Source organism: Bradyrhizobium diversitatis, from assembly GCF_016031635.1.
GTDB classification, from domain to species: Bacteria; Pseudomonadota; Alphaproteobacteria; order Rhizobiales; family Xanthobacteraceae; genus Bradyrhizobium; species Bradyrhizobium diversitatis.
This window is the reverse complement of the sequence record NZ_JACEGD010000002.1, coordinates 115,344-171,789: the sequence shown is the minus strand read 5'-3', so window position 1 is coordinate 171,789 and position 56,446 is coordinate 115,344. Positions and strand designations below refer to the sequence as shown.

Sequence of the window (56,446 nt, the reverse complement as noted above, 5' to 3'; positions counted from 1 at the left end):
TCAGGTAGCGGCGAATGCTGAAGAACTGCAGGATATTGATGCGGTCGGTCGCAAAGCCGATGGCCTTTGCGATCGGCGCGTACAGCCCGTCCCAGATCAGATCGTGCAGTTCGACCTGGAGCCGCGCAGGAAGCGGCGAGGACGGCGGCGGCATCTCGCCGATCTCGCGTGCGCCAAAGATGACGCTGCCGAACACGCGGCGGATCGGCTGCGAGAAGCTGGAGGCCGAGTACTGGATCGCGGGGTCCGCGTCGGGATAGCCGCAATCCCAGGCCGGCGCACGGCGTAAGCGGTCGGAGGCGAGACGGTGAATGGCTGTCGCCGCCGTCGTGCCGCAGAGTGCCGCGAACAGGAACACCAGAAGGCCGTTATAGGAGCTGCGGCTTTCCGCGATCGGCACGATGGTGAGCCACTGCAATCCGACCTGATGCGGCATGATGTTGCCGACCATATCCTTGCTCACCGGCGCCAGTGCGTCGATGAACAGCCCGGGCAGGATACCGGCAATGAGGCAGAAGGCGGCAAGCGCGAACATTGCGGTCAGCGAGAAGCGGTCAGTCTCATGCGCTGACGCCGCGACATCCGAGCGCGGCCGGCCGAGGAAGCTGATGCCATAGAGCTTGACGAAGCAGGCCGCGGCAAAGGCGGCCGCGAGCGCCAGCAAACCGCCGACCGCCGGGATGACCAGCTTGAGGCCCCAGGAGGGCAGTTGCGGTGAAAGCAGGATCGCCTGGAAGGTCAGCCATTCCGAAACGAAGCCGTTGAACGGCGGCAATGCCGAGATCGCGACGCAGCCGACCAGCATCGCGAACGCCGTCTTCGGCATGCGATGGATCAGGCCGCCGAGCTTCTCCATGTCGCGCTCGCCGGTCGCTCCCAGCACCGCGCCGGCGCCGAAGAACAACAGGCTCTTGAACAGCGCATGATTGAAGACGTGCAGCATCGCCGCCGTGAAGGCGAGCGCCGCCACCCAGTCGAGCCCTTCCGCCTTGAAAGCCAGCGCCAGCCCGAGGCCGGTGAAGATGATGCCGATGTTCTCAATCGTTGAATAGGCGAGCACGCGCTTGATATCGCGCTGCATCAGCGCATAGAGCACGCCCAGCGTCGCCGTCGGACCGCCGACCAGCAGCACCATCATGCTCCACCACCACACCGGTTCTGGCACGAGATCAAAGACGATGCGCACGAAGCCGTAGACGGCGACCTTGGTCATGACGCCGCTCATGAGGGCGGAGACGTGGCTGGGCGCGGCGGGATGGGCGAGCGGCAGCCAGGCGTGCAGCGGCACCAGGCCAGCCTTGGAGCCGGCGCCCAGCAGCACGAGGATCACCACCACGCCGCTCAGCGCGGCGGAAGGATGCGAGGCTCGGATCGCATCGAAATCGTATCCGGCGCCGCTGGCGAGCAGGCCGAAAGCCAGCAGCAGCGCCAGCGTGCCGAAACTTGCCATCAAGAGATAGATGTAGCCAGCGCGGACATTCTCGGCCTCCCGGTGATGCGACACCACCATCGCCCAGGAGGTCAGCGACATGAATTCCCAGGCCACCAGGAAGCTGAAGGCGTCGTTTGCCAGCACGACGACGTTCATCGCCGCGAGGTAGGCGGGATAGAATGGCAGCACGCGGCCGGGGGAGTCCTCGTGCCTGAAGTAGCCGAGCGCGAAGAGGCTCGCAGCGGTGCCGCCGAGGTTGACGACGACGAGGAAGAAGGCGGACAGCGCATCGAGCCGAAAATGGGCACCGAGCCAGGGCAGGCCGATCGGCAGTGTCGCACTCGGCGCCAGATGAGGGAAAAAGAGCAGACCGGACAGCGCCGTGACACATAGCGTCGATGTGGCGATCAGGCATCCGCCGTAGAGGATGATCGAGCCGCGCGGGCGCGTCGACAGCACGATTCCCGCAGGCGCCAGCGCCAGCAGAGCCGCCACCGACCATAGCGCAACGGCGATCATGGCCGCTCCTCGATCATGATCTGTGCGCGGGCTGTCATCGCTATCGGTCGCCCGCGCTCGGAGGTGCAGACTTCAGCCGCACCCCGCGGCCCCCGGCGCTCGACACCGCCCCCTCGGCGATCAACTCGATGCCGGCAACCGACAGTGCGTCAACCAGCTTCACCAGAGAATCGACATTGCCCCGGATCACCCCTTCGGAGGCCTCCATGCGCTGGATGGTGGGCAGCGACAGTGAACAGCGCTGCGCGAGTTCGCGCTGGTCAATCCTGAGTAAGGCACGGGCGGCTCGAAGCTGCGCGGCGGTGATCACGGGGCGAATGTCCGTGGCAGGTACAGTGATTGAGTTACCAAGCTTAGGACGCGCAAAATGATGTTTCAAGCATCATTTTCTAGATGCAACGCGTCATTCCATTCGATGTCCTCGGAGCTTACACCCTCCGGGCGCGTGGGGCGCGCTGTTCGATGCTGCGACCTTCGCGAAGATGAAGGCGCAAGGGCTGCAGCCGCAGGCCCATCTCGACAACAACGACGCGACGACGTTCTTCGAGGCCACGCGCGATCTGCTGCAACCCGGCCCGAAGCTGACGAACGTGAATGATATCAGGGTGATTTTGGTGGATTGAGGCGCGCTTACCCTCCCCTGGAGGGGCAGGGGAATCGCGTATGAGATGTGGGCTATGGGCACCGAGCCTCTCCACGTCGTCATGGCCGGGCTTGTCCCGGCCATCCACGTCTTTCTACGCAGCACGAAGAACGTGGATGCCCGGGACAAGCCCGGGCATGACGGCCTCTCGAAAATTCATATGCGATGGCCCTGCCCTCCAGGGGAGGGTAAGAGTCAGAACTCGTTGGCGATCTTCGAGAGCATTCCGATCAGGGCTTCGCGGTTGGCCTGGCCGAGCAGATCGTTCAGCCGGGCCTCGTGCTTGGTGGCAACCAGCTTCTTGGCGCGGGCCAGCACGGCCTTGCCCTTGTCGGTGAGCACCAGGATGTGCGAGCGGCGGTCGTTGGTGGAGCGGATCCGCGCGCAGAGGTCGCGGCTTTCGAGATTGTCGAGCATGGCCACGAAGTTCGGCCTGAGGATGCCGAGCGTGGAGGCGATCTCGGTCTGGTTGCGGCCGGGGTTCTTCTCGACCAGGAGCAGGACCGAGAACTGCGCCGGCGTCAGTTGGAGCGAGGCCATGCAGCGCAGAAAGTTCTCGAACACCTTGAGCTGGGCCCGCTTCAGGACATAGCCGAGCTGTTCGGACAGTTCGCCCAGCTGGAGCGCTTCGGTTTGGACCTCGCCCGCGTCCTTGCGGCCCTTGCCCGCGTCGGCCGGTTTTTCGGAGGACTTTTCAGCGGTTCTGGAAACGGTCATCGCCTCGTGCTCGTAATCCCGCTAAATTCGGGACGGGTCGTTCCCCACCCTTGATGTTATATTTGATAATTGTTATGGACCATATCAAATATCGTCAGCGTATTTCAATGGCTGTGAGGGGACCATCCACCGCAATTGCGGAGACCGGTCCTCAATTTTGAGGGGGAGCGTCCGGTCTTGAATACCACCATCATGCTGTTCCTGGTACAGGACGGCATCACCAATGGCGCGATCTACGCGCTGCTCGGCCTGGCGCTGGTGCTGGTGTTCGCCGTCACCCGCGTCATCCTCATTCCCCAGGGCGAATTCGTCACCTACGGCGCGCTGACCTATGCCTCGCTGGCCGCGGGCCAGATGCCGGGCACGGCAAAGCTCGCGCTTGCGCTCGGCATCGGCGCCTTCGGCTTCGACCTGTTCGTGGCGCGCAAGGCGCTGCATGCGCGGTTGATCGTGCGCAGCCTCATTACCAACGTCGTGCTGCCGGCCATCGTGCTGGCGCTGACGCTGTACTTCGCCGCGCAGAAGCCGCCGGTCGCGGTCTGCATCGCGCTGTCGCTGGTGATCGTCGCGATGATCGGCCTCTACCTCTACCGCATCGCGTTCCAGCCGCTGGCGCACACCTCGGTGCTGGTGCTGCTGATCGCGTCCGTCGGCGTCCACCTCGCGCTGCAGGGGCTGGGCCTGCTGTTCTTCGGCGCCGAGGGGCAGCGTGGGCCTACCGTGCTGTCCGGCGCCTTCACCGCCGGCGCGCTACGCTTCACCGGCCAGAGCATCACCGTCTACGCCATCACCATCGCCTTCATCGTCGGGCTCTGGCTGTTCTTCGGCCTGACGCTCTACGGCAAGGCGCTGCGCGCAACCGCCGTGAACCGGCTGGGGGCGCGGCTTGCCGGCATCCGCACAACGCTGTCCGGGCAGATCGCCTTCCTGCTGGCGTCGGTCATCGGCGCGCTGTCGGGCATCCTGATCGTACCGATCACGACGCTCTACTATGACAGCGGCTTCCTGATCGGCCTGAAGGGCTTCGTCGCCGCGATCATCGGCGGGCTCGTCAGCTATCCCCTCACCGCCGTCGCGGCGCTGGTCGTCGGCATCGTCGAGGCGTTCTCGTCCTTCTATGCCTCCAACTACAAGGAGGTCATCGTCTTCATGCTGCTGATCCCCGTGCTGCTGCTGCGCTCGCTCGCCGCGCCCGCGGTCGAGGAAGAGAAGGACTGACGCCAAGATGCAGAGCCGGCTTCCCATCATCGTCTTTGCAGCTGTCATGGCGGCGATCCCGTTCGTTCCCGGCATGCCGCCGTTCTGGATCGTGCTGCTCGACAATATCGGCCTCGCCGCGCTGGTCGCGATGGGCCTCGTGCTGCTCACCGGCGTCGGCGGCCTGACCTCGTTCGGGCAGGCGGCCTTCGTCGGCTTCGGCGCCTACACCACCGCGGTGCTGTCGACGGCCTACGGCCTGTCGCCCTGGCTGACGCTGCCGCTGTCGCTCGTGGTCAGCGGATCGCTCGCGGTGCTGCTCGGGCTGATCACCGTCCGCCTCTCGGGCCACTATCTGCCGCTCGGCACGCTCGCCTGGGGGCTGGGGCTGTTCTATCTGTTCAGCAAGCTGGAATTCCTGGGGAGAAACGACGGCATCTCGGCGATCCCGCCGCTGTCGATCGGCTCGTTCAAGATGCTCTCGCCCGGCTCGATCTATTACGCGATCTGGGTCGCCGTGATCCTCTCTGCCCTGCTGACGATGAACCTCCTGGACTCCCGCACCGGCCGCGCCATCCGCGCGCTCAGGCGCGGCCATGTCGCGGCGGAAGCCTTCGGCGTGCACACGCCGCGCGCCAAGCTGCTGGTGTTCATCCATGCCGCCGTGCTCGCCGGCCTTTCGGGCTGGCTCTACGCGCATCTCCAGCGTGCGGTGAACCCGACGCCGTTCGGCGCGCATATGGGCATCGAGTACCTCTTCATCGCCGTGGTCGGCGGCGCCGGCTATGTCTGGGGCGGCGTCCTGGGCGCGGCGATCGTCGTCGTGCTGAAAGAGGTGCTGCAAAGCTATCTGCCGCTGATCCTGCCGGGCTCCGGCCAGGTCGAGACCATCGTGTTCGGCATCATGCTGGTGGCGCTGCTGCAGCTCGCGCCCGGCGGCCTCTGGCCCTGGCTGATGTCGTTCCTGCCGGAGCGCACCAGTGGCAGGAAGCCGGACACCTCGCTGAAGCTGGAGCATCGCGCCCGCGCCCCCGCCGAGACCGGCGTCCTGCTTCAGGTCGAGAAGGCGCGAAAACAGTTCGGCGGCGTGGTCGCGGTCAACAACGTTTCCTTCGACGTCAAGGCCCGCGAGATCGTCGCGCTGATCGGCCCGAACGGCGCCGGCAAGAGCACGACGTTCAATCTGATCACCGGCGTGCTGTCGGCGACCTCGGGCTCGATCTCGGTGCTCGGCAGGAAGGTCGACAACGCGCCGCCGCAGGAGATCGTCAAGCTCGGCATCAGCAGGACCTTCCAGCACGTCAAGCTCGTCCCCGACATGACCGTGCTGGAGAACGTCGCGATCGGCGCGCATCTGCGCGGCCATTCCGGACCGATCTCCTCGATGCTGCGCCTCGACCGCACTGATGAGGCCAAGCTGCTCGCCGAGGCCGCCCGCCAGATCGAGCGCGTCGGCCTCACCGAGCAGATGCACCAGCTCGCAGGCAGCCTTTCGCTCGGTCAGCAGCGCATCGTCGAGATCGCCCGCGCGCTCTGCGTCGACCCGATGCTGCTGCTGCTCGACGAGCCGGCCGCGGGCCTGCGCCACATGGAGAAGCAGCGCCTCGCGACGCTGCTGCGCGAGCTGCGCGACGGCGGCATGAGCGTGCTCCTGGTCGAGCACGACATGGGCTTCGTCATGAACCTCGCCGATCGCATCGTGGTGCTCGATTTCGGCACCAAGATCGCGGAGGGCACCCCCGCCACGATCAAGTCCAATCCCGAAGTGATCAAGGCCTATCTCGGAGTGGCGGCATGAGCGCGCTGTTGTCCGTCACTGACGCACATGTCGCCTATGGCAAGGTCGAGGCGGTGCGTTCGGTTTCGCTCGAGGTCGGGGCCAACGAGATCGTCACCATCGTCGGCGCCAACGGCGCCGGCAAGACCACGCTGCTTTCGGCCATCATGGGCATTCTGCCGCTGAAAGGCCGCGTCGCCTTCGCCGGGCAGGATCTCGCCCGGCTCGACATCGAGGACCGCGTCGCGATGGGCCTCGGCCTCGTCCCCGAGCACCGCGAATTGTTCGTAACCATGAATGTCGAGGACAATCTCGAGCTCGGCGCCTTCCGCATCGAGCGGAGCCGGGCGAAAGCCTCGATGGAGCGGGTCTACACGCTGTTCCCGCGGCTGAAAGAGCGGCGCAAGCAGCTTGCCGGCACGCTCTCCGGCGGCGAGCAGCAGATGCTCGCGATGGGCCGCGCGCTGATGGGCGAGCCAAAGCTCCTGATGCTGGACGAGCCGAGCCTCGGCCTCGCTCCCATCATCGTCGCCGACATTTTCCGCATCGTCACCGAGCTGCGCGCCGCCGGCGTCTCCGTGCTGCTTGTCGAGCAGAACGCGCAAGCCGCGCTGAAGATCGCGGACCAGGCCTATGTGATGGAGCTCGGCGAGTTCGTGCTCAGCGGCAAGGCCAGCGACATCGCGGCCAACGAGCGGGTGGCGGCCAGCTATCTCGGCTTCCAGCACGAAGGCGAGAGCGTGATTTAACGCTGGCGTGCTTCCCTTCTCCCCTTGTGGGAAAAGGTGGCGCGAAGCGCCGGATGAGGGGTTCCCTCCGCGCGTGAGACCGTTCATGAGGATAGAACCCCTCGCCCGGCTTCGATGCTTCGCATCGAATCCACCCTCTTCCACAAGGGGAGAGGGTGCACCGAGTGCGCGGCGCATACCCGCAACTAACCTCCCGTCACCTTCTCCTTCAGCGCCGCCACCTCGGCCTCCAGCTCTGCGATCCTCGCATCCCGCGCCGCCAGCGCCGCGGCGACATCGCTTGCGTCGAACTTCTGCGGGATGTGCTGCGGGCAGTTGGTGTCCCAGGCCGCGATCTTGAACAGGATCACCTGCTCGGGCCGCGCGCGGTAGCCTTTCGGCATCAGCGACGCGGTCAGCGCTTCGTCGTCCTCGACCACTCGCGCCTCGCCCCAGATCTTCACGCGGCGGCGATGGGCGTAGTCCATCACGAAGATGTAAGCCTTGGGGTTCTCCGACAAATTGCCCTGCGTGATGAATTGCTGGTTGCCGGCATAATCGGTGAACGCCAGCGTCTGCTTGTCCAGCACCTTGAGAAACCCTTTCGGTCCGCCGCGGTGCTGGATGTAGGGCTGGCCGTCGGCTGAAGCGGTGGCGAAATAGAAGCTGTTGGCGTCGGCAAGGAAAGCTTCGAGGTTCTCGTCGACCTCGGTGCGCCAGCCGCGCTGCTCGCTACGCGCATAGGCCTCGCGCGAGCCCTTGCGCGCCTGGATCGCCTTTACCGCCGGCGAGAAGGCGACGTCGCTGGCATAGGCATCAGCTGCTGTCGTCATCGGAACGTCTCCTTAAAAATTCCGGCGCATTCCTGCGTCTTCCCAGGCATAAGATAGACTTGCAAGCCGCCAGAACAATCTGGCCACTTGACACTTCATCATTGCAGCATATGCAATAATCTCCATGGACCGGCTCGAAGCCATGCACGTGTTCGTCACCGTCGCCGATCTGCGCGGCTTCGCGCCGGCGGCGCGCAAGCTGCGTCTGTCGCCTTCGGCGGTGACCCGGCTGATCGCCGCGCTGGAGGAGCACCTCGGCGCGCGGCTGTTGCAGCGAACCACGCGGCAGGTGACGCTGACCGACGTCGGCGCACGCTATCTCGAGCGCGCGCGGCGCATCCTCGCCGATGTCGAGGAGGCCGACGGCTCGGCGCGGCAGGAGCGCAACCGGCCGAGCGGGCGGCTGGTGGTGTCGGCGCCGGTCGGCTTCGGCCGGCTCCATGTCGGGCCGGTCATGACCGCCTATCTCAAGCGCTATCCCGAAGTCGCCTGCGAGCTCAGACTGTCGGATCATCTGGTCAATCTCGTCGAGGACGCCGTCGATGCGGCCGTGCGGATCGGCCATCTCGCCGATTCCTCGCTTGTGGCGCGCCAGGTCGGCGCGATGCGGCGGATCGTGGTGGCCGCGCCCGGCTATCTCAAACGACATGGCGAGCCGAGGACACCGGAGGCGCTTCGCGAGCACCAGACCATCCAGTTCGGCCCCTGGCCCGAATGGCGCTTCCAGCACGACGGCCGCGACGTCGAGGTCATCCCGACCCCACGCTTCACCAGCAACAGCGCCGACGCGGCGCTGCAATATGCCGAGGCCGGCGGAGGCGTGACACGGGTGCTGGCCTATCAGGCCGCCGAGGGCTTGAAGCGCGGGCGGCTGAAGACCGTGCTGGCGAAATATGAGCAGCCGGCACTGCCGATCCACATCGTCTATCCGACCTCGCGCCTGCTCTCGGCCAAGGTGCGGGCGTTCGTCGATCTCGTGGTGGAGACGGTGGAGTGGAGGTTCGGGTGATGCTTTCCGTCATGGCCGGGCTTGTCCCGGCCATCCACGCGCCTCCTCACATGAAGCGCGAAAGACGTGGATGCCCGGGTCAAGCCCGGGCATGACGACGGAGAGAGAGCTCACCCCTTCTTCGGCACCACGCGGAACGTCCCGCTGGCCCGCGCGATCACGACGTCATCGGCCTTGACCAGGCATTGCGCGAAACAGATCGTGGAGCCGGTTTTGAGCGCCTCGCCCTCGACCGCGAGCCATTGGCCGATCTCGGCGGCGCCGACATAGTCGACCGACAGCGAGATGGTGACGAACGACGTCGTCCATGCCGTCGCCTGCGCGCAGCTATAGCCCATGGCGGCATCGGCCAGCGCCGCGATCAAGCCGCCATGGATCAGCCCGCGCGCATTGGTGTGCGGCGTCGCCAGCCGCAATCCCACGGTGACGCTCTTATCGGCCTTCTTCGAATAGAGCGGCTCCCAGGGATCGGTGAGCGGGGATTTGCGGAAATGCGGCTCGAAGCCGGCGGGGATGTCGATGGAGGTCATGGCTGTCTCGCGTTGCTGATTGCCGGCATTGAACGCGATGTGGATGACGGTTGCATCAATTACAAAGTTTCAAACGGAATTTGCGCGGGCGTTTGAAACGGACGCGCCGTCGCACCCAACGACACTGTCATCACCCGCGAAGGCGGGTGATCCAGTATTCCAGAGGCGGTTTTGACTAAACCGAGGGGCCGCGGCGTACTGGATGCCCGCCTGCGCGGGCATGACATCTGTGGTCAAAACGGCAGCCCCACGTAGTTCTCCGACAGCGACGTCATCGCGGCCTGCGACTGCGTGACGTAGTCGAGCTCGGCGAGCTGGATGCGGGCGCCGATCGTGCCGGTGTCGGGGAATTTGTGCAGCATCGAGGTCATCCACCAGGAGAACCGCACGGCTTTCCAGACCCGCGCCAGCGCCTTGGTGGAATAAGCATCGAGGCCGGCGCTGGATTTCTCGTCGTAGAACTCGCGCAGCGCGCTCGACAGATAATGCGCGTCGCTGGCAGCGAGGTTCAATCCCTTGGCGCCGGTCGGCGGCACGATGTGGGCGGCGTCGCCGCACAGGAACATCCGGCCGAAGCGCATCGGCTCGGCGACGAAGCTGCGCAGCGGCGCGATGCTCTTCTCGATCGACGGGCCCGTGACGAGGCTGTCGGCCGCCTCCTGGTCGAGCCGGCGCTTCAATTCATCCCAGAAGCGGTCGTCCGGCCATTGGTCGACATGATCGTCGAGCGAACATTGCACATAGTATCGGCTGCGCCTGGTCGAGCGCATGGTGCACAGCGCAAAGCCGCGGGCGTGGTTGGAATAGATCAGCTCGTGGCTGACCGGCGGTGTGTCGGACAAGATGCCGAGCCAGCCGAACGGATAGATCCGCTCGAACTCCTCGATCGCCGAAGACGGGACGCTGGCGCGGCTGACGCCGTGGAAACCGTCGCAGCCGGCGATGAAATCGCAATCGATGGTGTGGCTGACGCCATCTTTCACATAGGTCACGCGCGGGTGACTGCCGTCGAAATCATGCGGCTGCACATCCCTAGCCTCGTAGACGGAGATGAGACCGGCGGCCTTCCTCGCATTCATCAGGTCGAGCGTGACCTCGGTCTGGCCGTAGATCATCACCGTCTTGCCGGTCGCGCCCTTCATGTCGATACGGTGACGGCGGCCGGAGAAGGCGAGCTCGATGCCTTCGTGCACCAGGCCTTCGGCATGGGCCCGCGCGCCGGCGCCGACCTGGTCGAGCAGCGCGACGGTTCCTTCCTCCAGGAGACCGGCGCGGATGCGGCCGAGCACGTAATCCGGGCTCTGCCGCTCCAGGATGACGTTGTCGATGCCGTAGGTGTGCAGAAGTTGCCCTAGCAACAATCCGGCCGGCCCGGCCCCGATGATTGCGACCTTTGTCCGCAATAATTGCTCCTCCCGATCCTGTAGGCTTTCGTCGCAGCCTGCTTGTGGCAAGGCCTCGCAAACGATAATTATATCATATAACGTTTACGCAAAAGGGGAGCGGTCGTCGCCCGGCAGCGACAAATCCATGCAACATGGTTGACGTAGATGACGCTGCACGGCGCGCGTCAGTTCCGGCTTGAATGCGCCGGCCAGTTAGATAACATGTTAATTAAAGAGACCGGGCCATCGAAGCCCGCCGTCGACAACAGGGAGAGACGTGTGATGAGGAAAGCCTGTCTGGCGTTGCTGCTGGCAGCAAGCATGACGCCTGCGTTTGCGCAGGACAAAGCCATCGACCTGAAGGTCTCGCACTGGGTGCCGGCCTCGCATCCGCTGCAGAAATCGCTGGAAGACTGGGTCGCCGCGGTGAACAAGGATTCGGGCGGGACCATCACCGGCAAGGTGTTTCCGGCCCAGCAGCTCGGCAAGGCCTTCGACCATTACGACATGGCGCGCGACGGCATCGCCGATGTCACCTATGTCAATCCCGGCTATCAGCCCGGCCGCTTCCCGATCATCGGCGCAGGCGAGCTGCCCTTCCTGATCTCGGACGCCAAGGGCGGCTCGATGGGGCTCGACGCCTGGTATCGCAAATATGCTGAGAAGGAGATGAAGGACGTCAAATACTGTCTCGCCTTCGTCCACTCGCCCTCCTCGTTCCACTCCAAGACCAAGAAGATCGTCAACCCCGAGGACGTGAAGGGCCTGAAGATCCGCCCCGCGCACGCCACCATGGCGAATTTCGTCACTTCGCTCGGCGGCACCAATGTGCAGTCCTCCGCACCCGAAGTGCGCGACATCATCGAGCGCGGCGTCGCCGACGGCGTCACCTTCCCCTGGGGCTCCCTGGTGCTGTTCGGCATCGACAAGGTGACCAAATACGACATGGAGGCGCCGCTCTACACCACGACCTTCGTGTTCGTGATCAACAAGGACAAGTACAATGCCATGTCCGACAAGCAGAAGGCCGCGATCGACAAGAATTGCACGGTCGAGATGGCGGGCGCGGTCGGCGAGCACTGGGGCAAGTTCGAGGATGCCGGCATCGCCAAGGTGAAGGCGGAGTCCGGTCACGAGGTCTACAAGCTGACGACCGAGCAGACCGCCGCCTGGAAGAAGGCCGCCGAGCCGCTGGTCAAGTCCTGGAGCGATAATGCCAAGAAGGCCGGCGCCGATCCCGATGCGGCGCTCGCGGACCTGAAGGCATCGCTCAAGAAGTACAACGCGCTGGCGGAGTAGCCTTCGTCGAAGGAAACGCGGCGGCGAGGGGCATCTCGCCGCCGTTGCCCTGCAAGGTACCGTTAGCAGCGCACGACGCTTCGTCCCCCTCTCCCCGCTTGCGGGGAGAGGGTCGGGGTGAGGGGGAGTCTCCACGGGGACGGAGACAGCGGGACTCGCGGAGAGTCCCCCTCACCCGCCACGCTTCGCGTGTCGGCCTCTCCCCGCAAGCGGGGAGAGGCGAAGGGCTGCAGCCGGGTCGAGCACAAGAATGACATCACACAGGACACACCCATGAAGCGCTCCTGGATGGATCGCGTGATCGACTCGATCGAATGGATCGCGGCCGGCTTCGTCGGCATCGTCGCGCTCGACATTTTCCTGTCGGTGCTGCTGCGCAACACGCTGAACTATTCGATCCCCGACAGTTTCGACATCGGCCGCATGCTGCTCGGCATCCTCATTTTCTGGGGCATCGCGGCGACCTCCTATCGCGGCACTCACATCACGGTGGACCTGGTCTGGGGCAATGTCGGCCCGCGCTATCAGCGCTGGATCGACGTGTTCGCGACGCTGGTGCTGCTGTTCGTCGTCACCGTGCAGACCTGGACGCTGTTCGACAAGGTGCGCGGCACCTACAACGACAACGTCCAGACCTTCGACCTGCACATGCCGACATGGCCCTTCTTTCTCGTCGCCTGGATCGGCGACGTCTGCGCCGTGCTGCTGATCGCGATCCGCACCTACCGGCTGATCTTCCATCCCGAAGAGATGCACGACCCCAAGATCAAGGCGACGGAGTAATCATGAGCACCGATGCCGTCGCCGTTATCGGCTTCGTTTCCCTCTTCGTCCTGATGCTGCTGCGCGTGCCGGTCGGCATGGCCATGGGCCTAGTCGGCGTCTCCGGCTTTTCCTATCTGGTCGGCGCGACGCCGGCGCTGAAGCTGGTCGGCCAGACCTCGATGCGAACGGTCACCGATTATACCTTCGGCGTCATTCCGATGTTCCTGCTGATGGGCTCCTTCGTCAGCAATTCCGGCATGAGCCGCGAGCTGTTCCGCGCCGCAAACGGCTTTGTCGGCCATTTGCGCGGCGGGCTCGGCATCGCGACCGTCGGCGCCTGCGGTGGCTTTGCCGCGATCTGCGGGTCCTCGGTCGCGACGGCCGCGACCTTCTCCGCGGTCGCCTACCCCGAGATGCGCCGGTTCGGCTATCCGCAATCCTTCGCCACCGGCGTGATCGCGGCCGGCGGCACGCTGGGCGCGATGCTGCCGCCCTCCACCGTGCTCGCGGTCTACGGCATCATCACCGAGCAGGACATCGGAAAGCTCTTCATCGCCGGCATCATTCCGGGCCTGCTCGCGATGACCATGTACATGATCACGATCTTCCTGATCGGCTATTTCCGCCCCGACTTCCTGCCCAAGGGCAAGGTGACACCGTGGCGCGAACGCTTCGCCGGATTGAAGGACATCTGGGCGCCGGTGCTGCTGTTCATATTCGTGATCGGCGGCCTCTACGGCCTGCCCTTCCTGCCGCGCTTCACGCCGACCGAGGCCGGCGGCGTCGGCGCCACCGGCGCCTTCATCATCGGCGTGCTGACCGGCCGCCTCGACCGCGAGAAGGTGCTGGCCTCGCTGCTCCAGGCCACGCGCACCGCGGCCGCCGTGTTCACCGTGCTGATCGGCGCGCTGATCTTCGGCTATTTCCTCACGGTGACGCAGACGCCGCAGAAGGTCACGGAATTCCTCACCGGCCTCGGCCTCGGGCCCTACGGCGTGCTGGCGCTGATCATGGTGATGTATCTCGTGCTCGGCTGCCTGATGGACGCCATGGCGATGATCATCCTGACCGTGCCGATCATCTTTCCCGTGATCATGCATCTCGGCTTCGACCCGATCTGGTTCGGCATCATCATCGTGATGACGGTCGAGCTCGGCCTGATCCATCCGCCGGTCGGCATGAACGTCTTCGTCATAAAAAGCGTGGTGAAGGACGTGTCGTTCTCCACCATCTTCAAGGGCGTGATCCCGTTCGTGGCGACCGACCTCGTGCGCCTCGTGATCCTGATCGCCTTCCCGCTGCTGGCGACCTGGTTGCCGACGCGGATGATGGCGAATTGAGGCTGGACAGCGGCAGCGGCGATGGTGAGCCCCCTCGCCCCGCTTGCGGGGAGAGGGTTGGGGTGAGGGGAGTCTCCGCGAGAACGGTGAGAGTGAGACTCGCGGAGAGCCCCCTCACCCGGAATCCGCGCCTTCGGCGCGTATTCCGGCCTCTCCCCGCGAGCGGGGAGAGGCGAAGACATCGGCGCCTTCTGACAGATAGTTGGAGCAATCCATGGCCCCCACCCTTGAAACCAAATACGTCTTCACCATCACCGCCCGCATCGGCGAGGTCGTCACCGCCGGCGAGACCGGCATCGGCGTTCGCCGCATCATTCCGATCATCGGTGGCGAGGTGACGGGCGCGATCACGGGCAAGGTGCTGCCGTTCGGCGCCGATTTCCAGACCATCCGCCCCAACGAGCTGATCGATCTCGAGGCGAAATATGCTTTCGAGACCGACGACGGCGCCGTCATCTATGTCGAGAACAAGGGCATGCGCTTCGGCCCGGTCGAGCTCCTGCAAAAGCTCAAGCGCGGCGAGCCGGTCGATCCCAAGCTGATCTATTTCCGCACCGTGCCGCGGTTCGAGACCGGGCACGACAAGTATCGCTGGCTGATGGAGCACATCTTCGTCGGCTCGGCCGCGCGCCATGCGGACCGCGTGGTGATCGACGTGCACCAGGTGATGTGAGGAAGACTCTCACCGCGTCATTGCGAGCGCAGCGAAGCAATCCAGAGTCCCTCCGCGGAAAGATTCTGGATTGCTTCGCTGCGCTCGCAATGACGGAGGATTTGGCAACAGCAGCATGTCAAATACTCCCTGAAGCCTCTGACCGCCGGGTCAGGCCCCCGGCAATCCAATCCCTGCCCCGGGGGTGATATCGTCCACCTTGACTCCCCCAGAATTCGTTATACAACATAACTATTCTGATAAGGACGCAAATGACACAGGGAAACGCCGAGACCGCCAACGCGGGCACCTCCGGGCTGTTGAGGATCGAGCGGGCGGACCGGGTTCTGACCGTGGGTCTGAACCGGCCGGCCAAGCGCAATGCGCTCAATGACGGCATCATCCTGGAAATCGGCGAGTGTTTTGCATCCCTGCCCGAGGACATCGGCGCGGTCGTGATCCACGGCATTGGCGACCACTTTTCCTCAGGTCTCGACCTCTCCGAACTGACCGAGCACGATGCGACCGGCGGCCTGCTCCATTCCCAGATGTGGCACCGGGTGTTCGACCGCATCCAGTACAGCCGCGTGCCCGTGATCGCGGCGCTCCGGGGTGCCGTGATCGGCGGCGGGCTGGAACTTGCCTGCGCGGCGCATATCCGCGTCGCCGAACCCTCGACCTATTTCGCGCTGCCGGAAGGGCAGCGCGGCATCTTCGTCGGCGGCGGCGGCTCGGTGCGGCTGCCGCGGCTGATTGGCGTCGCCCGGATGATGGACATGATGCTGACCGGGCGCGTCTATAGCGCGACCGAGGGCGCATCCTACGGCTTCGCGCAATATCTGACGGAAGCCGGCAACGGGCTCGGCAAGGCGCTGGAGCTTGCGACCAAGATCGCCTCCAACGCGCCGCTGACCAATTTCGCCGTGCTCCAGGCGCTGCCGATGATCGCGGAGGCCAATCCGCAGACGGGTCTGTTGATGGAATCGCTGATGGCCACCGTCGCGCAGAGCGACAAGGAGGCCAAGCGCCGGATCCGCGAGTTCCTCGAACACAAGACCGCGAAGGTAAAGCCCAAATCATGAGCGCAAAGTCATGAGCGCACAGCCGTCCTCTTCCAGCACGGAGCGCGGCGCGAGCACTTTCCCGCTGCGGCCGATCTCGTTCGGCGATCCCGCCGTCAACGTCGAGCGCCGCGACGATGGCACGATCTACCTCAGGCCGAAGCAGCCGCTCGGCGACTATCCCGTCCGCATCACCGATCGCCTGCATCACTGGGCGACGACGACGCCGGACCGCGTCTTCATGGCCGAGCGCGAAGGCGGCCGCTCCTGGCGCAAGATCACCTATGCCGAGCTGCTCACCGCGAGCCGGCACATCGCCTCGAGCCTGATTGCGCGCGGATTGTCCGCAGAGCGCCCGGTCGTCATCCTCTCCGGCAATTCGATCGACCATGCCCTGCTCGCCTTCGGCGCGTTCCATGCGGGCGTTCCGTTCTGTCCGGTGTCGCCGGCCTATTCGCTGGTGTCGAAGGATTACGGCAAGCTGTCTTACCTGATGAAGCTGCTGACGCCCGGCCTCGTCTTCGCCGAGGATGCCGACAAGTTCGCCGACGCACTCACCGCCAATGTCTCACTCGGCACCGAGATCGCCGCGTCCTATGGCCACGTGCCGGGCCGCGACGTCACCCTGCTCGCCGACCTCATGGCAACGCCGCTCCGCGGCGATCTCGACGACGTCCACGGCCGGATCGGCCCCGACACGATCGCAAAATTCCTGCTGACCTCGGGCTCGACCGGCAACCCCAAGGCCGTCATCAACACCCAGCGCATGATCTGCGCCAACCAGGTGATGCTGCGCGAGACGCTCGCCTTCCTCAAGGACGAGCCGCCGGTCATCATCGACTGGCTGCCCTGGAACCACACCTTCGGCGGCAACCACAATATCGGACTGACGCTCTACAATGGCGGCTCGATGTATCTGGACGCCGGCAAGCCGATGCCCGGCGGCATCGAGGAGACCGTGCGCAATCTCCAGGAGATTTCGCCCACGGTCTATTTCAACGTGCCCAAGGGCTACGAATCGCTGCTGCCGTATTTGCGCGACGACCAGGGCCTGCGCGCAAAGTTCTTCGACCGACTGCACGCGATGTTCTTCTCAGGCGCGGCGCTGTCGCCCTTCGTCTGGGACAGCCTCGACGAGCTCGCGGTGAAGGAAAAGGGTTACCGCGTGCCGATGCTGACGGGCCTCGGCGCGACCGAGACCGCGCCGTTCTTCATGTCGGTCAATCCGCGCACCAGCCGCTCCGGCCATGTCGGCCTGCCGGTCTCGGGCAACGACGCCAAGCTGGTGCCGAACAACGGCAAGCTGGAGGTCCGCTGCAAGGGGCCGAACGTGATGCCCGGCTACTGGCGCCAGCCCGACATCACGGCGAAATCGTTCGACGAGGAAGGCTTCTACAAGCTCGGCGATGCACTCAAGCCGGCCGATCCTGATGATCTCAACGCCGGCTTCGACTTCGACGGGCGCATCGGCGAAGACTTCAAGCTCGCCAGCGGCACCTGGGTCAGCGTCGGCCCGCTGCGGGCGCGCTTCGTTGCGGCCTGCGCGCCGCTGGTGCGCGACGTCGTCATCGCCGGCATCAACCGCGACGAGATTTCCGCACTGGTCGTGCTCGATCTCGACGGCTGCCGGCTGATCAACCCGACGCTGCCGACCGACGATCTCGTCGTCGCCACGCGCGACCGCCTGGTACGCGAGGCGTTTCGCGAGCGCCTGACCCGTTTCCTCAGCCAGGCCACCGGCTCCTCGACACGGATCACGCGCGCGATCCTGATGGACACGCCGTTGTCGATCGACAAGGGCGAGGTCACCGACAAGGGCTCGATCAACCAGCGCGCGGTGCTGGAGCATCGCGGAGAGCTGATCGAGGAGCTCTACGCTGCCAATCCATCGAACCGTGTGATATCGGTCGGATGACATGACAATCGGAATGAACCGATCGGCTGCTCCTTCACCTCGCCCCGCTTGCGGGGAGAGGTCGAATTTGCGCAACGCGCAAATTCGGGTGAGGGGGACTCTCCGCGAGTCCCACTCTCGCCGTCTCCGCGGAGAGCCCCCCTCACCCCAACCCTCTCCCCGCAAGCGGGGCGAGGGAGCGCATCGAGCGCTTGGATACGATCGCGTCTGAACTAGAATCGAAGGAGAACGCCATGTTGTTGAAGGATCAGGCAGCCATCGTGACCGGCGGTGCATCGGGGCTTGGCGCTGCCACCGCGCGAAAACTGGCGGCGCAGGGCGCCAAGGTCGCGGTGTTCGATCTCAATGCCAAGCTCGCGGAAACCGTCGCCGCCGAGATCAAGGGCGTCGCCGTGACCTGCGACGTCTCCGATGCCGCCTCTGCCGAAGCCGCGATCGCGCAAGCGGCGAAGGCCCACGGCCCGGCCCGCGTGCTGGTCAATTGCGCCGGCATCGGCGTTGCCAAGCGCGTGGTCGGCCGCGACGGCCCGATGGCGCTCGCCGATTTCGACAAGGTGATCAAGGTCAACCTGATCGGCACCTTCAACATGCTGCGCCTTGCCGCGACCGAGATGTCCAGGCTCGAGCCGCAGGCGACCGGCGAGCGCGGCGTCATCATCAACACCGCCTCGGTCGCCGCCTATGACGGCCAGATCGGCCAGTCGGCCTATTCGGCATCCAAGGGCGGCATCGTCGGCATGACGCTGCCGATCGCGCGCGAGCTCGCGCAGTTCGGCGTCCGCGTGCTGACGATCGCGCCCGGCCTGTTCCTCACGCCGCTGCTCGCCAACCTGCCGCAGGAAGCCCAGGATTCGCTCGCCGCCGCGATCCCCTTCCCGCGCCGGCTCGGCAATGCCGACGAGTTCGCCGCGCTCGCGCTGCACATGGTCGAGAATGCGTACCTGAACGGCGAAGTGGTGCGCCTCGACGGCTCGCTGCGCATGGCGCCGAAGTAAGGCGCCACGCATGTTCGTGAACCGGCGCGAGGTCCAGATCCAGTGGGGCGACTGCGACCCCGCCAACATCGTCTATTACCCGCGCTATTTCGCTATGTTCGACGATTCGACCTCGACCCTGTTCGAGGTCGCCGGCTTCTCCAAGCAGGACCTGGTCCGGAAATATGGCCTGGTGGGTATTCCCATGGTCGACACGCGGGCCAAGTTCTACATCCCCTCGACCTATGGCGACTGGATCACGATTGAGACCAAAATCGAGAGCATCAAGCGCTCGAGCTTCGAGGTGAAGCACAACGTCTACAAGGGCGAGGCGCTGGCGATCGAGGGGTTCGAGACCCGCGTCCTTGTCGGCCGCGACCCCGTTAACCCCGACAAGCTGAAATCGGCACCGTTTCCGGCGGAAATGGTAGCCAAATTCACGGAGAGCTAGAGTCCGGAGCTAAATCGCCGCATCGCCAAAAGAGGGGGCTGAATTACCCCCCGATTTCTGCTTTCAAAGAAACACGTCAAGGGAGGAATAGATGAAACGTTTTTATTTGACCGCCGCCATCACCGCGGCCGCGCTGGCGCTGCCGGCATTGCCTGCGCTGGCCCAGACCAGCGAAATCACCATCGGCATCACCACGACCACGACCGGCCCGGGCGCAGCCCTCGGCATTCCCGAGCGCAATGCCCTGGAGTTCGTGCCGAAGGAGATCGGTGGCGTGCCGTTGAAGGTGATCGTGCTCGACGACGGCGGCGATCCCACCACCGCGACCACCAACGCCCGGCGCTTCGTGACCGAATCCAAGGCCGACATCATCATGGGCTCGGCCCTGACGCCGCCGACCATCGCGGTCTCCAACGTCGCCAACGAGGCCGGCATCCCGCATTTCGGCCTCGCGCCGTTCCCGATCACGCCCGAGCGCATGAAGTGGTCGGTCGCGATGCCGCAGCCGATTCCGATCGTGGGCAAGGTGCTGTACGATCACATGAAGTCCAAGGGCGTGAAGACGCTCGGCTATATCGGCTATTCCGATTCCTACGGCGACCTCTGGTTCAACGACCTCAAGGCCCAGGCCGTGCCGATGGGCATGACCATCGTCGACGAGGAGCGCTTTGCCCGTCCCGACACCTCGGTGACCGGACAGGTGCTGAAGCTGGTCGCCGCCAATCCGGACGCGATCCTGGTCGGCGCTTCCGGTACTGCAGCCGCGCTGCCGCAGACCGAGCTGCGCGAACGCGGCTACAAGGGCCTGATCTACCAGACCCACGGCGCTGCCAGCATGGACTTCATCCGCATCGCCGGCAAAGCGGCGGAAGGCGTGCTGATGGCCTCGGGCCCTGTGATGGACCCCGAGGACCAGCCGGACACCGCGCTGACCAAGAAGCCGGGCCTCGCGCTGAACTCGGCCTATGAAGCCAAGTACGGTCCGAACAGCCGCAGCCAGTTCGCCGGCCATTCCTACGACGCGTTCGAAATCCTCAAGCGCGTGATCCCGACGGCGCTGAAAACCGCAAAACCCGGCACGCCGGAATTCCGCGAAGCCATTCGCCAGGCGCTGCTGACGGAGAAAGAGCTGGCGGCGAGCCAGGGCGTCTACAACTTCACCGAAAAGGACCGCTACGGCCTCGACGAGCGCTCGCGCATCCTGCTCACGGTGAAGGACGGCAAGTACATGCTGGTGAAGTAGGCGCTGCGAAAGATTTGAGACGACGAGAGCCGGCCCGATGGGCCGGCTCTTTGTTTTTTGTTCCGGACTCTCAGCTCGACATGGCCGGGCTTGTCCCGGCCATGACGATGTAGAAGGTTCAGCGCCCGTCGCTGCCAACAGCCGAACGCTACGCCGCCTGCCGCAGCGGGGTCCAGGCGAACTCCGGATAGTAATTGTCCATCATGCGATCGACATAGGCGGTGAGGTTTGGAAATCCCTCGGCGCGCTCGCGCAAAGCCGATTCGAAGAACGGCGAGAGAACGCCGGCGAGCATGCCGAAAGCGGTGGCATCGACGCCGCAGGGCTTGCTGCCCATCAGGTACGCCTTGTCGCCGAGTTGCACCGACAGCGCGAACAGCGAGCGCACCGCGAGATCGACGTCGTCGTCCGGCGCATGGCGGCCGAGGCCGGAGAGCAGATAGTTCTCGGCGACGCGGAATTGCGCATCCTCGCGCAGCTTCTCGCGATTGTGCTCCGGCGCGCCGTCGAAGAAATGCGCAGGCCCCTTGGCGAAATTGACCGGATCGACCCAGCGTGCGCCGACCAGCGCCCAGTAGACGTGATGCTCGATCATGCGCTCGAACGCCCAGGCCTGCGCGCGTTCCTGCAACGAGAGCCCGGCATCGAAATCGAAGCCGTAGCGGCGCTCGATATGAGCGCGGATGAAGGTGGAATCGGCCACCGCCTCGCCGCCGTCGTCGATGAAGGGCAGCTGCCCCTTGGGGGATGCGGGCGGCATCGCCCGCTCCTTCCGGTAAGGCAGCCCCGCCATCTTGAGCTGCACTTCCGTCTTGGTGACGAAGGGGCTGATTTCCGGCAGGCCGAAGCCGGCGCCAAAGCCGTAAAGCGTGATCATGCGGGCTCTCCTGAACCTGTCGAACGAATTGACGGAACCTAGCGGCCGGCTGCTGCCACCATGGTGGCAGCAGCCGTGATATCTTCTGCGAAGCGCGCCCCTCGCCAGGCGCGGCCCATCACGTGGCGGACCAGCGCATCCGCGGCATGGACCAGCGAACGCGTCATGGCGGTCGCGAGCGCAAGGCGGAGGTCGACGAGCATGACATCAAGCGAAACGAGGCGGCGGAATGCCCAGGCCTGCCACGCCTTGACTTGGAAAGGCTGGACCTGGAAAGGCTGGCTCCGCCAGAGCGGGCCGGCCGGGCCGAAATGGGTTGGAATGATCATGGACAAATCCTCTTCAGTCGATGTGTTGTCCCGGTATAGAACTCCCCTGCTGCCAACATCCTGTCAGCAGCCGCGCGCCGCCTTCTGAAAACACCCCCTTAGAAAAAAGCAGCGACAAGAGACCTGTCATGAGACGCGCCGACCGGCTGTTTCAAATCATCCAGGTGCTGAGGCGCACGCGGAAGCCGCTGACGGCGGACGCGATCGCGGCCGAGCTCGAGACGTCGAAGCGTACGATCTATCGCGACATCGCGACGCTGATCGGCCAGCGCGTGCCGATCCGCGGCGAAGCCGGCATGGGGTACATCCTGGAAAAGGGCTTTGACCTCCCGCCGCTCATGCTGACACCCGACGAGATCGAGGCGGCGGTGCTGGGCGCGCAATGGGTCGCGGGCCACGCCGACTCCACGCTGGCGCGCGCGGCCGAAGACTTGATGGCCAAGATCGCCGACACCGTGCCTGAGCGCCTGCGGCCCTTCGTGCTGGAGCCGGCGAGCCGGGCGCGGCCGAGCTGGAACAGGGAGCCGGACCGCCTGGACATGGCGCGCACCCGCACCCAGATCCACGAAGGCAAGAAGATCATGCTAAGCTATCGCGACGAGCAAGGTCGTCCCAGCGAGCGCGTGATCTGGCCGATTTCGGTCGGCTATCTCGAAGCAGTCCGGCTGCTGGCGGCCTGGTGCGAGTTGCGCAGCGACTTCCGCAGCTTCCGCACCGACCGCGTCGTCGAGGCGACCTATCTCGACGAGAAATATCCGGAGCGGCGCGACGTGTTGCGCGCCAGATGGCGGCAGAGCCTGGTCTGGGGTCCGCCAAAGGACACGTGAGGACGATGGAAGAGATCGACCTGTCGAGTTGTTGCCAGGGTTGCGGCGCCTGCTGCAGCTATTCGCAAAACTGGCCGCGCTTCTCGATCGAGAGCGACGAGGAACTCGCCGCGATTCCCGAAGGGCTGGTCAATGCGCGCCAGTCCGGCATGCGCTGCGACGGTGATCGCTGCGCGGCGTTGCAGGGAGAGATCGGAAAGAGGACGGCCTGCGGCATCTATGACGTGCGGCCGGAGGTGTGCCGCACCTGCATGCCGGGCGACGCCGAATGCGCGATGGCACGCCGGAAGTTCGGCTTGCCGATGATAGAGGCCGCTTAGGCGGGCACCGCTTCGCTGATCTCGTCGTCGAGCTCGTCATCGAGCGGTGCGAGCACCGAGAGCGGCTTGGTCGACAGCGTGATCGGCTTGCGGCCGCCCGACAGCGCCGGTGAGGATTTCACCGCGCGTTCGCGCGACAGCGCATAGAGCGTCGAGCCGACGCGGCCGCCGTTCTCGACCAGGTCGCGCTCGCTGCAGCTTGCCGCGACCGCGACCGCCAGCGAGTGCAAATGGCTGCGGCGATAGCAGAACAGCGCCAGCCTGGCGCGCGCGTCAGGGGCAACACTCTCAACCAGCCTCGGCAGGCCACTCTCGCTGGCGCGATACATTTCGCCAAGGAGCTCGTCGCGGACCGGGCAGAAATCGCTTTCAAAGGTGTCGCGGCTTGAAAACATTGCAGTTCTCCCTCGTGTGCGGAAGATGCAGCGCAATTCTCTAACGAAAGGTTAACCACACCCGGCGGTAGTCGCCCGGGGTGCTTGCGTGTGGGCCGCGAATTGGTGGGCGCGGGAGCGCAAATGCTCTCCCGGCGTCATGGCCGGGCTTGTCCCGGCCATCCACGGAGAACCAAGCGGCACGAAGAACATTGATGCCCGGGACAAGCCCGGGCATGACGACCTTTCGTGATGCAAGCGATTGCTTCCAGCAAGAGGCCGCAGAAGGGCCGCAGTCAGTTCGCCGCCATGAAGATGGAGAGGCCGAAGCCGGTCAGGTGGTGCAGCGCCTGGTCGACGCCGATCAGGGTCCAGAACCAGGGATGCGCAAGGTCGACGCCGAAATTGGCGGAGACGAACCCCTTGGCGCGGTCGATCGTGATGTGGATCGCGAAGTCGATCAGCGCCACGAACCAGAATCTCGGCGCCACGATCAGGATCAGCGGCAGCGCAACGGCAAGGTGGATCAGGCAGTGCACCAGAAGCGGCAGGGCCCAGCCATGCTTCTGGTCCTTGCCGTGCGCCATCCAGGCGGTCTGGAGAACGAAATCGGCGATGATGTGCTTGAAGGTGAGCAGCAACATCCAGCCAATGAGCGCTTCAACCGGAATCGCCGATGACATGGGTGGAAACGACAAGCTGACGCCCTCATTGAGGTGACGAGAAGAATTGGAGCGTTCAGCGCAACTTCTTCTTGGACCGGTCAAATCGCCGGGACGCGCGATTTATGACATTTCCAGCGGCGGAATGCAGCCGGGGGAACCGGAAAATCGTCAACTGTGGCTAACTGGTGATAGGATGACCAATCGCCGCGGACGTGTCGCGTCCGGTTACCTCCGGCTCGAAATTTGCGTTCTGTTACCGTCGCGCTATCATCGGCGACAGAGAATATCTTTCTTTTTTCAGACATTTACGAATCGCAGGGCGCCCGCCGCGAGCCGACCGCCATCCGAGACTAAGGCCAGGTGCTGCCATGAGTACTGAAGGCCCCACCTCATCGCCGACCGAACCGGCGCCCCGGCGCCCCAAGGTGATCAAGACAAACCAGCAGCAGGTTTTCCTGTACGTCGTGCTGACCCTGCTGTTGTCGTTCGCCACCGTCTGGGGCGGTCGCGCCTTGCTGCACAATTCGGAGACGCTGACCTTCGCCGTCGGTGCTGCCAACAGCGACGAGGCGCTGTTCGCGGCCAAGCTCGCCACTGTGGTGAAGGACAACGGCTCCCGCGTCCGGATCGAGATCGTCAACAACGCGGATAACGCCAAGGCGCTCGCCCAATTCGACCGCAAGCAGGCTGACCTCGCCGTCTTACGCAGCGACTCCAAGGTGCCGCTGCGCGCGCGCACGCTCGCGATCCTCGAGCGTGATCTCGTGCTGCTGCTCGGGCCCGGCAACAAGAAGATCAAGTCCCTCTCCGAGCTCAGGAAGAAGAAAGTCGCGGTCGTCGCCGAGAACGAAGCCTCACTCGCCTTCGTCCGCAGCATCCTCGAGGTCCCGGACGGCCCCGAGGCTGCGAGGGTCCAGATGGCGCCGCAGGGCGCAACGCTCGACAGGCTGTTTTCCCCGCCGAACGGCTTTGGCGCGGTGGTCGCCGTCGTCCACGCCTCCGGGGCCGTCAGGGACAAATCCTATGAGCAAGTCGCCGGACGCGGCGGCTTCACGCTGAACGCGATCGACGAAGCGAAGATGCTGGCCCGCAAATTCCCGGGCATCTCCGGCGAGACACTGACGGCAGGCACGTTGTCGGCTTCGCCGCAAATTCCCGACGACGATCTCGACACGATCGGGCTCGAATGGCTTCTGGTCGCACAATCGAGAATGTCCCCGACGACGGCAGGCGAGCTCGCGCGTATCATCTACGAGAACAAGTCCGCGCTCGCCCTCGACAACGGCTTCGCCACCAGGATAGAACCCGCGTCCGTCGAGAAGGATGCGTTCGTGATCGCGCACCGGGGCGCCGCCGATTACATCAACGACGACACCAAGACGTTCATCGACAAGTACAGCGACCTGATGTATGTGGCCGTTGCCGCGCTCAGCATCATCGGTTCGATCTTCGCGGCGATCTACGCCAAGATCACGAGGATCGCGCCGGAGAAGGCCAGCGAGCTCTCCACCGCCATCCTCGACATCGGCGAGCGGATCGAGCATGCTCACTCGCTTGACCAGCTCGAATGTCTCCAGGACGAGCTGGAGGCCATCTTGCGCGGCGCCGTTATCGGCCTCAGAGACGGCACGATCAGTACCGACGGGCTCGACACCTTCAAGCTCGGCTACGAATTCGTCCGCGACGAGATCGGCATGCGCCGCGACTATCTGAAACGTCATGCCGGCGAAGCCGACAAGACGGTGCGCGATGCCGGCCCGGCCCAGCCGGACGACAGCAATGTCGTGGTGGTGAAGACCGCCCAGAGCGCCTGATCCATCGGGTTGGGCAACCCGCTCACGTGTCCCGGCTCTGCGGCGCATCTCGACGTGCTGCGCCGCGTCCGGGGCACGACACTGAGACTTCCCGTCCCGATCCGTTAGCCAGCCGTCTGGATGAAACAGCCCGCACCGTCGTTGACGGCCTCTGCCGAGGCGGGCACTTTGGCGCCGACAATGGAGACAAGAATGTCGGACACCGCCGAGGCAGCCACCGGCCCCCTGATCGAGATCGCCGGCGCACGCGCCACCATCCGCCTCAATCGACCGAAACATCTCAACCGGCTCCAGGCGGAGGATCTCGGCGAGCTGACGAGACTGTTCGACCGGGTCGAGGCCGATCCCGATATTCGCGTGCTGGTGCTGACCGGCACCGGGCGTGCCTTCTCCGCGGGCTACGATCTCAACTCGGTGGCGGAGCGCGCCGTCAGCGCGAGCGAGCAGCAGAGCGCGGGCTCGGCGTTCGAGGTGGTCGTCAACCGGCTGGAGGATCTGGGCGTACCGACCATCTGCCGGCTCAACGGCGGCGTCTATGGCGGCGCGACCGACCTCGCGCTCGCCTGCGATTTCCGGATCGGCGTCGATAGCGCGGAAATGTTCATGCCGGCGGCGCGGCTTGGGCTGCATTATTACCCGAGCGGCATCAAACGCTACGTGACGCGTCTCGGCGTGGACAATGCGAAGAAACTGTTCCTGACCGCACAGAAGATCGGCGCGCCGGAGATGCTGCGCATCGGCTATCTCACCGCGATGGTGCCGGTGGAATGCCTCGACGAGGAAGTCGACAAGCTCGCTGGCGTCCTCGCCGGCAACGCCCCGCAGGCGATGCGCGGCATGAAGCGCGCCATCAACGAGTTCGCCCGCGGCGAGTTCGATGAAGCCGCCGCCGACCAGCGCCACCGCGACAGCATGCGCGGCGACGAGATCAGGGAAGGCATCAGGGCGTTTGCGGAGAAGCGGGCACCACACTTCTGAGGGATCGGGACGCGCCTCATACTCCGCTGTCGTCCCGGACAAGCGCGCGCCGATCCGGGACCCATGACCACAGGCAGAAGTTGCGGCGCGAGGCTGATAACTACGAGTCTTCGCAAAACCAAATCCTGTGGTTATGGGTCCCGGGTCTGCGCTTACGCTTGCCCGGGACGACAGCGGAGAATGAGGCACGAGCCGCCTACCCTCCAGCCGCAGCTACATGCTGCGCCGCCATCTCGGCGTCGGCTGCCGTGATACGCTGGAACGCCGGCCGCGCCGTCATGCGTTCGGCATAACGGACGAACACGTCCTTCTTCGGCACGATGCCGAACATCATGGTCCAGCTGAACGCGACGCCCCACAACACGTCGGCGGCCGTCATGCGCTCGCCGAGCAGATACGGGCCCTTCGACAGCTGTGCCTCGAGCGCACCCAGCATGGTGTCGTAATCGGCATAGGGCGATTGCGTGATCGGCGCCGGCTCGCGCTGCATGAACTTGTCGATCAGGGCCGGCTCGAACGATGACCCGTAATATGCGATCCAGTGCAGATAGGGGCCGCGCAGCGGATCGTTCAGGGCGGGCGTGAGGCCGGCCTGCTGAAACAGGTCGGCGAGATAGATGGTGATGGCGACCTGCTCCGTCACCAGCGCCTCGCCATGGCGGATCGCCGGCACCTTGCCGAGCGGGTTGATGGCGAGATAGGCGGGCTTGCGCTGCTCGCCGGCCTTCATGTTGAGGACGTGGAGATCGTAAGGAGCGCCCAGCTCCTCCAGCAGCACCCGCGTGCCGGTGGCGCGCGTCTGCGGCGAATAATACAGCGTGATGTGGCTCGGATTGGTCATGGCAGTCTCCCTCTTGCCGGCTGGCGCTGGGCTGCTTGTAGCGGACCATACCTGACATCTTCTGTCAGGTATGGTTTAAGGGATCATGCGCGCGAGCCGGATGCTGTCGATCCTCACCACCCTCCAGGCCAGGGGGCAGGTCACCGCGCCCGCGCTCGCGGAGGCCTGCGAAGTCTCGGTGCGAACGATTTATCGCGACATCGACGCGCTCGCGGCGTCCGGCGTTCCCGTTTACGCCGACCGCGGCGCCGAAGGCGGCTATCGCCTGCTCGACGGCTATCGCGTGCGGCTGAACGGCCTGTCGCAAAGCGAGGCGGGCGCGCTGTTCCTGGCGGGATTGCCCGGCCCTGCGGCGGCGCTCGGGCTCGACGCCGCGATGATCGCCGCGCAGAACAAGCTGATGGCTGCCCTGCCCGAGACTCTGCGCGAAGACGCCGGCCGGATGCAGGAGCGTTTTCATCTGGACGCACCGGGCTGGTTCGGCGAGGCGGAAGACCCAAAGCACCTGCGCGCCATCGCCGGCGCCGTGCTGCGCGGGACGCTGATCAGGATCCGCTACCAGAGCTGGCGCGCGGAGAAGCAACGCCGCGTCGCGCCGCTCGGCCTCGTGCTGAAGGGCGGCAGCTGGTATCTCGCCGGCCAGGTCGACGGCAGCGTGCGTACCTATCGCGTCGCGCGCGTGCTCGACTGCACGGCGCTCGACGACCGCTTCGACAGCCCCGCCGGCTTCGATCTCGGCGCCTATTGGCAGGCCGCGACGCTGCGCCTGGAAGCCGAGATGCATCCCAATGTCGCGATGGTGCGGCTGTCGCCGTTCGGCGTCAAACTGCTCGACGCGCTGAGCCAGCCCTATGTCAGGGCACGCACGCAGCTTGAAGAGACCGTAGATGCCGATGGCTGGCGCATTGCGCGAGTCCCGGTCGGCAAGACGTCGTGGCACGCCGCGGCCGAATTGCTGCGGCTCGGCCCCGAGGCCGAAGTGCTGGAGCCTGCCGATCTCCGCGACAAGATGGCGGAGATGACGCAGGCGATGGCTGTGCGCTATCGCGCGGTGCGAAAAGCCTGACGGCAGCACACTTTGTCGCAGCCCACGAAACAATCCTGAAACACGATTCTCCGCATCCCGTGTGAACGCGATCGCATCTCATCTCGACCGAGATGCAGGGACACAACAATGGCCCCTGCGCCAAATGGAGAATGAAGATGTTTCGTAAGCTTGCTCTCGGTCTGATCGCTGCCGGCTCGCTCGGTTTTGCCGCCCTCGCGCCCACCGCGGCCTCGGCGGGCGGCTTCCATCACCATCACGGTCATCACCACTGGGGTCCCGGCTGGGGCGTTGGCGGTATCTACCTCAACACGGGCGTCAGCAACTGCTACCAGGAGCGCCTCGTCCGCACCCGTCATGGCCTGCGCGTGCGCGTCGTGAACGTCTGCGCCTACGGGATCTACTGATATCTCCCCTCGCGGCAAAGCCCCGATCGCAAAGCGATCGGGGCCTTTTGCGTCTGGCTAGCCGGCCTGCCGCTGCCGGCGAAACCAGGCCCAGGTCTCCCGCGTCGTTCTGATGTAGCCGCGGCCGCGATGCACGATCTCGCCGTCGACGATCTCGTTCAGCTTCGGCAGCGCGTGAAAGGGGATCGAGGGATAGGCGTGGTGCTCGACATGGTAGGGCATGTTCCACGCGAACCATTTGACGACCGCTCCGGTGTAGGTGGTGCGGGTGTTGTGGAAGGCGCTGCGGGTATGGTCACAGCCGGTATGCTCGGCGTAGAGGTAGGGCCGCAGGAAGAACTGCCCGATGATCAGCGGCACGATCCAGACCCAGAGCAGCAGCGTTGAAGAAAACCAGAGCGAGAGCGCTAGCAGCAGCGCATAGAGAGCCACGTAGATTCGCGCCTCCCTCACGATGACGGCGCGCTTGTTCTCGGGGATCCAGGGCACGGTGACCTTGCCGGTGAGCGCATGGCCGAGCATCAGCCGCAGCCGGCCGGCGACCTGGAGCAGGCCGCTATAGGCCAGCGCAAGCTGCGTATCGGATGCCGGCTTCACCCCGACGATCAGCTCCGGATCCCTTTCTGGATCCTGCGTGTAGCGGTGATGGTCCCAGTGAAACAGGCAGTAATATTCGTAAGGCAGTCCGATGATGAAGGCCGAGAGATAACCCACCGTGAGATTGAGGCTGCGGCTCCTGAACGCGGTCTTGTGCGCGGTCTCGTGCACCGCCATGAACAGGAAGGCGACGACATAGCCCTGCACCACCATCAGCGGCAGCGCCCAGAGCACGCCCCACGTCGCCGAAACCTTCCAGATCAACGCGCCCACCAGCAGGATCATGCCGTAATGGCCAAAGCTCTGCACCGCACCCCTGACGTTGGAGCGAACCGACAATTCGCGCAGCATGGCCGGTGTCAGCGGCTTCAGGCGATGACCGGGCTCTGAAACGGTTGCGTCGCTCATGATCGGGTGCCTGCCCTATTTGCTGAGAAGCGCGGCGATCTCGGCCTTGATGAAGGCCTGGTCGCGCGGATTGTTGACGGGGTTGCCGGCGCGATGGCCATGCAGCGATGGGATCGGATGCAGCACGGCTGATGTCGCGCTGACGAGCCGGCCGAGTTCGTCCTCGTTGTCGCGGACGTCGAAATAGCGATCGGTCGCGCCCGGCATCAGCAGCATGTGTGCCTTGATCGCCGCCAGCGCCCGATCGAAATCGCCCGCGAATGTCGGGCAGCGGCTGACGTCGCCATTCTGCCAGATCCCGATCTGCGCCAGGAGGTCGTTAGCATCGCGCCGCGCAAACGTCGCATCCCAGGCACGGACGAGATAGTCCTCCAGCGATGTGAAGCCGGCCTCGCGCCAGAGCTCGTCGCGATAGAAGCCGTGCGACATCGCCCAGCCGGCATAGACGCGCCCCATGGCGCGATAGCCGGCGACGGGTCTTTCGGCGAAACGGCCGTCGCGGAAGGCTGGATCGGCAGTGAGCGCGGCCTTCACACTTTCCAGAAAGACGTAGTTGTAGGGCGCGCAGCGGGCGCTGCCGCAGACGACCGCCGCACGCTCGACCATGTCGGGGTGCAGCGCCGCCCAGTGATAGGCCTGCATACCGCCCATCGACCAGCCATAGACCAGCGCAAGCTTGGAGATGCCGAAGCGTTCGGTGAGCAGCCGGTGCTGGACCGCGATGGCATCGTGATAGGTCACCGCGGGGAAGGGCGCGGGCGTATTCGACGGCGAGGACGACAGACCGTTGCCGAACAGGTTCGGGATGATGACGAAGTAACGCGTGGCATCGAGCACGCCGTCGGGTCCGATCAGCCATTCCGTATCGGTGTGCTGCGCACCGAACGAGGTCGGATAGAGGATGACGTTGTCCCGGGCCGGGCTCAGCGTGCCGTAGGTCTTGTAGGCGAGTTTCAGGGAGGGAAAGACGGCCCCTGACTGGAGCGTGGCGTCGCCAGCCTCGAAGATGTCGTAGTCTTGCTGCGCCGTCATGCAACCAGCTCCCGCTCGCGAAAGGCCGCAAGACCTTACGGCTTCCGCGATGCATCGATCGTGCCGGCCCGGCGGATGAACCGTTTGGGCAGGCCTTATAATGTACTTTTAGTACAGTAATTCGATGCCGGCAAGATAAATCCGATTCGCAGACCAGCTCAGGCGATGGCCGCCAGATAACGCGCGACCGACGCAGCAAATGCCGCCTTGGCGCCGCTGGCGATGTTGCGGCCCCACCAGGCGCCGTAGATCCGGTCGAAGGCGAGCGGCTCGACGGCTGCCGCGATCCGCCGCACCGCGGCGGCGCCCAGCGGCATGTAATTCGGATAGGAGTACATGAAGCTGACGAAGCGGCGGTCCATCGTCACCTGCGCGATGTCCCCGGTGAGCAACGCGCCCTTGCCGTCCGCACCACGCCTATAATGCAGCATGGTGGCGCCGGCGAAGTGGCCGCCGGTGCGCAGCAGTTGCACGTCATCGGTGATGCGATGGCGCTCGCCGGTCCAGTGCACGATCGCCGGATGAGGCCGAGTGACGAAGGCGCTGTCATCGGCGTGCAGGTACACCGGCACGCCGCCGAACGTTTCGCTCCAGTCGGCGACCGCGCCGTAGTAGTGCGGATGCGAGATCGCGATGGCCTTCAGCCCGCCGAGTGCCGCGACATGCTGGATGGCCTCGTCGGTCGCAAGCGGAATGCAATCCCACATCACGCAGCCATCGTCTTGAGGCACCAAAAGTGCGCGCTGCCCGATGGCAAAGCTCGGCTCCATCCCGATCCCGGTGAGGCCAAGATCGTCGCGGCCCACCAGTCGATGCCTCCGCGCGAGCTCCTCGCGCGCGAGAAAGGTCTGCCCTTTCCAGTTCACGAACTGTCGCTCGTCCTCGCAAATCGGGCAGGAGTCGGGCGGCGCTCCGCGTGAGGGAAATTGAGCACCGCAGGTTTCGCAGGTCCAGAGAGGCATGACTCGGGCTCCGTGGGAAGGTCCAGGATGACATTGCGGACAAGCTCCCGGCAAGATCGATGGCCGGCAACAGTGGCTGGAACCAACGCGGTGAGCGCCCGTTACGTTCAGGTCCACGCCAGAACGATTTGGCCAAGGGGATCACGACACACGAAGAGCATGTTCGAGTATCGATGGCATCGCGGTCTCCCACCTCTCCCCGTATCTGGCCTTTGTTCGCGCTCAACTTCTTCATGGCCGACATGCAGTCGGGCATCGGGCCGTTCGTGGGTGTCTTCCTTCAGGAACGCGGCTGGGCCAGCGGGCTGATCGGCACCGCCATGACCATCGGCAACGTCGCGGGCATGCTGATCACCACGCCGATCGGGGGCTTCATCGATGCCAGCCGCAACAAGCGGCTTTGGGTCGTCATTCCCGGCATCTGCGTCGTTCTCGCGTCCGGGATCATCCTGATCTCGCAGAACTTCTGGGCAGTGACGTTCTCGCAGGTCGCACAATCGCTGGCGAGCGCCGCGATCGTGCCGGCGGTAACGGGCATCACGCTCGGCATCGCCAAGCAGAAGGGCTTCAATGCGCTCAATGGCCGCAACCAGGCCTACAACCATGCGGGCAACATGGTCGGCGCCGCATTGTCGGGCTATCTCGGCTACAAGTTTGGCTATGTCGCCGTGTTCGCGCTGGCGGCCGTGTTCGGTGCCATCGCCATCGCCTGCGTCCTGATGATCCCCGCAAAGGCAATCGACGACCGCGCCGCGCGCGGCAGCAAGGAGGACGACTCCAAAGCTCCGCCGGATGCGATGACGATGCTTCTTAAGCACCGGGCGCTGCTCGTGCTGGCTCTCACCCTCGCGCTCTTCCATCTCGGCAACGCCGCCATCGTTCCGCTCTACGGACTAGCCGCGGTGGCCGAAGGGCAGGCCAACGGCCCGAGCTTCGTCGCGACCACCGTAGTGATCGCGCAAGGCGTGATGATCGTGACATCGCTGATCGCGATGAAGGCCGCGAGCAAGCGCAACTACTGGCCGGTGATCCTGGTATCCTTCATGTTCTTACCCGTCCGCGGCGTGCTCGCCTTCTTCGTCACGGGATGGTGGGGCGTCGTGCCGATGCAGGTGCTCGACGGCATCGGCACTGGGCTGCAGACTGTCGCCGTCCCGGGCACGGTCGCGCGCTCGCTCAACGGCACCGGCCGCATCAATCTCGGCCAGGGCGCCGTGATCACGGTGCAGGGCATCGGCGCGAGTCTCAGTCCCGCACTTGGCGGCTGGATCGCGCAATGGATCGGCTACGGGCCGACTTTCCTGCTGCTCGGCGGCTTTGGGCTCGCGTCGATTGCGCTGTGGCTGGCCTTCGCGGCGGCGGTGAAGGAGTATTGAGCTTCAGCGGCGCGGAGTGACTTGCTGCGGCACCTGGTCACTGGTTCAACGCGCGATTGCGAGTGGTTTTTCACGCAATTCAGCGCTTTTCTCGTTGCCGCACCTCGGTGACCCGATCAGGATACAGATCGCCCACCAACGTTTACGGCCGACCGATGACCCCGCCTCAGCTCTCATTCAACGGCGATCCCACGGGGCCGGCCTATGAGGGCTGGCGCGAGCAGTTTTGCCGGCAAGTGATGGGAACCGATTTCGTTCCCATCGGAGACGGCCCTGTGCACCGGACAATCACTCCCGCCATCCTTCCGCGCATCAGACTGTCCGCCTCGTTCGGCACGCCGATGAGCTTCGTGTCCATGGGCACGAACGACGAATTGGTCGTCGTCATGTCACCGAATTCGGCCCTGAGCGGGGCCATGGGACGTCGCGCGCTGAACGTTGCCGCCGGCGACCTCACCATCGGAGATCCGTCGATCAAGGGAGCCCGCGTCACTCAGACCGCGTACGGCAACTTCCAGACCGCGTTGTTGCCCCGCAAGGCGCTGCTGCGCGCCTGCCCGAATGCCGAGGACCTGATTGCACGACCGATCGACGGCCTCAAGCCGATCGCATCGATGTTCCTTCGATATTATGACCTCGCACATGCGCATGCTGCCGGGCTCGGAGCCTCGGAGCTCGACGCGGTTTCGCAGCACCTGTTCGATCTTTCTGTGTTGATGATCGGAGCCCGCGGCGATGCCGCCGAGGAGGCGCGGACGCGCGGCCTTGCCGCGGCGCGTCTCGAAGCCCTGAAGTCCGACATCCTGGCGCAGCTGGACAGCCCCGCCTTGTCGCTGTCCGATCTTGCCGCCGCGCACCGGATCAGCCCGCGCACCATCCAATTGCTGTTCGAGCGCGCCGGCATCACCTATAGCGGTTTCGTGCTGGAGCAGCGGCTGCTGCGGGCCGAGCGGTTGCTGCGAAATCCCGCCATGCGCACACGCAAGATCATCGAGATCGCGCATCTGGCGGGATTTCACGACGTATCCTATTTCCACCGCGCGTTTCGCCGCCGTTTCGGACAGACGCCGGACGACGTGCGAAGGCTCGCCGACGACCCCGGCTAGCGAAACTTCGCCCGTGCGCGCAGCCGCGCGCGGCCTCACGTCCCGAAATTCTTCTGGATCGCCTTGTCGAGCGTCTCGCCGCCGACGAAGCGCTGGCGCAGCTCGCGCTTCAGCAGCTTGCCGCTCGGATTCTTAGGCAGACTGTCGACGAAGATGACGCGCTTGGGCACCTTGAAATGCGCCATCTGGCCGGCGCAGTGCTTGATGACGGCGTCCTCGTCCAGCGTCTCCCCGCTCTTGACCACGACGATTGCGGTCACCGCCTCGATCCAGCGCGGATCGGGCAGGCCGACCACGGCGACCTCGGAGACGGCGGGGATGCGATAGACCATCTCCTCGACCTCGCGGCTCGCGACGTTCTCGCCACCGGTCTTGATCATGTCCTTGACGCGATCGACTACGGTGATGTGGCCCTCGTCGTCGACCGTGGCGAGATCGCCCGAGTGAAACCAGCCGCCGGAGAACGCGGCCGCGGTCTTGACGGGATCGTTGTAGTAGCCGGACAGCAGATGCGGCGAGCGGTGCACGATCTCGCCGACTTCGTCCACCTTGACATCCTCCATCGCCGTGTTGACCACGCGCGTCTCGACATTGAGCACGGGCTTGCCGGCCGAGCCGGCCTTGCGCAGCTGGTCCTCCGGCCGCAGCACGGTCGCGAGCGGTGCGATCTCGGTCTGGCCGTAGAAATTCCAGAACTTGACGTTGGGCAGGCGACGCTGAAGCTCGAGCAGGACTTCCACCGGCATGATCGAGGCGCCGTAATAACCCTTCTGCAGAGTCGACAGATCGGTCTTGTCAAAGTTCGGCGAGCGCAGCATCGCGATCCAGATCGTCGGCGGCGCGAAGAAGGACGTGATCTTGTGTGCCTCGATCAGCGCCAGGATATTGTCGGCAGTCGGCTTGCCGGTAATCACGCCGGAGGCGCCGAGATAGATCTGCGGCCCCAGGAAGACATCGAGCTGGGCGCAATGATAGAGCGGCAGCGCGTGCAGGAACTTGTCGTCCGCGCTCATGCCGCCGTCGATGATGCAGCTGACATACTGCCACATCACGGCCTCGTGGGTCAGCATCGCGCCCTTGGGCAGGGATTCCGTGCCGCTGGTGTAGACGATCTGCGCGAGATCGCGGCTGTCGACCGATGCGTCCAGGAACGAGCCGTCGGCGTCGAGGAGATCGTCGAAGGTGGTGAGCCCCGCAGGCGCCGTGGCCGCATCCTCGCCCGGCAGCCAGATCATCTTCTCGACCGCGCAATCCTTCGCGCTGGCCGCGCGTGCCTGCTCGACGAAGTCCGGTCCGGTCGCGAGCAGTTTCGCGCCGGAGCTCTTCAGGATGAAATTGATCTCGTCCGGATTGAGCATGAAGTTGATCGGCACCAGCACGGCGCCGATCCGCGCCGCCGCGAAGCGCAGCGCGGCGAAGGCGTGCGAATTGCGCGACAGCACCGCGATGCGATCGCCCTTCCTGACGCCAAGCCCGAGCAGGCCGCGGCCGAGCCGGTTGCAGATCGCGTCCATTTCGACAAAGGTCCAGCTCACACCGCCGCAGCTTACCGCGAGCTTGTTCGGCTCGCGGCCCGCCGAGCGGCGCAAGAGATCGCCGATCGAATGCTCGCGCGCTTTCGAGATGGTGGCTGCGGTGTCGCCGGTCATGTGTTCCTCCGTGTGATGTCTTTGTTTGTTGTGCTGCACGAATTCCAGGGGCGCTATCTGCGGCGGGCCGCCTGCGCGTGCTCCATGTACATGTGCTCGACCGAGCGATCGAGCGACGCGATTTTCTCGAAGCCGCGCCGCCAGTCCTGCAGGTGCCGGCGCGTCCACAGCACGCCGGCTTCGCGGTCGCGGCGGCGGATCGCATCGATGAGATGGCGGTGCGCCGCGACGAGACGCGGGCCGCCTTCGGCGACACCTGTCACGATCATCTCAGTGGTCGGATAGAACAACTGCGCTGCCGGCTCCCGCGCGAGCTGGAGCACCCGGTTCTGCGAGGCCTTGGCGACCAGAACATGGAATTCGGCATCGCATTCGGCAAGCATCGCGGCGTCGCCGACTACGGCCTCGCTGCGCGCGAGATTGCCGGCGAGCTCGGCAATGTTCTCCTCCGTCGCCCGTTCCACCGCGCCCTCTATGCTGGCGACTTCCAGCGTCATCGAGGCCTCGTAGAGTTCACGGAAGGTGACCTCGTGCAGGACCAGCGCGCGGCTGAGACGGCTCGCGAGCTTGCTGTAGCGCGGCAGGCAGGCGTGCAGGCGGCGCGAGGAATCGCGCCTGATCAGCCCGCCTTCCTCCAGCACGCGGATGCCCTCGCGAATGGTCGAGCGATTGACGCCGAATTGGCGGACCAGATCGTGCTCGGTGCCGATGGGATCGCCCGGCTTGATGCGGCCATTGACGATCTCGCGCTCGATGGCGTCAGCAACCTTCTGATAGGCGGGCGCGACATCGATCGGACGAAACAGCGGAGCGACAGGCAAATCAAACTCCATTGGCGATTGTCCGACAAACCTTATGCTTGACCGGAGAATGCGTCAAACTCCCGCATTTAAGCCTCCGGTGCAAGAAATTGACTCTGCCGGAACCTGGCTCTAGCTTTGTCGGACAAAGGGACAGAGTAGCCCCGTATAAGAGGAAACGTATCCAATGAGACCTATCGCGGCACTCGTGTCTGCGGCCGGATTGCTGTCGGCTGCCTTGATCGCCCCCACCTCTGCCCAACAGGCACCGCTCAAGATCGGCGTGCTCTCCGACTTCTCGTCCGTCTATTCAGACATCGGCGGCATGGGGAATGTCGAGGCCACCAAAATGGCGATCGAGGACTTCGGCGGGCAGATGTTCGGCAAGCCGATCGAGATGCTGAGTGCCGACGTGCTCAACAAACCCGACGTCGCCTCCACCATCGCCCGCAAATGGTGGGAGACCGAAGGCGTCGACATGATCATCGATCTGCCGACTTCGGCGACCGCGCTCGCGGTGATGGAACTGTCGAAGCAGTACGAGAAGATCATGATCGTGACGGATGCGGCGAGCTCCGACATCACCGGAAAGTCCTGCTCGCCCTACACCGCGCACTGGACCTACGACACCTATGCCAACGCGCACACCGTCGGCAGCGCCATCGTCAAGAACGGCGGCGACACCTGGTTCTTCCTGACCGCGGACTACGTGTTCGGCCATTCGGTCGAGCGCGACACCGGTGACGTGGTAAAGGCCTCCGGCGGCAAGGTGCTGGGCAGCGTCAAGCATCCCCTCAACACGGCGGACTTCTCCTCGTTCCTGCTTCAGGCCCAGGCTTCCAAGGCCAAGATCATCGGCCTCGCGAACGGCGGCGGCGACACCATCAACGCGATCAAGCAGGCCGGCGAGTTCGGCATCGTTGCCGGGGGCCAGAACCTGGCTGCGATCGTGATGTTCATCTCCGACGTGCACAGCCTCGGGCTCAAGCTGGCGCAAGGCCTGATCGTCACCGAGGCCTATTATTGGGACCTCAACGACAGGACTCGCGCCTTCGGCAAACGCTTTCTGGAACGCGTCAAGCGCATGCCGACGATGAACCAGGCGGCGACCTACAGCGCGACGCTGCATTATCTCAAGGCCGTGCAGGCTGCCGGCACCAGGGACACCAAGACGGTGATGGCGAAGATGCGCGAGCTGCCAGTGCGCGACGCCTTCACCGACAACGGCACCTTGCGCGAGGACGGCCGCATGGTGCACAGCATGTACCTGTTCCAGGTGAAGAAGCCCGAGGAATCGAAGGGGTCCTGGGATTACTACAAGCTGCTCGCCGAAGTTCCCGCGGACCAGGCGTTCCGGCCGCTGAAGGACGGCGGCTGCCCGCTGGTGAAGTGAGACGGCCCGGATCGAGCCGACGGCGCCCCCTCCACCAAGTCTCGCGCGTCCGCTCGGCCGATCAGGGCGGACGCGTGGCGATGACGACGCGCGGCCCAAAATAGAGGCAGCACGCCGCGCGCTGCGCGTCTGATCTGCATCAAGCTGCGGTGCAAAATTAGCTGCAATGTTGAGCTCGTCCTTGCCGCGCGATCAGCGGCCGGGCGTTCGTATCTCAACATTGGGCGCCACCGCACGGCGTTGTGCACAGATGAACTTTACACCGGGTCGCGTCGTCGCCGTGATCGCCGTCCTGCTCGCGGGCGGCGGCTATTATTATTGGCAGCACCGTGATGCCGACGCGCTGCCACCGGGTTTCGCCCGCGGCAATGGCCGCATCGAGGCAGTCGAGATCGACATCGCCACCAAGACGCCGGGACGAATCCGCGAGATCCTGGTCAACGAAGGCGATTTCGTCAGCGCGGGCCAGGTTCTGGCACGCATGGATACCGAGCAGCTGCAGGCCCAGCGCCGCCAGGCCGAAGCGCAGCTCCAGCGCGCAATGATCAATGTCGAGACCGCGAAGAGCCTGGTGAACCAGCGCGAGGCCGAACGCAGGGCTGCGGAGGCCGTGGTCGACCAGCGCATCGCCCAGCTCGACACCACGAGCCGCAAGCTCGACCGGTCCGAACAATTGATCAAGACGAGTGCGGTATCCCAGCAGGTCCTGGACGACGACCGCTCCGCCAACGCCACGGCGAAAGCGGCGCTGGCCGCGTCCCATGCCCAGGTCGCGGCATCGGAAGCCGCGATCAGCTCCTCCCGCGCCATGGTGATCGACGCCGGCGCCGCCGTCGACGCGGCAAAGGCCGCGATCGAAAGCATCAATGCCGACCTCAACGACAGCGTGCTGAAGGCGCCGCGCGACGGCCGCGTGCAGTATCGCGTGTCGCAGCCCGGCGAAGTGCTCGCTGCCGGCGGCCGCGTCCTCAACATGGTCGATCTCGGCGACGTCTACATGACGTTCTTCCTGCCGACGGCCGCGGCCGGCCGCGTCGCGATCGGCGCCGAGGTCCGCCTCGTGCTTGACGCCATCCCACAATATGTGATCCCCGCCAAGGCCACCTTCGTCGCCGACGTCGCGCAGTTCACGCCCAAGACCGTCGAGACCGAGGAGGAGCGCCAAAAGCTGATGTTCCGCATCAAGGCGCATATCGCGCCCGACCTGCTGCGCCAGCACATCGAGCACGTAAAGACCGGCCTTCCCGGCATGGCCTATGTGCAGCTCGATCCGGCGGCGCAATGGCCCGACAACCTCAAGATCAAGTTGACGAGATGAGCACGACTGCCGCAGCCGAAACACCGGCTGCCGTCGGCAGCGTGGTGCATCTGGAAGGCGTGGGCCTGAGCTACGGCAAGACCCGGGCGCTCGAGTCCATCACGCTCGACCTGCCGGCCGGCTGCATGGTCGGGATGATCGGCCCCGACGGAGTCGGCAAATCGAGCCTGCTCGCCCTGATCGCGGGCGCGCGCGCGATCCAGGAGGGACGCATCCACGTGCTCGGCGGCGATATGGCGAGCGCGCGCCACCGCCGCAACGTGTGCCCCGACATCGCCTACATGCCGCAGGGCCTCGGCAAGAATCTGTACCCGACACTGTCGGTGTTCGAGAACATCGACTTCTTCGGTCGCCTGTTCGGGCACGACAAGGCGGAGCGGAACAGGCGGATCGCGGGCCTGCTGCGCGACACCGGCCTGACGCCCTTTGCCGACCGGCCGGCGGCAAAGCTCTCCGGCGGCATGAAGCAGAAGGTCGGCCTGTGCTGCGCGCTGATCCACGATCCCGAGCTCCTGATCCTGGACGAGCCGACCACCGGCGTCGATCCGCTGTCGCGCCGCCAGTTCTGGGAATTGATCAACTCGATCCGCGACAGCCGGCCCGGCATGAGCGTGATCGTCTCGACCGCCTACATGGAGGAGGCTGCGCAGTTCGATTTCCTGATCGCGATGAACGCCGGCCGCGTGCTGGCGACCGGAACGCCCGCCGAACTCAAGCGGCAGACCGGCGCCGATACGCTGGATGACGCCTTCATCCGTCTTCTGCCCGAGGCCGAGCGCAGCAACCATACCAAGGTGGTCATCCCGCCGCGCGACGAGGACCACGCGGAGATCGCGATCGAAGCCGAGCATCTGACCCGGCGGTTCGATGGTTTCGTTGCCGTCGACGATGTCAGCTTCCGCATCAGGAAGGGCGAAATCTTCGGCTTTCTCGGCTCGAACGGCTGCGGCAAGACCACGACCATGAAGATGCTCACCGGCCTCCTGCCCGCGAGCGAAGGCACCGCGCGGCTGTTCGGCAACACCATCGATGCCGGCGACATGTCGGTGCGGCGGCGCATCGGCTATATGTCGCAGGGCTTCTCACTCTATTCCGAACTCACGGTCACGCAGAATCTCGATCTGCATGCGCGCCTGTTCGAGCTGCCGGCAGACACCATCGCCGCGCGCATCGACGAGATGATCGCCCGGTTCGATCTTGCCGACGTCGTCGATGCCCTGCCCGACGCCCTGCCACTCGGGCTGCGGCAGCGGCTGTCGCTGGCGGTTGCCATGATCCATGCGCCCGACATCCTCATCCTCGACGAGCCGACCTCCGGCGTGGATCCGGTCGCCCGCGACCGCTTCTGGCAGATCCTCGCCGAGCTCTCCCGCAAGGACAACGTCACCATCTTCGTCTCCACCCATTTCATGAACGAGGCCGAGCGCTGCGATCGGATCTCGCTGATGCACGCCGGCAAGGTGCTGACGTCGGATACGCCCGCCGCGATCGTGGCCGCGCGCGGCACCGCCACGCTCGAGCAAGCCTTCATCGCCTGCCTGGAAGAGGCGATCGCGGACACGACGGAGCCGGCCCGCCAGCCGGCGGCCGCCTCGTCACCGCCTGCATCTGCGAGCCCCACAGCGGTCCGTCGGCACAGCGCCGCGTTCAATCCGACGCGCATGCTCGCCTATTCCCGCCGGGAGACGCTCGAGCTGCGGCGCGATCCGATCCGCGCCACGCTCGCGATCCTCGGCAGCGTGCTGCTGCTGTTCGTGCTCGGCTACGGCATCAGCATGGACGTCGAGAATCTGACCTTCGCGGTGCTCGACCGCGACGACAGCACGATCAGCCGCGACTACAGCCTCCAGATCGCGGGCTCGCGCTACTTCACCCAGAAATCTCCGATCTCCGACTACGCCGATCTCGACCGCCGCATGCGCGCCGGCGAGATCGGCCTCGCGATCGAGCTGCCGCCGGGCTTCGGCCGCGACGTCAGCCGCGGCCGCCATGTCGAGATCGGCGCCTGGGTCGACGGCGCCAATCCGACGCGGGCCGAGACGCTGCGCTCCTACGCCCAGGCGATCCACGCGACCTGGCTCGCGCAGAAGGGCCGCGAGCTCTATGGCGATGCGGCGATCGCCGGCACCTACCAGCTCCAGGTGCGCTACCGCTACAATCCTGATGTCATCAGCGTCGTCGCCATGGCACCGGGCATCATCCCGTTGCTGCTGATCATGATTCCGGCGGTGCTCGCCGCGCTGGCGGTGGTGCGCGAGAAGGAGCTCGGATCGATCGTCAATTTCTACGTCACGCCGGTGACGCGGCTGGAATTCCTGCTCGGCACGCAGCTGCCCTATGTCGTGCTGGCATTCGGAAACTTCCTCCTCCTCGTCGGCTTTGCGCTCACCGTCTTCCGCGTGCCTTTCACCGGGAGCTTCCCGACCTACGCGCTGGCCGCGCTGCTCTACGTCACGGCCACGACCGGCATGGGGATGGTGATCTCGGCCTTCATGAACAGCCAGATCGCGGCCCTGTTCGGCACCGTCCTGATCACGCTGATCCCGGCCATCCAGTATTCCGGGCTGATCGATCCGGTCTCGTCGCTGCAGGGACTGGGCGCCCTGATCGGGCGGCTCTATCCCACCACCTATTTCGTCACGATCTCGCGCGGCACGTTCTCCAAGGCCTTGGGGTTCGACACCCTCCACAACGATCTCCTGGCGCTCGCCATCATGGTCCCCGTCCTGGTGATCGCCGGCACGATGCTGCTGAAGAAACAGGCCCGCTGACCATGCGCTTCGACAATGTGTTTCAGCTCGGCATCAAGGAACTGCGCGGCCTGGTGCGCGACCCCATGCTGCTGGTGCTGATCGTCTATTCGTTCACGCTGGCGGTTTATGCCGGCGCAAAGGCGCTGCCGGACACCCTGAATCACGCCGCGATCGCCATCGTCGACGAAGACCATTCGCCGGTCTCGACCCGGATCGGGATGGCGTTCACCCCGCCCTATTTCTCGACGCCGCGCCTGATCTCGCAATACGAGATGGACCGCAGGATGGACGCCGGCATCGACACCTTCGCGCTCGACATCCCGCCGGATTTCCAGCGCGATCTGCTGGCGCGCAAATCGCCCACGATCCAGCTCAACATCGATGCGACGCGCATTTCGCAGGCGTTCAACGGCGGCGGCTATATCGAGCAGATCGTCAGCGCGGAGGTCGCGGAGTTCCTGGCGCGTGCGCGCAATGCGCAGGCCGCGCCGATCGAACTGGCGCTGCGGGCAAGGTTCAACCCCGAGCTGAAGAAGTCGTGGTTCGGCGCCATTGATCACGTCATCACCTCGATCACCATGCTCTCGATCATCCTGACCGGCGCCGCGCTGATCCGCGAGCGCGAGCACGGCACGATCGAGCACCTCCTGGTGATGCCGGTCACGCCGCTCGAGATCATGGTGAGCAAGGTCTGGTCGATGGGAGCGGTGGTGCTGATCGCCTCGGCGCTGTCGATCGCCTTCGTCGTCAAGGGATGGCTGGCGGTCACGATCGACGGCTCGCTGGCGCTGTTTCTGGTCGGCGCGGCGCTGCAGCTGTTCGCCACCACCAGCATGGGCATCTTCCTCGCCACCGTCGCCGGATCGATGCCGCAGTTCGGACTGCTGCTGATCATGATCCTGCTGCCGCTGCAGACCCTGTCGGGCAGCATGACGCCGCGGGAGAGCATGCCGCAATTCGTCCAGGACATCATGCTGGCGGCGCCCAACACGCATTTCGTGATGCTGGCGCAGGCGATCCTGTTCCGCGGCGCGGGCCTGGAGGCGGTGTGGCCGCAGCTTGCCGCGCTCGCCGTGATCGGCGGCGTCTTCTTCGTGATCGCGCTGCGGCGGTTTCGGGCGTTTCTGGCCTGATTGGCCCTCCGCCACGCGGCTCGGAGCCGGTGTCCGGGCACGGCTTCGATCTGCCCCAACCAAAAAGGGCGAAAACAACCCCATGCACAGTAGCGATCCCCTTGTTTTAGCTACGGGATTTATTTGACGCGTCGGGCAGGTTCGTGGGGGCGCGGCGCTGTCGCCAGACCGACCGGGAGCAGGCTCAGCTGAGCCGATTGTCCCGGGCGACCATCCCGGTCAGCATCGCCTCGGCTTTCTGCTTCAGCGGCAGCGCGCCGCTTTCGGAGGCGATGGCGATGGCGGCGCGCAGGGCGACGACGATGGCGGCCTTGTTCGCCGCGTCCGATGGCGGCGTCACGACGGCCTCGCCGAACAGGGCCTCGGCCTCGAGGCCTGAAAACCCCTGCTGGCGGGCGGTGTTGCGGGCCTCGCGCAGCATGTTCTGCGCGGCCCTGACATCGCCGAGGCGATGGGTGGCGAGCGCCAGGTAGATCGAGCTGCGCAGCACCGCCGAGGTGTAGCCGACCGCCTTCGCTTCCTCGCGCGCCTCCGTCAGCATGCCGCGCGCCCGGTCGAACAGGCCCTGCTCGAGATAGGCGATGCCGAGGTGGCAGGCCAGCACTGGCACGAACAGCCGGATGCCGTGCTTCTGCGCGAGCACGAACCCCTCTTCGAGGATGGCGGCGGCGGCCGCGGGATCGTTCTGCCCAAGCTTCAGCCAGCCGCCGCTATAGGCGGCGGCGACGCGGTCGTAGGGACGGCCGGTCTCCTCGGCGATCTCGGCGGCCTGTTGCTGGAGCTGCTCGGCGGCGTCGAGCTCACCCATGACGGTGTGGGTGATGCTGCTCATCATGCGGCATAGCAACAGCGCGTATTTCGGCGTGGAGCCGAAAGGAGCACTGGCTTCCGGCCCCGACAGTTGCGCGCAGGTCCGTGCGAAAAACCGATCGGCGTCCCGATAGCGTCCGGCAAGAAAATACACCTGGCCAAGGCCGTATTGTGCAGCATTGAGCCAACCCGGATTGCCCCACTCCTGCGCAAGGCGCACCACTTCCTCACCGACGGTGACCGCTTCGATCGGTGTCCCGTAGAAGTTCTGTGCAGCCGCCATGACCGTCATGGCAGCGACCTTCCGGCCGATGTCGTTGATCGCATCGGCACGGCGCTCGGCCTCCTTGCCGAGGTTCAGCCATTCGGCAATCTGGCCGGATGCGATGAACGCCGCACGCGCCTCGATGCGAATATCCACGGCATTCGTCTCCCTCGAGGGATTCGCCGGTGTCATATCCAAAGAACGCATCGCGGTCTCGAAATAGTCAGCCGCATCGGTAAATGCCGACCGCGCCAGGCATCGTCTCGCCGACGCCCTGCCATACGTGAACGACTTGCCCCAATCCTTCGCCCGCATGGCGTGATAGCAGAGCTTGTCGGGATCGTCGGCACCGCCTTCGCTGCTCTCCAGGACAGCAAGTACGCGCGCATGAATGTCTTCGCGCACCTTTTCGACCATCGAGTCGTAGGTGACCTGCCGGACCATTTCATGCCGGAACTCCAGCGAATTCTCCAATTCGCTATCGATCCTGACGAGCAACTCGGCGCGATCCAGCGCGGCGAGGCAACCCTGTAGAACCTCGTGAGACAGGATCGCAATCTTCGCCAGCATCGCTTCGTTCGATCTCGGCCCCAAAGTAGCGGCTATCTGCAGAACAGATCGTTCTTGCTTCGACACCCGATCGAGACGCGCTGCAATAACGCCCTGGATACTGGTGGGAATACCGAGTTCGTCGATTGGACGCACGAGCGCAAGATCGCCCCATTGGCCGCGAAGCGTGCCGCTGTCCTTCAATCCGCGGCAAACCTCTTCGATGAACAGAGGAACGTTTGCGGTATGCGATATGATCCGGCTCTTCAGGTCGGAGTTCGTCGCGGAGGAGCCAAGCATGTCTGCCAGCATGGCCAGCCCCGAATCGTCGTCGAGGGGCCGCATCGCGACGATCTCAGCGTGGCAGCGCGCGATCCAGACCGGCATCCCATTGGGGCGCGAGGTGAACAGCACAAGCAGACCGGCCGCCTGTAGCGACGCAATGGCGGCTACGACGATATCGCTGGCCCGGTCTATCCAATGCAGATCCTCAAGCAGAATCACCGTTTGCTGCCGACTGGCCAAGCTTTTGATGATCGCACAGCTCGCATCGGAGATCGCTCGTCCCCGTGCATGAGGCTCCAGCTCGTCCCAGTGTGGACTCGATATTGGCAGATCGAGCACCGCGTCGAGCGCGGTTTGCTGAATCGCCGACAGATCCTTCCGAGGATCCCCCGGGCTGCCGGGGTCCTTAGCTGCTGCATCCATTGCCGACAGGAGGATCCGCTTGAGTGTGTTGAAGGGCGCACTCTGAAGATTCGGGCTGGCCTCGGCGTCGATCAACCGCCAGCCATCGGCCTTCAGTTCCTGGGCAAACTCATGCGCGAGTCGCGACTTGCCGATGCCCGCATCGCCGAGCAGCAGAACCGTCTGCCGGCTTGCCCTGGCGTTTCGGGCTGTACGCTCCAGCAGAGCCCGCTCGGCAGTGCGATCGACGAAGCGAGAGACACTGCGCGCCCGCCGCACCCGCCAACTCGACAGGTCGCTCGCGCCTACGATCCGATAGACCGGCACGGGCTGGCTAAAGCCGCGCAGCGACTTGCTGCCCAGCGATTCGAACCGGACATGTCCCTCAGCAAGCTTTTGGCAGGCTTCCGAGGCGTAGATCTGGTTCGCCTCGGCCGCCGCTTCCAGCCGCGCGGCCAGGTGCTGCGCGGCACCACCGATCTCGTAGACCTTGGAGAACTCGCTGGCGACCATGTAGGCAACGACATGGCCGGAGTGCAGGCCGACCCGCACTTGAAGACCGGGGTCACCCAGGCTTGCGACTCGCCGCACGAGTTCGATCGCCGCGTGACAGGCCATCGGCGCATGATTGTCGTCCGCAATGGGAGCGCCGAACACCGCCGCAAGCCCATCGCCCAGCTCCTTGCTGACGATGCCGCCGAACTGCCTGACCGCCCCTCTCATCGCCGCCAGCGCCGGCTCCAGGCGTGAGACCGCCTCCTCCGGGTCCAGCTCGGCAACGAGCCCGGTGGAATCGATCACATCGGCCCGAAGGATTGTGACAAACCGTCGTTCACTGTCGGGATCGGAGCGGCGCACGCGTGCGCCGCAATTGGGGCAGCGGCTGTCGCCTGGGTCGATCGTCGACTGACACGCCGTGCAAAGCATTCCGTACTCTCAAGACCTTGCAGCGGTATGGTCGGTGGCCACTGCGAACGAGGGCGATAAGATCGCTTATGAAAACCTGCTTAGCAACGGGGATGCAGTTCATCCTGGGCATAGAGCTCCCCAGCCGTTTGCTGATCTGGACGATTCACAGCTCCAAGTGTTAGCTTGCCAAGAGCGGCGCGAAAAAGTGGCTGCGAACGACGAGCCGCCAGGCTCTTGTTTTCGCCGTCAAGCTTCGCAGAGCTGCATATTTCCCGGGGAAGCCAGGCACTGATTGAGGGGCAGAATACATGGGCATGATAGTCTATTCCGGTAAGCCGTTTAAAGACCTGATGAACAGCAATTACTATCCGCTGGCGAACATGAAGAAGAGCGTGGCCAAGCTCAAGGCCTCGGAAGACATCGATCTAGCGACTTTGGAATACGGCCAATACCACCTGATCTTGAACCCGCCGTCGAAATGGCCGCAAGGCAGCGCCAAGTACTGGCACAAGGAAAAGGGCCGGGCTCGCGTCGACCTCAGTACCCAACCTAACACGGTTCCGCTGTCCAGGGATGAGCCCGGCGTCATCCCGCTGACGCGATGCGATCTGCTCGATGCCTGCGTCCGGAAATGCTTCAATTCCGAGCCGCCGATCCCGATGAAGACCAACATCATCACCCACGCGCCAAGCGATGCCTACGCCCACCGGCACGAGATTCGGCTGGAATGGGAATACAAGAAGGGCTCGGACAAGCCGACGCTGCTCTATCTAACGATGGTCTGTCCGCATAGGCCTTCCAAATCCTGATCCGGACCTGACGGGTCGACGGAGGAAGGCCCGATGTCATCGCCACCTCGCCCGGCCGCGAATGCGTTGCTCGACGGACCGATCCTCCGCACGCTGCTCTCGCTTGCCTGGCCGAATGCGCTCGCGTTTTCGGCCGGCACTTTGGTTGCGATTGCAGAAACCTCCTACATCGGCAGGCTGGGACTCGAGGCGCTGGCGGCGATGGCGCTGGTGTTTCCCTGCGTGATGCTGACCATGAGCATGTCCGGCGCGGCCATGGGCGGGGGCGTCGCCTCGGCCATTGCCCGCGCGCTCGGCGCCGGCGACCGCGACCGCGCCGAAAGTCTCGCCACGCACGCGCTGCTGATCGCGATCTTCTTCGGCCTCGCCTTCATGCTGGGCATGATGCTCGGTGGCCGGCAGCTACTAGAGCTGCTCGGCGGCCGAGGTGACGTACTGGCGCAGGCGGTCGCTTATAGCCAAGTGTATTTCGGCGGAGCCGTGCTCACCTGGCTGGTCAATATTCTGGCCGGCGTCCTGCGCGGCACCGGCAACATGAAATTGCCGTCGATGATGATCGTCAATTCAGCGATCTGCCAGATCATCCTGGGCGGAACGCTGGGTCTTGGTCTCGGACCTGTGCCGCAATTCGGCATGCCGGGAGTCGCGACGGGGTCATTGATCGCCTATTCAATCAATATCGCGATCATGAGCTGGTACCTGTTCTCCGGGCGGGGCCGCATCGTCCCCCGATTGCGCGGGTTTCGCATGCGGTGGGCGTTGTTCGCCGACATCCTCAAGGTCGGCGTAGTCGCCTGCTTCTCCCCGCTGCAAAATACGCTGACCAACCTTGTCTTTACTCATATGCTGGCCGTGTTCGGCACCGCGGTCCTCGCGGCTTATGGCATCGGAGCCCGGCTCGAATATGTGCTGGCGACCATTGCTTTCTCGATCGGCATCGGCTCGGTACCCATGATCGGTGTTGCGATCGGTGCGGGACGCATCGCGCGAGCCCGTCGCATCGCCTGGACGACCGGCGTTGTCGCGCTCATTGTGATCGGAGGACTCGCATGCGCGGCCGCTCTCTTCCCCGACCCGTGGGTTCGCCTCTTCACCGACAATGCTGAAGCGCATGCCGCCAGCCGGCAGTTTCTGCGGACCGTCGCCCCGTTCTACGCCTTCATCGGGCTTGCCTCGGCGATGTATTTTTCGTCGCAGGGCGCGGGCAACGTGCTCGGTCCGGTGCTGGCACAGACTGCCCGGCTTCTCCTCATCGTGCTCGGCGGCTCGTATCTGATGTCGCAGGCGGCAACTGCCGAGGGCTTCTTCGCGCTTACGGCCGCTTCGATGGCATCGCTCGGCCTTCTCTCCTGCGCAGCAGTTGCGTTTACGCGCTGGGAGCCTCGCAAGGAGGACACGAAGGGCAAGCTGAATTTGGCGAGCGCCGCCGACAAATAGGCACGCACGGCGAAACTCCCTCAGGTTGCTTTCGTTGACTTTGTTTCTTTTCGAATGATACGCTCTCAGAAGCCGGGTCAAGGAATTGGGGAGCCATCAATGGGTTCGATCTACGACGACCAGCAATACAAAGACCTGATGAACGCCAACTACTACCCGCTCGAAAACATGAAGAAGAGCGTGGCCCGGCTCAAGGCCTCCAAGCAGATCGACATCGAGACGATGGAATACGGCCAGTATCAGCCGATCCTTTCGCCGCTCGACACGTGGCCGAACGGCAGCGGCAAGGTCTGGTTCAAGGCGCTCGGCCACGCCCGCCTTCAGCTCACCGCCCAGCCCAACACCACGCCGCTGTCGAACGACGAGCGCGTCGTGGTGCCGCCGACGAAATGCGCGCTGCTGGATGCATCCATCCGCAAGTGCTTCAACTCGGAGCCGCCGATCCCGATGAAGGCCGACATCCGGCAGCACCAAAAGGACGACGCCAATTCCGACCAGCACGAGATTCGTCTGGTCTGGGAATATGGCAATGGTGAAGACAAGGCGCCGACGCTGCTCAACCTCACCATGGTCTGCCCTTACACGACCAAGTCGCGGAAGGCGGATGCCTCGGCCGAAGCTCGGCAGGAGCACTCCGAGAAGTAGGCCGCATCCGGCGACCTGATGTCCTGCTCTGCGCGAGTTGGCACTTTGCCGGCCCGCGTGTGGTCCCCTCGGAGACAGCACCGGCGACCCGCCTCCCAAAACAAAAATGGCCCGCATCAAGCGGGCCATTTTCGTGTCGGATCCGGCAAAATCCGAATTTGGTTGCGGGGAGGCGCAACACCCGATCTCTGCGAAACGGTTCCCAAAACGCGAAAGGCGACCCTTCCGGGTCGCCTGCGCCGATATCGCAAGAATCGGTGGTTGCGGGGGCTCACAACACCCGATTCTTGCGATTGATAGAGCGGGAAATTCCCAGGCTGGCTGCATAGCGAGTTCGCCGGCCAGTCATAGGTGGCGCTCCCAAGGGGACCGGGTGTTTCGAGGTAAATTAAAATCCTTAGGTCAGCGTTTGGGGAAATTCATCGGCCTTGTGATTCATGACATTTCAGCGCCGCGCCCCAAACCCGAGGATACTCACCCTGTTTGTCTAACAGGCAGAACACAGCCCGACGAGGAAAGCGTGCCAAGCGCGATCTGGTCACCGTGTCTCATAGCAATACGAGTATTTATCGTCATTCGGCTCGTTGACAGTTTAGCAGTATTGGAACATATAGTGAACATCAACGTTTGAACGGAATGATCTTTGGCCCGAGCGGGAGGACGAGCTGTTGGAGGTTCCCCTCGCCGGGATCGATGGCGAGCGCTGCGCGCAATTCCGCGATGACGGGAGCGATACGGACCATGGCAAGCGACGTACTGTCGGGCATATCCGTGATATTCGTCAGCCTCATTTCGGTCTGGGTAATGCAGAGGACGTAGTCGTCAGTCATCCGGAGCGGATCAATACCGTCGAAGAGCTCACGGGCGAAGGTGGTGAACCGAGAAATCGGGACCGAAAGGTCATGGACCGCGCGCGCGATGACCGCCATCGCCGCAAGTTCGCGGAAAGTATAACCTTCGGAACGCCCGTCTCTCGCCCGGATTGGCGGAAGCGTGCGCTTCCAATGCCGCAGCGTTTCTGTTGAGATGTTCACGCCCGAAAGCACTTGAGACGTAAAAAAACGCATGGAGAGCTCTCAGAAGTGTGGTCGCCCACATTTACAAATGGGGTTAACCCCATTTAAGTATCGAATCGATAACGTATTGACGTTCACCGGGAAGATACCATGGCCAGCCGTTTCGACTTAGCGGCCCTTATTGCAGCGCTTTGGCGATTAGGTTCCGACGGTAAGCGGATGCCGACGTCGCACGGGATCCTGGATCGCGCGCTCAACGCGTGCCTGAACGATCTCCCGAGTGGCCTTTCTTCGAATTTGAGCTTCGGCAACACGGCCGTAGGCCTCCGGTGCTATGAACTCCCGGACATCCTGCTTGCCGCCCAGGAAGCGCTAATCACCAGCGAGCCGAATCCGACCTATTTGTCGACCGACGTGACGCTTGGAGTAAGCGAGGCGCGCCAGATTGCTCTGTCGTGCGGCCTCTCCACGGCTCAAGCCAAAGCCATCGGCTCCCGCCTGGTCGACGCCGCGACCGAGATCGAGACTCAGTTCGCAATCGACCCGGATCGGCCGGCCGCCGCCTAGGTAGGGCCCATGCAGCGCCAGGTCCGAACCGAACTTCGGGGACTGGCGCCAGAGCTCGCGGCCGAGGTCGACGAACTCGCGGCCGCTTGGCTAAAGAGCCTGCTCGAACGGCTCAGCGGCGCCAATCACTGGGAATTCCGACCTAAACAAATCAACGATCCCATCTGGGGCACGATCGAACTCGCTCCATGGGAAGTGGCGCTGCTCGACACGGCGCTGCTCCAGCGCATGCGGGGCGTGCGGCAACTCGGTCTAGCGCAACTTGTGTTTCCGGGGGCCGGTCACGATCGACTGGAGCATATCCTCGGAGTCGTCGGCGCGGTCGAGCAGTGCGTTCAGTCGCTCTCGCGTCAGATCGACCGGTGGAATCGAGATCACGCGACGACTCCCCTACCTGCGATCGAAGAAGCCGATCGCTATGCCCTGCGTCTCGCCGCTCTTCTGCACGATACGGGTCACGGTCCGTTCAGCCACGCCATAGAGCCGGTGATGGAAATGACGACTCTTCTCGGGCGCGACTCGGTCGAGGCGGGCTGGCGGATCGAGATAGGCAAGCTGCAGAAAGCGTTGAAGGGAATCTATACGCTCAACGCGCCGCCGTCCGCATCCGAGGTCGTCGCGGTGATGATCGTCCTTTCCGAGGCGATGACACGGGTGTTGGCCCACGACAAGCTGATGATGTCCAAGGGGCGTTCGGGCGACGAGCTTCAGGAATTCATCGTGTCGGCGATCATCGGAGCGGTCGAAGGGCCGGGAGCCACGTATCTGTCGAGTCTCATCAGCAGCCAGATCGATGCGGACAAGCTAGACTACCTTCCGCGTGACGCCCATCACGCGGGTCTCGATATCGGATTCGATACCGACCGTCTTCTCTCGCGTCTGGAAGTGCTTCGGGTCACGCCGGCCAACGTCGATCGATCGTCTCTGAAGGAGCTGCACGAACGCGCGAGCGCGTCGAAAGATCAGATGTTCCTTCAGCTTGGCATCGCCGCTTCGGGTTTCGGATCGTTCGAGCAGATGCTCATCGGCCGAACGTTCCTGTACGATCGTCTGTACCACCATCACAAGGTCAGGTCGGCCGAAGCCATGGCGCAGCGGCTGCTCCTGGTCGCCGAACGCGACCGCGGGCGACGCTTCGCCCTGAAGGAGATATTTCTCGGCGTCGGCGACGATACGATGCTGCGCATATTGGCCGGAGAGATTACGCACAGCGGCTTCGCGATCGCCCCTGGAAAGGCGACCGAGTTGGCCAAGGGCGTGCTCGAGCGCAGTCTCTTCCACCGCGCATTCGCCTTCAGGGCCAGGTTCATCGCGGATACGCCGGGCCTTTCGAAGGACACGCTCGAGCAAAACAGGCGCACGCTCTGGCGGAAGATCGAGAGCGAACTGGAAACGCTCCCTCAGCGCTACGATCTCGGTCGACTGATCTTCGACGTCGCCACGGAATGCGCGAAGACAATCCTCGGGCAGAACGTCGAAGCCGACAGGATGCGCTGGGTGATCGACGAACTCGCACGCATGGGGCCGGAGCAGATCATCGTCGACCTGCCGAAGAACAACACGCAGCGAATCAGCACGTTGGCGCGCTACCCTAACGGCGCCATCAAGATCCCCGAGTTCTCGTTCAATCCGCAGAAATGGTCCGATGCGTACGAACTGCAGAAGCGCACCGGCTACGTGTTTTGTCCGCGCAGCGTCGTCGAGATCGCCGGTCTCGCCTCGAAGATCGTCTTCCTAAAGCGCTTCGGGGTGATCATGGGCAACGACGCCGACGGCTATATCAAGGCCCCGTCTGAGATCCCGCCGGGTTGGATCGAGGCGCTGCGCAAGGGCGGCCTTCTCGACGAGGCCGCCGCCGAGCGCCTCGTGACGCGACGTCAAAGCCTGCTCGCCGTCGCGGCGGAAGACCTCGCGGTCCCCGAAGACTGGATCAAGGAGGACGCCGACATCCCATACAGTCTGGCGGCGGGCATCGGCAAGCATCTGCGCGGCGGTCTGACCGCGGAAGACAAGGCGAAGCTCACGAAAGTCCTGCAGGCGATGTACGCGTTCGTGGACGTTTGGTTCGCCGGCCACGTTACGACAGAGCTCGAAGACGAGGCCGCGTTGCAGATATTGTTGCGAGACAGTCTGCGCGCTCGAGGACTAGAGGTGGACGAGGGCTCCAGAGTGGGCGGCGGCAACCTCGATCTGTGGGCCGAAGATGCCGTCCTGATCGAGAACAAATTCCACGGACCGACAAAGGATCCCACACGCGTCGCGGCGCCCGCCGGCATGCAGGGCCGGCGCTACGCGATTTCGCTCGGGTCTCAGGTCGTCATCGTGGTCGTGGGTCACAAGCTTTCGGGCGGCGACCTTCCCAACAAATCGGCGACGCTCAGCATCCACGGCATCAGCTCGATCGACCCCAACAGGGTCGAATTCCGCTTCAGCCTGCCCTACGGCGCACCGTTGCCGTCCCGGGAGAGCGAAGATCCGAAGGCGCGGCGGTTGGAAAAACCAAGCCGGCGATCCAAGAAGGGCTAGGCTGTAGTGACAATTTAACTTATCCAAATAGCGATAGCTGCGAGCTTGACGAAGCCCATGAAGTTGGCAAGCAGCTTGCGTATCGTGTGGCGACGCGCCTGAACTGCTTTAGTCTGTTGAAGAAGCGCTCGATGCGGTTTCGTTCTTTATAGAGATCGATGTCGTAGAGCCGCGGATGCTTCCGGTTTCGCTTTGGCGGAATGACGACTTCGGAACCGCCATCGACGATCCTGCTGGCGAGATGGTCGGCGTCGTATCCCTTGTCGGCGATTGTCGCTTCGGCTTCGATGCCGTCAATCAGGTCGTGGGCAAAGGCGATGTCTTTGCGCTGTCCGGGCGAAGCGATCAGGCGGATCGGAAGGCCGAGCGCCTCGGTGGCGGCGTGGATTTTGGTGCTCAAGCCCCCGCGAGAGCGGCCCAGGCCTTGGGCATCCGCCCCCCTTTGACCCTGCGCGCACCGGCAGCATGCTGATGCGCCCGCACAATCGTGCTGTCGATCATCAGCCATTCCAGATCGGCCTCGCGGGCGAGCGTTTCCAACATGTCGTCCAGCACGCCCATCTCGATCCAGCGATAATAGCGTCGCTTCACCGAGCGGTAGTCGCCAAGCCGTTCCGGTAGATCGCGCCAGCGGCCGCCGGATCGCGCCATCCACAGCAACGCGTCGAGGAACTTCCGGTTATCCGTGCGCGGGCCGCGCTTGCCTTTCCGGCCGCCCGGCACGAAGCTCTTGATCCGTTCCCACTGGTCGTCACGAAGCGCATCGCAGTCCATCGCCGATCTCCAAAATCAGCGTTGAATCTGATTTGCTCTCCGAGGGGAATCCCAAATCCTTAAATCGTCACCACGGCCTAGCCATCGACGACCGGCGGGTTGAGTTTCAGCGCGCGCGCCGCGGGGTCGTCGCTGAAGTGCAAGACAAGATGATCGTCATCCTCGTCGACGTTGCGTGGCGCCATTTCAATCCTAGACAGTGTAAAGCCTTGGTTCAGCCAGTTCTCAAACAAGTTCGGATCGCCCTTTCGTTGGCCCATGAAATGGCGAAATTGGTCAACAGAGATGCGGCCCGCCAGGAAATCGAGAAAGGCGCGGGCTGGTACTTTTGCCTCAAAATCCTTCATCGTCCCCTCAATCGACATGCCTAAATACCAACCGCTGCGTTTTGGTGAGAAAGCGCCCTGTCGAAACAGGGACCGTGCCTGATAACCTTCGAACCGTGGACGCGGAAGTGCTCCAACGATCCGATCGAGGCCCTCCGGCGGGCTGTCGAATCCGGCCCGCCCGAAAAATGTTGCAGACCACTTTATTTCTCGATTGAGTGTCCAAGACTGCTGCGGGCGCTGCGGTGCGAACACCACAATCGCGTCGACCCGATCCTTGTGCGCCTGCATAAACTGGGAAAGAATCTCACTTCCCGAAACACGTCGACGGGTGTGATCGATCTCGCCGAAGCGGCCCAGGCGGTTCAATAGCGCGGAGCCAACGTCGGTCAGAAAGATAAATCTGAGCGTATCGCGATGGCCCCCCTTCAATTGCGCAGCCTTTCGCTTCAGCAGCTTGTAGAGAGGGTTATCGTCTATCGAGTGCGTTTCCGGAGGCATGCTCGACCAAACGTTATGATAGCGAATCTGCTTATGCGCAGAGCGTTCGATCTCAACGGCGAGCCCGGGTTCGACAATATGCAGCTTGGTACCACTGGCGGCGCCGCTTAAGATCCAATCCTCGATCAATTTCGCTGCATTCTCAGAAAGCTCATAATCGAGAGGCGCCAGCCGCCGACGAAAGTACCGCCCATTTTCGTAGCCGTGTTCCTCTCTGAACCGATAATAGAGAAATGTGCTGATGCCCTTGCAAAAGCGATCCGCAAACTGACCGATGGCAATCGCAACATTGTCCATCGCCTCTTCGCCTGAAATGGCGTTATCGCTCGTCGCGGCAATTTCGATGGCGCAGGGTTTTCCGGGCACGAGTTGTTCAGTGTAGGCGTCGGGACGGTTGCCACCTCCCCACCATTCGGGCTCGATTTCGAGTTCTCCAATTTGGCCGATTGCCCAAAGAAGACCCAACTCCATTTCTGCGGGCAGTGCCTGTTCGACGCGCTTGTCTTCGAGACGATTGAGCAAGTCGCGGGCCTTAGCGTCACCCAGTACGGGGTATAGCTCATCCAACATCAATTGGAGGCGTCGTCGGGTAAATAGCGGCATCGCAATAGACTAACTACTTTCATCTTACCGAATATTACTGCTTCCTTGCCGGACCTCCGTCACCCGTTCCTCCAACGCGGCAGAAGATCAGTCGTTGCTCGAGGGGAGAGTTCAAACGGCTGGCCGGTCGTGCAGCTCGGCGATGTCGTGCAAGGGACCAAGCTCCAGGTCGATGTGTCCTGCCGCGCTCCGGCCAAAGCCCGCAAAGAGAAACCGGTACTCCCTCTGATAGGCAAAACGAAACTCCTTCGACATGGCGTTGTCGATGCGCTCACGTGGTCGGCGCTCATGCGTGTCAAAATAGTCGATAGGACAGTGATGGAAGTACCAACCGGGGAGCTGACTGGCAGCGGCTTGCTCCATGCGGCGGGCGAATTCGTCCGGATCTTTGATAACGACGCAGCAATCGGTACCGGAGAACTCATCGAAGAGATACGGATCCCAATCCATCGCGACGCAATAAAGGAAATAGTCGGTCCCCGATGTGCTGTATTTGAGGTCGCTGACTGGACGCACCACCTGCCCATCGGGCATCGTCAGGGTTACGT

The 56,446-nt window shown here is 64.2% G+C and carries 50 protein-coding genes and 2 pseudogenes (2 of these 52 only partly in view); 31 read left to right on the top strand and 21 right to left on the bottom strand.

What is annotated here, in order from left to right; genetic code table 11:
- Positions 1-1,951: the 5' portion of a hydrogenase 4 subunit B gene (gene hyfB, locus H1B27_RS02270; RefSeq protein ID WP_197964853.1), read on the bottom strand. Its footprint begins 50 nt before the window's first position; only the first 1,951 of its 2,001 coding nucleotides appear in the window; it begins with the start codon at positions 1,949-1,951; its stop codon lies beyond the left edge, outside the window.
- Positions 1,952-1,991: 40 nt separating this feature from the next.
- Entirely contained in the window at positions 1,992-2,261 is a 270-nt protein-coding gene (locus tag H1B27_RS02265; protein ID WP_197964852.1) for a helix-turn-helix domain-containing protein, read from the bottom strand.
- A 121-nt stretch (positions 2,262-2,382) separates the two neighbouring features.
- Between H1B27_RS02265 and H1B27_RS02260 the strand changes: the two are divergent.
- Positions 2,383-2,574, top strand: a pseudogene (locus H1B27_RS02260) (MOFRL family protein); the annotation flags it as partial.
- A 215-nt stretch (positions 2,575-2,789) separates the two neighbouring features.
- Here the strand turns inward: H1B27_RS02260 and H1B27_RS02255 are convergent.
- Entirely contained in the window at positions 2,790-3,311 is a 522-nt protein-coding gene (locus H1B27_RS02255) for a MarR family winged helix-turn-helix transcriptional regulator (RefSeq protein WP_061881025.1), read from the bottom strand.
- 177 nt (positions 3,312-3,488) lie between these two features.
- Here H1B27_RS02255 and H1B27_RS02250 point away from each other — a divergent pair, with 177 nt between their 5' ends.
- From H1B27_RS02250 to H1B27_RS02240, 3 genes are read left to right on the top strand one after another with little or no spacing between them, the layout of a single operon-like run.
- Entirely contained in the window at positions 3,489-4,529 is a 1,041-nt protein-coding gene (locus H1B27_RS02250; protein ID WP_197964851.1) for a branched-chain amino acid ABC transporter permease, read from the top strand.
- Between the two features lie 7 nt (positions 4,530-4,536).
- Positions 4,537-6,306, top strand: a complete 1,770-nt coding sequence (locus H1B27_RS02245) for a branched-chain amino acid ABC transporter ATP-binding protein/permease (RefSeq protein ID WP_197964850.1) — start codon at positions 4,537-4,539, stop codon at positions 6,304-6,306.
- Positions 6,303-7,034 carry an ABC transporter ATP-binding protein gene (locus tag H1B27_RS02240; protein WP_061881028.1) on the top strand — a complete coding sequence of 244 codons (732 nt, stop codon included), beginning with the start codon at positions 6,303-6,305 and terminating at the stop codon, positions 7,032-7,034. Before H1B27_RS02245 ends, H1B27_RS02240 begins: the two co-directional genes overlap by 4 nt.
- Positions 7,035-7,219: 185 nt before the next feature.
- Here H1B27_RS02240 and H1B27_RS02235 read toward each other — a convergent pair whose 3' ends face one another.
- Positions 7,220-7,846, bottom strand: a complete 627-nt coding sequence (locus H1B27_RS02235) for a pyridoxamine 5'-phosphate oxidase family protein (RefSeq protein WP_197964849.1) — start codon at positions 7,844-7,846, stop codon at positions 7,220-7,222.
- Positions 7,847-7,970: 124 nt separating this feature from the next.
- Here H1B27_RS02235 and H1B27_RS02230 point away from each other — a divergent pair, with 124 nt between their 5' ends.
- Entirely contained in the window at positions 7,971-8,855 is an 885-nt protein-coding gene (locus H1B27_RS02230; RefSeq protein WP_197964848.1) for a LysR family transcriptional regulator, read from the top strand.
- 110 nt (positions 8,856-8,965) lie between these two features.
- Here H1B27_RS02230 and H1B27_RS02225 read toward each other — a convergent pair whose 3' ends face one another.
- Both H1B27_RS02225 and pobA read right to left on the bottom strand, forming a co-directional pair.
- A complete protein-coding gene (locus tag H1B27_RS02225; RefSeq protein ID WP_197964847.1) occupies positions 8,966-9,385 on the bottom strand; it encodes a PaaI family thioesterase in 420 nt (139 codons plus the stop codon).
- 233 nt (positions 9,386-9,618) lie between these two features.
- A complete protein-coding gene (gene pobA, locus H1B27_RS02220) occupies positions 9,619-10,788 on the bottom strand; it encodes a 4-hydroxybenzoate 3-monooxygenase (protein ID WP_197964846.1) in 1,170 nt (389 codons plus the stop codon).
- A 264-nt stretch (positions 10,789-11,052) separates the two neighbouring features.
- On the opposite strand from pobA, the gene H1B27_RS02215 reads away from it, so the two are divergent.
- The 9 genes from H1B27_RS02215 to H1B27_RS02175 all read left to right on the top strand — a co-directional run bounded on the left by H1B27_RS02215 (position 11,053) and on the right by H1B27_RS02175 (position 20,470).
- Positions 11,053-12,069, top strand: a complete 1,017-nt coding sequence (locus tag H1B27_RS02215) for a TRAP transporter substrate-binding protein (RefSeq protein ID WP_197964845.1) — start codon at positions 11,053-11,055, stop codon at positions 12,067-12,069.
- 273 nt (positions 12,070-12,342) lie between these two features.
- Positions 12,343-12,852 carry a TRAP transporter small permease gene (locus tag H1B27_RS02210; RefSeq protein ID WP_028180703.1) on the top strand — a complete coding sequence of 170 codons (510 nt, stop codon included), beginning with the start codon at positions 12,343-12,345 and terminating at the stop codon, positions 12,850-12,852.
- A gap of 2 nt (positions 12,853-12,854) precedes the next feature.
- Positions 12,855-14,174 carry a TRAP transporter large permease gene (locus tag H1B27_RS02205; protein WP_197964844.1) on the top strand — a complete coding sequence of 440 codons (1,320 nt, stop codon included), beginning with the start codon at positions 12,855-12,857 and terminating at the stop codon, positions 14,172-14,174.
- 214 nt (positions 14,175-14,388) lie between these two features.
- Positions 14,389-14,847 carry a DUF3237 domain-containing protein gene (locus tag H1B27_RS02200; protein WP_061881035.1) on the top strand — a complete coding sequence of 153 codons (459 nt, stop codon included), beginning with the start codon at positions 14,389-14,391 and terminating at the stop codon, positions 14,845-14,847.
- Between the two features lie 251 nt (positions 14,848-15,098).
- Entirely contained in the window at positions 15,099-15,908 is an 810-nt protein-coding gene (locus tag H1B27_RS02195) for a crotonase/enoyl-CoA hydratase family protein (RefSeq protein WP_197964843.1), read from the top strand.
- Between the two features lie 10 nt (positions 15,909-15,918).
- Positions 15,919-17,802 (top strand): feruloyl-CoA synthase, encoded by a 1,884-nt coding sequence (locus tag H1B27_RS02190; protein WP_197964842.1) that lies wholly within the window; start codon positions 15,919-15,921, stop codon positions 17,800-17,802.
- A gap of 233 nt (positions 17,803-18,035) precedes the next feature.
- The gene (locus H1B27_RS02185) at positions 18,036-18,797 is read left to right on the top strand and encodes an SDR family NAD(P)-dependent oxidoreductase (RefSeq protein WP_197964841.1); all 762 of its coding nucleotides are present in this window, start codon (positions 18,036-18,038) and stop codon (positions 18,795-18,797) included.
- Between the two features lie 10 nt (positions 18,798-18,807).
- Positions 18,808-19,227: an acyl-CoA thioesterase gene (locus H1B27_RS02180; RefSeq protein ID WP_061881039.1), complete on the top strand. Its 420-nt coding sequence runs from the start codon at positions 18,808-18,810 to the stop codon at positions 19,225-19,227.
- A gap of 91 nt (positions 19,228-19,318) precedes the next feature.
- The gene (locus tag H1B27_RS02175) at positions 19,319-20,470 is read left to right on the top strand and encodes an ABC transporter substrate-binding protein (RefSeq protein WP_061881040.1); all 1,152 of its coding nucleotides are present in this window, start codon (positions 19,319-19,321) and stop codon (positions 20,468-20,470) included.
- Positions 20,471-20,618: 148 nt separating this feature from the next.
- On the opposite strand, the gene H1B27_RS02170 is transcribed toward H1B27_RS02175, so the two are convergent.
- Positions 20,619-21,347: a glutathione S-transferase family protein gene (locus tag H1B27_RS02170; RefSeq protein WP_035669661.1), complete on the bottom strand. Its 729-nt coding sequence runs from the start codon at positions 21,345-21,347 to the stop codon at positions 20,619-20,621.
- Between the two features lie 38 nt (positions 21,348-21,385).
- A complete protein-coding gene (locus H1B27_RS02165) occupies positions 21,386-21,676 on the bottom strand; it encodes a hypothetical protein (protein WP_197964840.1) in 291 nt (96 codons plus the stop codon).
- A gap of 128 nt (positions 21,677-21,804) precedes the next feature.
- Between H1B27_RS02165 and H1B27_RS02160 the strand changes: the two genes are divergently transcribed.
- Entirely contained in the window at positions 21,805-22,503 is a 699-nt protein-coding gene (locus tag H1B27_RS02160) for a helix-turn-helix transcriptional regulator (protein ID WP_197964839.1), read from the top strand.
- 5 nt (positions 22,504-22,508) lie between these two features.
- A complete protein-coding gene (locus H1B27_RS02155) occupies positions 22,509-22,823 on the top strand; it encodes a YkgJ family cysteine cluster protein (protein WP_197964838.1) in 315 nt (104 codons plus the stop codon).
- On the opposite strand, the gene H1B27_RS02150 is transcribed toward H1B27_RS02155, so the two are convergent.
- On the bottom strand, positions 22,820-23,218 hold the full coding sequence (locus tag H1B27_RS02150) for a hypothetical protein (RefSeq protein WP_197964837.1): 399 nt from the start codon (positions 23,216-23,218) through the stop codon (positions 22,820-22,822). The genes H1B27_RS02155 and H1B27_RS02150 overlap by 4 nt on opposite strands.
- A 275-nt stretch (positions 23,219-23,493) precedes the next feature.
- Positions 23,494-23,841, bottom strand: a complete 348-nt coding sequence (locus tag H1B27_RS02145) for a DUF3307 domain-containing protein (RefSeq protein WP_050995144.1) — start codon at positions 23,839-23,841, stop codon at positions 23,494-23,496.
- Positions 23,842-24,230: 389 nt separating this feature from the next.
- Between H1B27_RS02145 and H1B27_RS02140 the strand changes: the two genes are divergently transcribed.
- Positions 24,231-25,676, top strand: coding sequence for a TAXI family TRAP transporter solute-binding subunit (locus tag H1B27_RS02140; RefSeq protein ID WP_197964836.1), 1,446 nt, complete (start codon positions 24,231-24,233; stop codon positions 25,674-25,676).
- A 192-nt stretch (positions 25,677-25,868) separates the two neighbouring features.
- Entirely contained in the window at positions 25,869-26,654 is a 786-nt protein-coding gene (locus H1B27_RS02135; RefSeq protein ID WP_197964835.1) for an enoyl-CoA hydratase/isomerase family protein, read from the top strand.
- A gap of 196 nt (positions 26,655-26,850) precedes the next feature.
- Here H1B27_RS02135 and H1B27_RS02130 read toward each other — a convergent pair whose 3' ends face one another.
- Positions 26,851-27,495: a glutathione S-transferase family protein gene (locus tag H1B27_RS02130; protein WP_197964834.1), complete on the bottom strand. Its 645-nt coding sequence runs from the start codon at positions 27,493-27,495 to the stop codon at positions 26,851-26,853.
- 85 nt (positions 27,496-27,580) lie between these two features.
- On the opposite strand from H1B27_RS02130, the gene H1B27_RS02125 reads away from it, so the two are divergent.
- Positions 27,581-28,561, top strand: coding sequence for a helix-turn-helix transcriptional regulator (locus H1B27_RS02125; protein ID WP_197964833.1), 981 nt, complete (start codon positions 27,581-27,583; stop codon positions 28,559-28,561).
- A 137-nt stretch (positions 28,562-28,698) separates the two neighbouring features.
- Positions 28,699-28,947: a hypothetical protein gene (locus H1B27_RS02120; RefSeq protein ID WP_061881237.1), complete on the top strand. Its 249-nt coding sequence runs from the start codon at positions 28,699-28,701 to the stop codon at positions 28,945-28,947.
- A 57-nt stretch (positions 28,948-29,004) separates the two neighbouring features.
- Here H1B27_RS02120 and H1B27_RS02115 read toward each other — a convergent pair whose 3' ends face one another.
- From H1B27_RS02115 to H1B27_RS02105, 3 genes are all read right to left on the bottom strand, one after another.
- On the bottom strand, positions 29,005-29,952 hold the full coding sequence (locus H1B27_RS02115) for a fatty acid desaturase (RefSeq protein WP_197964832.1): 948 nt from the start codon (positions 29,950-29,952) through the stop codon (positions 29,005-29,007).
- A 15-nt stretch (positions 29,953-29,967) separates the two neighbouring features.
- A complete protein-coding gene (locus H1B27_RS02110; RefSeq protein WP_197964831.1) occupies positions 29,968-30,984 on the bottom strand; it encodes an alpha/beta fold hydrolase in 1,017 nt (338 codons plus the stop codon).
- A 158-nt stretch (positions 30,985-31,142) separates the two neighbouring features.
- The gene (locus H1B27_RS02105) at positions 31,143-31,946 is read right to left on the bottom strand and encodes an MBL fold metallo-hydrolase (protein WP_197964830.1); all 804 of its coding nucleotides are present in this window, start codon (positions 31,944-31,946) and stop codon (positions 31,143-31,145) included.
- A gap of 173 nt (positions 31,947-32,119) precedes the next feature.
- On the opposite strand from H1B27_RS02105, the gene H1B27_RS02100 reads away from it, so the two are divergent.
- Entirely contained in the window at positions 32,120-33,322 is a 1,203-nt protein-coding gene (locus H1B27_RS02100) for an MFS transporter (protein ID WP_197964829.1), read from the top strand.
- A 155-nt stretch (positions 33,323-33,477) separates the two neighbouring features.
- On the top strand, positions 33,478-34,428 hold the full coding sequence (locus tag H1B27_RS02095; protein ID WP_197964828.1) for a helix-turn-helix transcriptional regulator: 951 nt from the start codon (positions 33,478-33,480) through the stop codon (positions 34,426-34,428).
- 35 nt (positions 34,429-34,463) lie between these two features.
- Here the strand turns inward: H1B27_RS02095 and H1B27_RS02090 are convergent, their stop codons facing one another.
- Together H1B27_RS02090 and H1B27_RS02085 are read right to left on the bottom strand one after the other, a co-directional pair.
- The gene (locus H1B27_RS02090; protein ID WP_197964827.1) at positions 34,464-36,077 is read right to left on the bottom strand and encodes an acyl-CoA synthetase; all 1,614 of its coding nucleotides are present in this window, start codon (positions 36,075-36,077) and stop codon (positions 34,464-34,466) included.
- A 53-nt stretch (positions 36,078-36,130) separates the two neighbouring features.
- Positions 36,131-36,910, bottom strand: coding sequence for a FadR/GntR family transcriptional regulator (locus tag H1B27_RS02085; RefSeq protein WP_061881056.1), 780 nt, complete (start codon positions 36,908-36,910; stop codon positions 36,131-36,133).
- A gap of 154 nt (positions 36,911-37,064) precedes the next feature.
- Here H1B27_RS02085 and H1B27_RS02080 point away from each other — a divergent pair, with 154 nt between their 5' ends.
- From H1B27_RS02080 to H1B27_RS02065, 4 genes are all read left to right on the top strand, one after another.
- The gene (locus H1B27_RS02080) at positions 37,065-38,270 is read left to right on the top strand and encodes an ABC transporter substrate-binding protein (protein ID WP_197964826.1); all 1,206 of its coding nucleotides are present in this window, start codon (positions 37,065-37,067) and stop codon (positions 38,268-38,270) included.
- 250 nt (positions 38,271-38,520) lie between these two features.
- Positions 38,521-39,588 (top strand): HlyD family secretion protein, encoded by a 1,068-nt coding sequence (locus H1B27_RS02075; protein WP_197964825.1) that lies wholly within the window; start codon positions 38,521-38,523, stop codon positions 39,586-39,588.
- Positions 39,585-42,359: a ribosome-associated ATPase/putative transporter RbbA gene (gene rbbA / locus H1B27_RS02070; protein ID WP_197964824.1), complete on the top strand. Its 2,775-nt coding sequence runs from the start codon at positions 39,585-39,587 to the stop codon at positions 42,357-42,359. Before H1B27_RS02075 ends, rbbA begins: the two co-directional genes overlap by 4 nt.
- 2 nt (positions 42,360-42,361) lie before the next feature.
- Positions 42,362-43,474 carry an ABC transporter permease gene (locus H1B27_RS02065; protein WP_197964823.1) on the top strand — a complete coding sequence of 371 codons (1,113 nt, stop codon included), beginning with the start codon at positions 42,362-42,364 and terminating at the stop codon, positions 43,472-43,474.
- Positions 43,475-43,658: 184 nt separating this feature from the next.
- Here H1B27_RS02065 and H1B27_RS02060 read toward each other — a convergent pair whose 3' ends face one another.
- Complete coding sequence (locus H1B27_RS02060) at positions 43,659-46,712, bottom strand: ATP-binding protein (protein WP_197964822.1); 3,054 nt, start codon at positions 46,710-46,712, stop codon at positions 43,659-43,661.
- 290 nt (positions 46,713-47,002) lie between these two features.
- Between H1B27_RS02060 and H1B27_RS02055 the strand changes: the two genes are divergently transcribed.
- The 3 genes from H1B27_RS02055 to H1B27_RS02045 all read left to right on the top strand — a co-directional run bounded on the left by H1B27_RS02055 (position 47,003) and on the right by H1B27_RS02045 (position 49,585).
- The gene (locus tag H1B27_RS02055) at positions 47,003-47,503 is read left to right on the top strand and encodes a hypothetical protein (protein WP_028179950.1); all 501 of its coding nucleotides are present in this window, start codon (positions 47,003-47,005) and stop codon (positions 47,501-47,503) included.
- Between the two features lie 33 nt (positions 47,504-47,536).
- Positions 47,537-48,940, top strand: coding sequence for an MATE family efflux transporter (locus tag H1B27_RS02050; protein ID WP_197964821.1), 1,404 nt, complete (start codon positions 47,537-47,539; stop codon positions 48,938-48,940).
- A gap of 99 nt (positions 48,941-49,039) precedes the next feature.
- The gene (locus H1B27_RS02045; RefSeq protein ID WP_197964820.1) at positions 49,040-49,585 is read left to right on the top strand and encodes a hypothetical protein; all 546 of its coding nucleotides are present in this window, start codon (positions 49,040-49,042) and stop codon (positions 49,583-49,585) included.
- 620 nt (positions 49,586-50,205) lie between these two features.
- On the opposite strand, the gene H1B27_RS02040 is transcribed toward H1B27_RS02045, so the two are convergent.
- Positions 50,206-50,652 carry a hypothetical protein gene (locus H1B27_RS02040; RefSeq protein ID WP_197964819.1) on the bottom strand — a complete coding sequence of 149 codons (447 nt, stop codon included), beginning with the start codon at positions 50,650-50,652 and terminating at the stop codon, positions 50,206-50,208.
- 99 nt (positions 50,653-50,751) lie between these two features.
- Between H1B27_RS02040 and H1B27_RS02035 the strand changes: the two genes are divergently transcribed.
- Together H1B27_RS02035 and H1B27_RS02030 are read left to right on the top strand one after the other, a co-directional pair.
- On the top strand, positions 50,752-51,168 hold the full coding sequence (locus tag H1B27_RS02035) for a hypothetical protein (protein WP_197964818.1): 417 nt from the start codon (positions 50,752-50,754) through the stop codon (positions 51,166-51,168).
- 195 nt (positions 51,169-51,363) lie between these two features.
- Complete coding sequence (locus H1B27_RS02030) at positions 51,364-53,694, top strand: HD domain-containing protein (RefSeq protein WP_197964817.1); 2,331 nt, start codon at positions 51,364-51,366, stop codon at positions 53,692-53,694.
- A 14-nt stretch (positions 53,695-53,708) separates the two neighbouring features.
- Here the strand turns inward: H1B27_RS02030 and H1B27_RS02025 are convergent.
- From H1B27_RS02025 to H1B27_RS02015, 3 genes and pseudogenes are all read right to left on the bottom strand, one after another.
- Positions 53,709-54,468, bottom strand: a pseudogene (locus H1B27_RS02025) (IS5 family transposase).
- A 77-nt stretch (positions 54,469-54,545) separates the two neighbouring features.
- Complete coding sequence (locus H1B27_RS02020) at positions 54,546-55,817, bottom strand: hypothetical protein (RefSeq protein WP_197964816.1); 1,272 nt, start codon at positions 55,815-55,817, stop codon at positions 54,546-54,548.
- 192 nt (positions 55,818-56,009) lie between these two features.
- Positions 56,010-56,446, bottom strand: partial view of a hypothetical protein gene (locus H1B27_RS02015; protein WP_197964815.1) — the end only. 541 nt of this gene lie beyond the right edge of the window; 437 of the gene's 978 nt are visible here — the last part of the coding sequence; the start codon falls outside the window, past its right edge; its stop codon occupies positions 56,010-56,012.

What these genes read in the sequence shown, in the direction of transcription:
- H1B27_RS02255 (WP_061881025.1), bottom strand. Translation starts at nt 3,311, where the DNA reads ATGACCGTTTCCAGAACCGCTGAAAAGTCCTCCGAAAAACCGGCCGAC.
- H1B27_RS02245 (WP_197964850.1), top strand. Translation starts at nt 4,537, where the DNA reads ATGCAGAGCCGGCTTCCCATCATCGTCTTTGCAGCTGTCATGGCGGCG.
- H1B27_RS02240 (WP_061881028.1), top strand. Translation starts at nt 6,303, where the DNA reads ATGAGCGCGCTGTTGTCCGTCACTGACGCACATGTCGCCTATGGCAAG.
- H1B27_RS02235 (WP_197964849.1), bottom strand. Translation starts at nt 7,846, where the DNA reads ATGACGACAGCAGCTGATGCCTATGCCAGCGACGTCGCCTTCTCGCCG.
- H1B27_RS02230 (WP_197964848.1), top strand. Translation starts at nt 7,971, where the DNA reads ATGGACCGGCTCGAAGCCATGCACGTGTTCGTCACCGTCGCCGATCTG.
- H1B27_RS02225 (WP_197964847.1), bottom strand. Translation starts at nt 9,385, where the DNA reads ATGACCTCCATCGACATCCCCGCCGGCTTCGAGCCGCATTTCCGCAAA.
- H1B27_RS02215 (WP_197964845.1), top strand. Translation starts at nt 11,053, where the DNA reads ATGAGGAAAGCCTGTCTGGCGTTGCTGCTGGCAGCAAGCATGACGCCT.
- H1B27_RS02210 (WP_028180703.1), top strand. Translation starts at nt 12,343, where the DNA reads ATGAAGCGCTCCTGGATGGATCGCGTGATCGACTCGATCGAATGGATC.
- H1B27_RS02205 (WP_197964844.1), top strand. Translation starts at nt 12,855, where the DNA reads ATGAGCACCGATGCCGTCGCCGTTATCGGCTTCGTTTCCCTCTTCGTC.
- H1B27_RS02200 (WP_061881035.1), top strand. Translation starts at nt 14,389, where the DNA reads ATGGCCCCCACCCTTGAAACCAAATACGTCTTCACCATCACCGCCCGC.
- H1B27_RS02195 (WP_197964843.1), top strand. Translation starts at nt 15,099, where the DNA reads ATGACACAGGGAAACGCCGAGACCGCCAACGCGGGCACCTCCGGGCTG.
- H1B27_RS02190 (WP_197964842.1), top strand. Translation starts at nt 15,919, where the DNA reads ATGAGCGCACAGCCGTCCTCTTCCAGCACGGAGCGCGGCGCGAGCACT.
- H1B27_RS02185 (WP_197964841.1), top strand. Translation starts at nt 18,036, where the DNA reads ATGTTGTTGAAGGATCAGGCAGCCATCGTGACCGGCGGTGCATCGGGG.
- H1B27_RS02180 (WP_061881039.1), top strand. Translation starts at nt 18,808, where the DNA reads ATGTTCGTGAACCGGCGCGAGGTCCAGATCCAGTGGGGCGACTGCGAC.
- H1B27_RS02175 (WP_061881040.1), top strand. Translation starts at nt 19,319, where the DNA reads ATGAAACGTTTTTATTTGACCGCCGCCATCACCGCGGCCGCGCTGGCG.
- H1B27_RS02170 (WP_035669661.1), bottom strand. Translation starts at nt 21,347, where the DNA reads ATGATCACGCTTTACGGCTTTGGCGCCGGCTTCGGCCTGCCGGAAATC.
- H1B27_RS02165 (WP_197964840.1), bottom strand. Translation starts at nt 21,676, where the DNA reads ATGATCATTCCAACCCATTTCGGCCCGGCCGGCCCGCTCTGGCGGAGC.
- H1B27_RS02160 (WP_197964839.1), top strand. Translation starts at nt 21,805, where the DNA reads ATGAGACGCGCCGACCGGCTGTTTCAAATCATCCAGGTGCTGAGGCGC.
- H1B27_RS02155 (WP_197964838.1), top strand. Translation starts at nt 22,509, where the DNA reads ATGGAAGAGATCGACCTGTCGAGTTGTTGCCAGGGTTGCGGCGCCTGC.
- H1B27_RS02150 (WP_197964837.1), bottom strand. Translation starts at nt 23,218, where the DNA reads ATGTTTTCAAGCCGCGACACCTTTGAAAGCGATTTCTGCCCGGTCCGC.
- H1B27_RS02145 (WP_050995144.1), bottom strand. Translation starts at nt 23,841, where the DNA reads ATGTTGCTGCTCACCTTCAAGCACATCATCGCCGATTTCGTTCTCCAG.
- H1B27_RS02140 (WP_197964836.1), top strand. Translation starts at nt 24,231, where the DNA reads ATGAGTACTGAAGGCCCCACCTCATCGCCGACCGAACCGGCGCCCCGG.
- H1B27_RS02135 (WP_197964835.1), top strand. Translation starts at nt 25,869, where the DNA reads ATGTCGGACACCGCCGAGGCAGCCACCGGCCCCCTGATCGAGATCGCC.
- H1B27_RS02130 (WP_197964834.1), bottom strand. Translation starts at nt 27,495, where the DNA reads ATGACCAATCCGAGCCACATCACGCTGTATTATTCGCCGCAGACGCGC.
- H1B27_RS02125 (WP_197964833.1), top strand. Translation starts at nt 27,581, where the DNA reads ATGCGCGCGAGCCGGATGCTGTCGATCCTCACCACCCTCCAGGCCAGG.
- H1B27_RS02120 (WP_061881237.1), top strand. Translation starts at nt 28,699, where the DNA reads ATGTTTCGTAAGCTTGCTCTCGGTCTGATCGCTGCCGGCTCGCTCGGT.
- H1B27_RS02115 (WP_197964832.1), bottom strand. Translation starts at nt 29,952, where the DNA reads ATGAGCGACGCAACCGTTTCAGAGCCCGGTCATCGCCTGAAGCCGCTG.
- H1B27_RS02110 (WP_197964831.1), bottom strand. Translation starts at nt 30,984, where the DNA reads ATGACGGCGCAGCAAGACTACGACATCTTCGAGGCTGGCGACGCCACG.
- H1B27_RS02105 (WP_197964830.1), bottom strand. Translation starts at nt 31,946, where the DNA reads ATGCCTCTCTGGACCTGCGAAACCTGCGGTGCTCAATTTCCCTCACGC.
- H1B27_RS02100 (WP_197964829.1), top strand. Translation starts at nt 32,120, where the DNA reads ATGGCATCGCGGTCTCCCACCTCTCCCCGTATCTGGCCTTTGTTCGCG.
- H1B27_RS02095 (WP_197964828.1), top strand. Translation starts at nt 33,478, where the DNA reads ATGACCCCGCCTCAGCTCTCATTCAACGGCGATCCCACGGGGCCGGCC.
- H1B27_RS02090 (WP_197964827.1), bottom strand. Translation starts at nt 36,077, where the DNA reads ATGACCGGCGACACCGCAGCCACCATCTCGAAAGCGCGCGAGCATTCG.
- H1B27_RS02085 (WP_061881056.1), bottom strand. Translation starts at nt 36,910, where the DNA reads ATGGAGTTTGATTTGCCTGTCGCTCCGCTGTTTCGTCCGATCGATGTC.
- H1B27_RS02080 (WP_197964826.1), top strand. Translation starts at nt 37,065, where the DNA reads ATGAGACCTATCGCGGCACTCGTGTCTGCGGCCGGATTGCTGTCGGCT.
- H1B27_RS02075 (WP_197964825.1), top strand. Translation starts at nt 38,521, where the DNA reads ATGAACTTTACACCGGGTCGCGTCGTCGCCGTGATCGCCGTCCTGCTC.
- rbbA (WP_197964824.1), top strand. Translation starts at nt 39,585, where the DNA reads ATGAGCACGACTGCCGCAGCCGAAACACCGGCTGCCGTCGGCAGCGTG.
- H1B27_RS02065 (WP_197964823.1), top strand. Translation starts at nt 42,362, where the DNA reads ATGCGCTTCGACAATGTGTTTCAGCTCGGCATCAAGGAACTGCGCGGC.
- H1B27_RS02060 (WP_197964822.1), bottom strand. Translation starts at nt 46,712, where the DNA reads ATGCTTTGCACGGCGTGTCAGTCGACGATCGACCCAGGCGACAGCCGC.
- H1B27_RS02055 (WP_028179950.1), top strand. Translation starts at nt 47,003, where the DNA reads ATGGGCATGATAGTCTATTCCGGTAAGCCGTTTAAAGACCTGATGAAC.
- H1B27_RS02050 (WP_197964821.1), top strand. Translation starts at nt 47,537, where the DNA reads ATGTCATCGCCACCTCGCCCGGCCGCGAATGCGTTGCTCGACGGACCG.
- H1B27_RS02045 (WP_197964820.1), top strand. Translation starts at nt 49,040, where the DNA reads ATGGGTTCGATCTACGACGACCAGCAATACAAAGACCTGATGAACGCC.
- H1B27_RS02040 (WP_197964819.1), bottom strand. Translation starts at nt 50,652, where the DNA reads ATGCGTTTTTTTACGTCTCAAGTGCTTTCGGGCGTGAACATCTCAACA.
- H1B27_RS02035 (WP_197964818.1), top strand. Translation starts at nt 50,752, where the DNA reads ATGGCCAGCCGTTTCGACTTAGCGGCCCTTATTGCAGCGCTTTGGCGA.